Source organism: Enterobacter cloacae complex sp. HYC033_NIDB (assembly GCF_056673335.1).
Genome location: NZ_CP115123.1, coordinates 2753502 through 2809937, shown reverse-complemented (window position 1 = coordinate 2809937; position 56436 = coordinate 2753502). Strand labels below are relative to the sequence as shown.

Here is a 56436-nt window from a genome sequence, read left to right as displayed (position 1 = left end):
AGACCTGAGCCAGCGGCTTCATGCCCGGGAGCAGCGTTTCGCCGCCCCAGACGCCGGCGCCTTTTTCTGGCTGAAAAAGCGTCGAAGGGATGCCAAGCGAATCCGCTAATGCATCGTTATGCCAGATAAGACGCGCGTTCTGTAATGGCGTTGGCTTAAGCGCGGTGTAAAAGCCGGGTAATTCATCGTGCCAGTGAGCAGTAAAAGACAGGGTCATAAGTCCTCCTGCTTTAAGTGTAGAGGGTTTCCCTGGACGTAAACACGGGCGAAGAAAGGGGTTATTGCTGAACGAGAGTCGTGACCTGCTCTGCCGGGACGGCAGGCCACAGGCTTCCCTGCATTGCACCAAAATTGAAGGGCAGCACGCGTTGTAAGATGCCGTGATCGTCAATTCCCGAGACCATGACCGACTGACAATGCGGCGCGATCTGCCAGAGAATAGCGCGCATAAAAGGCTCAAACGAGAGTGCCGACGCGCGCTGCTGGATAAAGTTTTTATCCAGAATCACCCGTTTGAACAGACCATCATAAACCGGTTTAAGGGAAGATGCCCCTGCACCAAAGTTAGCCAGTACTAAGGGGAAATGGATCGCCATTCTTGCCAGACAGGGATCGTCTTTCCCGTTATTTAAACCTGGATAGTTCTCATTAACAGTAAACTCAAGAAACGGATAACGCTCGAGGATTGAAACAGCGTTCTCATTAGTTAATAAAAACTCAACAATTGCAGGTGTAATATTGATCCATGCAATTAACTGATGCTGAATAAAAAATAGCTTACAGGTATCGAGTAATTGCAGTTTCTCCTGAAACAGCGCTAATTCATCTTCCTGAGAAAGATGTGGGATAACCAGTTCAGTCGGGATCCGTACGTCCGCACCCACGCCAGTAAAGTTAACCAAAATCTCTAAACCTTTAAGCAAACCTGCACTATCACGCGCCGGAAGGAGTAAAAGTTCAGACTGGTAAGCATTATCTAGCGTAATAATCATCGCGCTTGTCCTGCATTAAAGATGAGAGAGAACATCCTGGAGCAATTGCAGGCACAATTCCACTGTCTTGATTTTAATAAGATTAATTTCATTCTTTCCGTATTAATTTTCAGATTTTTCCCTGAATCTAAATTAATTTTATCCTGGTTATTGAATAATAGCCAGTTTTAGATAAAACAGGCACATGCGGACATAAATAATTGGGCAAAAATTTAACTTTAATCAACCCGCAAGAAAAGCCTGACGTCTATTTTCACCGCCAGGCCCTCCGCACTGCATTTTTATGCAGCGGTTAAATACGTCTGGCCTGCCAGAAGTTTTTACGCCAGTAAACATTATCCAGAGAGGAGCGCATCACGCCACGGCTGGTCGAGGCATGAATGAACTGATTATCGGTATCATAGATGCCGACATGAAGGCCGCTTTCACCGGAGCCCGTTTTAAAAAAGACCAGATCGCCGGGCAGGAGCTCGTCTTTATCAATTTCAGTGCCGATTTTCGCCTGCATACGCGTTTCACGCGGAAGCTGGAGGTCAAATTTATCGCGGAAGGTCATCAGCACAAATCCCGAGCAATCCACCCCGCCCCGGCTCATGCCGCCGTAGCGATAAGGTGTGCCGCGCCAGTTGCTGAGCTGATCGTTCAGGCTGGCAATGACCGTAATGGAATCGGAAAGCCGTGGGTTGGGCGGAGGTGCACGATGGCTGCTGCATCCTGCAAGAAAGAGCGCCGCAACAAGGAGAAACCAGAATCGCATTTCAGACGAATCCTCTGCTTTTTTTTGTTCTTTCGGTAATTTAGCGTGCATCTATGCAGCTGTGCAAGAAAGGTTATTCCTGCGCCGTGGAAATGAGCATCTTGTGGCCTTCAATATCCAGCCTCCGGAACGACATGTGGTAAGCGCTCGCAAGATTGGCGGCCGTCAGCACGCTGTCGCGCGTTCCGCTGGCAATCAGCTTGCCACGCGCCAGCAACCACACCCGATGCGCGTGGCGCAACGTATGGTTTAAATCATGGCTGCTCATCACAATGGCAATCCCCTTGCGACACAGCGCGCTGAGCAGGGTATCCAGCGCTGCCTGTTGGGCAACGTCCAGCCCACTCATCGGCTCGTCCAGCAGCAGCAACCGCCCGTGAGGATTTCCCGCCGGATGGATCTGAAGGATAACGGCCGCCAGACGCACGCGCTGCCACTCGCCGCCGGAAAGCTGATTTGCCTGCCGGGTAAGCTTGTCGTCTAACCCGAGTGCCGCAGCAACCTCGTTGAGCAATCCCACCTGATTTTTGTCAGGCAGATGCAGCGTCAGGTAGTGCCAGACGGGCATCGCAAAGGGCGGAACCTGCTGCTGAACCAGGTAGCTTCGACGGGAGGCAAGTGTAGCGGGTAGCCAGTCGCCGAGCGATTGCCCGAGGAAGGTAATATCCCCTTCCCCGCTGGTCAGCCCCGCCATGCACGCCAGTAGCGTGCTTTTTCCGGCGCCGTTTGGCCCAACCAGGTGAAGGATTTCACCTGCGTTGACTTCGGCGGTAACAGGCTCAAGACGCCCCTTGCCGGCAACGTCCGTGAGCTGCATCAGCAGCGTCATTATTTCGCCAGCGCCAGCTTGATTGATTCCATCACGATAGGATCTTCAGGCGTCATGTCTGGCGAAAAACGCTGCACGACCTCACCGTCACGGCCAATCAGGAATTTTTCGAAGTTCCACAGAATATCATCCGGATAGAGCGGCGCGCGGCCTTTACTTGCCATACGCTCATAGAAACCACTCTCTTCAGGCGCAACGGCGGTCGGCGCCGCGGCCACCAGTTTGGCATACAGCGGATGACGATTTTCCCCGTTCACATCAATTTTGCTGAACATCGGGAACGTCACGCCATAGGTTGTGCTGCAAAAGGTCTTAATCTCCTCTTCGCTACCCGGCTCCTGGCCCAGGAACTGGTTGCACGGGAAGCCGAGTACGGTAAAGCCGTCTTTTTCCCAGGCTTTATGAATGTTTTCCAGCTGTTCATACTGCGGCGTAAGGCCACATTTCGACGCCACGTTCACGATGAGCAGCACCTTGCCCTTGTAGCCCTCCAGCGTGGTTTTCTCGCCGTCAATGGTCGTCACTTCGGTATTCAGAATATCAGACTGCATAGCATTCCCTCAGGTTGACTTACAGGTTGTGTTTTAACGTCCAGCTTTTAATAGTAGCCAGATAAAGACCGGTGCGCCCAGCGTTGCGGTCACCACGCCTATGGGCAACTCAGCGGCCGTCAGGGCGAGCCGGGCGATGATATCGGCAATCAGCAGCGTTGCCGCCCCGGCAACCGCCGAGGCCGGGAGCAGGGTTCGGTGGTCCGTAATGCCGCACAGGCGCAGCATATGCGGGATCACCAGCCCAATAAAGCCAATCGCCCCCGCCAGCGCCACGCTTACGCCTACCATCCAGCCAATGGCGATAACCAGCACGTTGCGCCAGAATCCAATCGGCATCCCGAGCTGGCGAGCAGACGTTTCCCCCAGCGCGAGAATATTAAGCGGCTGCGCCTGGAACGCCGTCCACAGGATGACCGGGATCAGGAGCACCATCAGCCACCCCTGACGCCAGTCGACGCCACCAAATCCTCCCATCATCCAGTACATTAACTGGCGCAGATCGAAGGAGGTGGAGAAGTAGACGGCCCAGGTCATCAGCGCACTACAGATGATCCCCAACGCTACCCCGGCAAGCAGCAGCCGGCTGGTGGATAAATGGCGACGGGCAAAGCGCAGAAGGATAAGGGTGATCAGCAGCGCGCCAAGGATTGCGCTGAGGCTAATCCCCCAGGTGGAGAGTTCGCCTCCCCCCAGCATCACGGCGGCGATAAGCCCGACGCCTGCGCCATTCGAGACCCCGAGAAGTCCGGGTTCCGCCAGAGGGTTTTCAAATAATGCCTGCATGATCGTGCCGCACAGCGCCAGGGCAGCGCCGACTAAAAGGACCGCCAGCGTCCGCGGCAGGCGGATCTGCCAGACAAAGAGCTGTCCTTCAGGCGTAAACCAGCTTTCCGGCCCCAGCCACCGATCGCCCGCACACAGGCTGACGGTGGTGGCGACAATCAACAGCACCCCGAGCAGACACAGGCGGCGAAGATCGGAGCGGTGCTGGCGGCGGGCAAGATCAAGCATAGACGATAGGTTATCCGGTTGAGATATCATTGATTTTACGGCGGGTTTAGCAAATAGCGCAAAGAAAAAAGGCCGCGTGAGCGGCCTTTTTAGTTAGTTCATATTACTCTGCTTCGGGCGTTGCGTTTTCGACACGGCTTTTTAACTTCTGTCCGGGTCTGAAGGTCACCACGCGGCGGGCTGTAATGGGAATATCTTCCCCCGTCTTCGGGTTACGGCCCGGACGTTGGTTTTTGTCTCGCAAATCAAAATTGCCAAAACCGGAGAGTTTAACCTGCTCACCATTTTCCAGAGCACGACGGATCTCTTCGAAAAACAGCTCTACCAGCTCTTTGGCATCCCGTTTGCTAAGCCCAAGCTTATCAAACAGATATTCTGACATTTCAGCTTTTGTAAGCGCCATAGGTTCAATCCCTCAATGATGCCTGGAATCGCTCTTTTAATGCCTCTACACATTTGGCGACGGTAGCGGCAATCTCCTCTTCTTCGAGTGTACGGCTGGTATCCTGAAGGATAAGGCTAATAGCGAGGCTCTTGAAACCTTCTGCTACGCCCTTGCCGCGGTACACGTCAAATAAGTTTACGCCAACTACCTGATTTACGCCAACTTTCTTACATTCGGCCAAAATATCTGCTGCGGGCACATTTTCAGCGACCACAACCGCGATATCACGGCGGTTTGCCGGGAAGCGGGAGACGTCCTGCGCCTGAGGAATGACGCGGTCTGCAACCGGGTTCCACTCCAGTTCGAATACGATGGTACGGCCATTCAGATCCAGCTTACGTTCCAGTTCCGGGTGAACAACCCCAATGAAACCAACACGTTTGCCGTCTAAATAGATCGCCGCACTCTGACCCGGATGCAGGGCTGGAATCGCTTCTGCGCGGAATTCAATTTCGGATAATTTACCGGTCAGATCGAGAATCGCTTCCAGATCGCCCTTCATATCGTAGAAATCAACCGTCCCTTTTGCCAGGTCCCAGTGCTCTTCAAAGCGGTTACCGCTGATGGCGCCGGCCAGCATGAGATCCTGACGGATGCCTAAATTCGCCTGAGTATCCGGTACAAAGCGCAAACCGCTTTCGAAAATACGCACGCGATTTTGCTGACGGTTCTGGTTATAAACGATAGTACCCAGCAGTCCCGTCCACAGGGACAGACGCATCGCTGACATCTCGCTGGAAATCGGGCTTGGCAGGATCAGCGCTTCCTGACCCGGGTGGATCAGCTGTTGCAGCTTAGGATCAACGAAGCTGTAGGTGATCACTTCCTGGTAGCCTTTGTCGTTCAGCATGGTTTTCACACGCTTCAGAGACAGATCGGCCTCGCGATGGCTGCCCATCACCAGACCCGCCTGCACCGGCTCGTCAGGGATGTTGTTGTAGCCGTAAACGCGGGCCACTTCTTCCACCAGATCTTCCTCGATCTCCATGTCAAAACGCCAGGACGGCGCAACGGCTTTCCACTCGTCCTGACCCTCAGTAACTTCGCAGCCCAGACGCGTCAGAATGTCGGTCACCTGCGCATCGGCAACGTGGTGACCAATCAGACGATCCAGTTTGCTGCGGCGCAGGGTAATGGTCGCACGCTTCGGCAGCGTCGCTTCGTTGGTCACATCGATAACCGGACCCGCTTCGCCGCCGCAGATGTCGATCAGCAGGCGAGTCGCACGCTCCATCGCTTTGTATTGCAGCGCAGGATCCACGCCACGCTCGTAGCGGTGAGAAGCATCAGTGTGCAGACCGTGACGGCGTGCGCGGCCGGTGATGGAGAGCGGGCTGAAGAACGCGCATTCCAGCAGGACGTTTTGCGTCTCGTCGTTAACGCCAGAGTGCTCGCCGCCGAAGATCCCGCCCATCGCCAGCGCTTTGTTGTGATCGGCAATCACCAGGGTGTCAGCGTTCAGTTTCGCTTCGCTGCCGTCCAGCAGAACCAGGGTTTCGCCCTCTTTCGCCATGCGCACGACGATCCCACCTTCGATACGATCTTTATCAAAGGCGTGCATTGGCTGGCCCAGCTCAAGCAGAACATAGTTGGTGACGTCGACGACCGCATCGATAGAACGGATACCGCAGCGACGCAGTTTCTCTTTCATCCACAGCGGGGTTGGCGCTTTAACGTTAATACCTTTCACCACACGACCGAGGTAGCGTGGGCAGGCCTCAGGCGCGTCTACCTGTATCGGCAGCACGTCACTGATGGTTGCCTCAACCGGAGCGATCTCCGGCACGTTCAGTTCAGTCTGGTTCAGCACGGCCACGTCGCGGGCCACACCGATGATGCCTAAACAGTCAGCACGGTTTGGCGTTACGCTGATTTCGATGGTGTTGTCATCAAGCGTCAGGTATTCGCGGATATCAGTACCAACTGGCGCATCCTGCGGCAATTCAATAATGCCAGAGTGATCGTCGGAAATACCCAGTTCGGAGAAGGAGCACAGCATGCCTTCAGACGGCTCACCGCGCAGCTTAGCCGCTTTGATTTTGAAATCGCCCGGCAGCACCGCACCGACGGTCGCCACGGCCACTTTCAGGCCCTGACGGCAGTTTGGCGCACCGCAGACGATATCCAGCAGACGGTCACCGCCCACATTGACTTTTGTTACGCGCAGTTTGTCAGCGTTAGGGTGCTGACCGCATTCAACCACTTCGCCCACGACCACGCCGGTGAAGGCGCCAGAAACCGGCTCTACACCGTCAACTTCCAGACCCGCCATGGTGATCTGGTTGGAAAGCGCGTCGCTGTCCAGCGTGGTGTTCACCCATTCGCGTAACCACAGTTCACTGAATTTCATTGTTCTGTCCTGCCCTTATTTAAACTGTTTGAGGAAACGCAGATCGTTTTCGAAGAACGCACGTAAGTCGGTTACGCCGTAGCGCAGCATGGTCAGACGCTCCATACCCATACCGAACGCAAAGCCGGAATACACTTCTGGATCGATACCCACGTTGCGCAGCACGTTTGGATGCACCATGCCGCAGCCCAGCACTTCCAGCCATTTGCCGTTTTTACCCATCACGTCAACTTCCGCAGACGGTTCGGTGAACGGGAAGTAGGACGGACGGAAGCGAACCTGCAAATCTTCCTCAAAGAAGTTGTTCAGGAAATCGTGCAGCGTGCCTTTCAGGTTGGTAAAGCTGATGTTTTTATCAACAATCAGACCTTCCATCTGGTGGAACATTGGGGTGTGGGTCTGATCGTAGTCGTTACGGTATACGCGACCCGGCGCGATGATGCGGATTGGCGGCTCCTGCTCCTTCATGGTACGGATCTGAACGCCGGAAGTCTGAGTACGCAGCAGACGGGTAGCGTCAAACCAGAAAGTGTCGTGGTCAGCACGTGCCGGATGATGGTCAGGAATGTTCAGGGCATCGAAGTTGTGGTAGTCATCTTCAATTTCCGGGCCAGTCGCCACGGTAAAGCCGAGCTCACCGAAGAAACTTTCAATACGATCGATAGTACGAGTCACCGGATGCAGACCGCCGTTTTCAATACGACGACCCGGCAGAGAAACGTCAATCGTTTCTGCCGCCAGACGCGCATTCAGTACTGCGCTTTCCAGCTCGGCTTTACGCGCGTTCAGCGCCTGCTGTACCTGCTCTTTGGCTTCGTTAATCACTGCACCGGCTGCCGGGCGCTCCTCTGCTGGCAGTTCACGCAGGGTAGTCATCTGAAGGGTCAAATGCCCTTTCTTGCCCAGATATTCGACGCGGACATTGTCTAACGCGGCAACATCTGAGGCCTGGTTAATGGCGGCCGTTGCACTGGCAACCAGCTCTGCGAGATGTGACATGGTTTTCCTCATTATGTCGGTGCAGACACCGAATTGTTGGACGTATTCTCTTAACTTCAGGCACAAAAAAAGCCTCCATCGGGAGGCTTATCTGGCGCTGTTTTTCGTTTCATCTTTCACGCGCTAGCCTCCTGAAGTCAGGTGCTAAAGTAAAAGAAGAAGCGGAAAATAGCAGCATTCATGCTTGCGTTACCTTGTAGGGTAAAAACCGTTAAGACCTTATTGAAAAGCCTGCACGGATAAATGTCAATCTTCTGATGGTGTTAAATGAAAAGAGGAGGCAAAGCCCCCTCTCTCAACTGGCTTATGCCAGTGCTGCTTTCGCTTTTTCGACCAGAGCGGTGAACGCTACTTTGTCGAATACTGCGATGTCAGCCAGGATCTTACGGTCGATTTCAACAGAGGCTTTTTTCAGGCCGTTGATGAATTTGCTGTAAGAAATACCGTTCTGACGTGCTGCTGCGTTGATACGCGCAATCCACAGTTGACGGAACTGACGCTTACGCTGACGACGGTCACGGTAAGCGTACTGACCTGCTTTGATAACAGCCTGGAAGGCAACGCGGTATACGCGTGAACGCGCACCGTAGTAGCCTTTAGCTTGTTTCAAAATTTTCTTGTGACGTGCACGTGCAATTACACCACGTTTTACGCGAGCCATGTGTGCTCTCCTGTATCTATTCTAAGTTAAAAAAGTTAAACGTTAACGACTTATGCGTACGGCAGGCACGCGATGACCAGGCCCAGATCGCCTTTAGAAACCATGGCTTTTGGACGCAGGTGACGTTTACGCTTGGTAGCTTTCTTAGTCAGAATGTGACGCAGGTTAGCGTGCTTGTGCTTAAAACCACCTTTACCGGTTTTTTTGAAGCGCTTAGCAGCACCGCGTACGGTCTTAATTTTTGGCATTTTAATAACTTCCACTTCGCATTGTTAAATAAACGAAACATAGGCGAACAAAACCTATGGGGCCCGAAGGCTCCACAGATTTTGCTGCTTGAAGGCCTTACTGTTTCTTCTTAGGAGCGAGCACCATGATCATCTGGCGGCCTTCGATCTTCGTAGGGAAGGATTCGACTACTGCCAGTTCACTCAGATCGTCACGGACGCGGTTAAGCACTTCCATACCAATCTGTTGGTGGGCCATCTCACGACCGCGGAAACGCAGCGTGATCTTGGCCTTATCGCCATCTTCCAGAAAGCGAATCAGGCTGCGGAGTTTTACCTGATAATCGCCATCGTCGGTACCAGGACGGAATTTAATTTCCTTAACCTGGATAACTTTTTGCTTCTTCTTCTGTTCCTTAGAAGACTTACTCTTTTCATAAAGGAACTTGCCGTAGTCCATGATACGACAAACTGGCGGTTCGGCGTTAGGGCTGATTTCAACTAAATCTACTCCAGCTTCTTCAGCCTTTTCGATCGCTTCTCTCAGACTCACAATCCCCAGCTGCTCGCCTTCCAGACCTGTTAAGCGAACTTCCTGGGCGCGAATCTCGCCATTGATACGATTCGGACGTGCCGTTTGAACTCGTTTTCCGCCTTTAATACCTTATTCCTCCAGTTGTTGAAGACTGCGGCTGCGAATCTCTTGTTGCAGCTTCTCAATCACTTCACTTACGTCCAGGCTCCCCAGGTCTTTACCACGGCGGGTGCGAACGGCAACTTTGCCTGCTTCCACCTCTTTATCACCACAGACCAACATATACGGGACACGACGTAAAGTGTGCTCGCGGATTTTAAAGCCAATCTTCTCATTTCTCAAGTCTGCTTTTACGCGAATGCCCGCATTTTGTAGTTTCTGCGTCAATTCTTTAACGTAATCCGCCTGAGAATCGGTAATGTTCATCACCACGACCTGCACTGGCGCAAGCCAGGTTGGGAAGAAGCCCGCGAACTCTTCGGTCAGGATGCCGATGAAGCGCTCCAGTGAACCGAGAATCGCACGGTGAATCATAACCGGCACCTGACGCTCGTTGTCTTCGCCAACATAAGAGGCGCTTAAACGCTGCGGCAGGGAGAAGTCCAGCTGTACCGTTCCGCACTGCCATGCGCGATCGAGGCAGTCATACAGGGTAAATTCAATTTTCGGACCGTAGAATGCGCCCTCGCCCAGCTGATATTCGAACGGAATACCGTTCTCTTCCAGCGCTACGGCAAGATCCGCCTCTGCGCGATCCCATGTCTCATCGCTGCCGATACGTTTTTCCGGACGCGTTGAGAGTTTGACCACGATCTTCTCGAAGCCAAAGGTGCTGTACATATCGTAGACCATACGAATACAGGCGTTAACTTCTTCACGGACCTGATCTTCAGTACAGAAGATATGCGCATCATCCTGAGTAAAGCCACGAACACGCATCAGACCGTGCAGCGCACCTGATGGCTCGTTACGATGGCAGCTACCGAACTCCGCCATACGCAGCGGCAGATCGCGGTAGGATTTCAGACCCTGGTTGAAGATCTGAACGTGGCCCGGGCAGTTCATTGGCTTGATGCAGTATTCACGGTTCTCAGACGAAGTGGTGAACATCGCATCTTTGTAGTTGTCCCAGTGGCCGGTTTTTTCCCACAGCACACGGTCCATCATGAACGGGCCTTTCACTTCCTGGTACTGGTACTCTTTCAGCTTGGAGCGCACGAACGTTTCCAGTTCACGGAAGATAGTCCAGCCGTCGTTATGCCAGAACACCATCCCCGGCGCTTCTTCCTGCATATGATACAGGTCAAGCTGCTTACCGATTTTACGGTGGTCACGCTTAGCCGCCTCTTCCAGGCGTTGCAGGTACGCGTTCAGGGCTTTCTTATCGGCCCACGCGGTACCATAAATACGCTGCAACATTTTGTTGTTGCTGTCGCCACGCCAGTAAGCGCCTGCGATTTTCATCAGTTTGAAGTGATGACAGAAGCGCATGTTCGGCACGTGCGGTCCACGGCACATGTCGACGTATTCCTGGTGATGGTACAAGCCAGGCTTGTCATCATGAGCGATGTTTTCATCAAGAATCGAGACTTTGTAGCTCTCGCCGCGCTTCACGAAGGTTTCACGCGCTTCGTGCCAGCTGACTTTCTTCTTAATGACGTCATAGTTGGTTTCGGCGAGCTCGTGCATTCGTTTCTCGAGCGCGTCGATATCTTCCTGAGTCAGGGTGTGGTCAAGGTCAACGTCGTAGTAGAAACCGTTGTCGATAACCGGGCCGATCGCCATTTTGGTGTTTGGCCAGAGCTGCTTAATAGCATGGCCTAACAGGTGCGCACAGGAGTGACGAATGATCTCCAGACCTTCTTCGTCTTTCGCGGTGATGATCGCAAGCGTTGCATCGCTTTCAATCAGATCGGACGCGTCTACCAGCTCACCGTTTACGCGACCTGCGATGGTTGCTTTTGCAAGTCCAGGACCGATATCCAGGGCAACATCCATTGGGCTAACAGCATGGTCGAAATGGCGTTGGCTGCCATCAGGAAGAGTAATTACAGGCATTTTATATCCTTATTTGCAGTGATGCCCCACACATAAGAGCATATACAAAGAAAATAATCGTGATTAAACAGTAGATTACGAAACCATCTGACCAACAATCGTCAAATTGGTTCGTCATCATGCACCTGCCGATTCAGATAAATGCGAATTTACGGCAAGCAGGGTAATGGTAACACTATTGAAAGGGCGAATGCACCTTCTGAGACCGTTTGAACCGTTCATCCTTTTGTCTGCGTTCATGAACTTTTGCTGACGGAGGCTCGCAATCCGAAAGTGCTGAGCTATTCTTGACTTGGTCCTTAAACATCGAAGGGGTATCACATGAATGTATCCAGCAAAACCGTTGTGATATTGAATCTACTTTCCGCTGCTTGCCTGGTATTGATTCTGGCTGACAGATTCCATTGGTTTTAAGCCGAACCGGTGTTCCGGCATAACCTGTTGTCCAGGGTTGAGCGCTTTCTGGCGCAGATTTTGGTAGACTAAGGGTATCAACTGACAAGGATTAGGTTATGCCAACAAAAAGATTTGCCGTGAAGCACTGGAAAATGGTCGTGGTGTTAATTGCTATTTGCGGCGCGATGTTGCTGCTGCGCTGGGCCGCAATGATCTGGGGCTAATATTTTGTCAGCGAAAACGTGCCGTGAATTTACTGAATAAATCTTAACTATCTTTACGATAATTTATGGTCCAAAACCGGTACGTCATAATCCGGTTTTCGACAGGCTGTGACAGCGTATATATTCCGTCACACGTGGCAGTTGAAATATCAGGACCACTCACCCGCCACCAGCTTGTGTACATCAAATGCATCATTCATTGACTGGCCGGTAGACTGAGAGCCAGGGGCAATGTTGGAGCCTGCTTCTACATCCGAGGCTTTAGCGATCCCGATTGGGCTGTTAACGTCACTGGCAGGTTGCGTCATATTATCAGCAGCAAATACGCCAAATGAAAGTGCGGAAAGCACCATCGCTGCTGTAGCGGTTTTGATTTTTTTCATAATTTTATTCTCATACTTATTTAATGCGATATGCCTGAGGCGAGTTTTTCGCCTGTGCCGTAAGTGTAGATCTGGATCACATTCTTGCCTAGTCAAATTATTTATCAATTCGTGTCAAATAAACTGAATAAGCCCTGGTCGGCTAATTATGGAGAAATTATGAAGATGAAACCAGACCCATTATTTTAAAACGCCGTTTAATATAAATAAGCACAGTTTCAGAAAATAAAAAACGGGCCGAGAATAATCCCGGCCCGACGATATTACATTTTATAACCTAAAGAAATCGTGGTTCGGCGATCGGTATGTTCCGGCGCAGAATCAGGTGGGGATGAGTTCCAGGTTACGTTGTACGCCACCTTGAGTCCAAAGTGTTCGTTGATGGCCACATTCAACGCACTTTCTGAGTTCAGCGTTGTATCTTCAGCACCAAACACCGACACACCCTGGGTGAATTTTGCGTTGTCCGTCATCTGCCATGCATAGGTGCCCGACGCATAACCCAGCGGCTGGGTTTCATCTTCGCCGTTGGTGTACTCGTCGTAACGGACACCCGGACCGAATTCAAAACGCAGGCTGTGCACCGGCCCATTGAGGAACTGACGACCATAACCCGCAGTCACGACATCACGCTGGCGATAGCCGTTGTAGCGGTCAGTCAGCCAACTCGCCTGCCCGAACAGGTAGTCATAATCGGTCATGTTGTATCGGCTACGTCCGCCTACCGCGTATTTCTCTGATGAGCGTTGATCGTTAGCAGAGGTGTTGCTGGCATTTCCCCACAGCGACCAGGCCGTGGTGTTGCCGTACCAGGTCAGGGTGCTGTCTGCGGTCAGGGAGGAGCTTTTCGTATTACCGGATTGCGCCAGATACCCGGCATTCACGTTACCTTCAAAGGGTTTTTTGGCAGTGGAGGGATCGTCCATGACAGTAAAAACGGTATCATCGGCGGTTGCATTCAGTGACGCAAATACGCCACCCGCCAGCATCAGTGCTGCGGGTACTGTCTTCAAAAGCTTCATTTTATTTAAGGAGTCCGTACAACATAAAAAGAGACCGTCACGGTCTCGGAAACTTTCTTGCGGATCAATGACAAGGCGACCATAGAAAGGTAACAAATTATAAAAAGCCGCAAATAACATAGCAATATTTTCTTCTTTCATTTTTTGAATAAGAACGATCCCAAAACGTGTTTTATTTTATATGCCCGGCGCAGGTTATTTGTCAGCATTCATATTTAAAATCATACTGTTATTTACGTTGCCTTCCTGCCAAACGGTGCCAGGCTTAAAAGAACCCATGATAAAAGGAGGTCATGATGGCTTCGATTTATACGCTGACACTCTCCCCTTCCCTCGACTCCGCGACCATGACGCCGCAAATCTACCCGGAAGGTAAGCTGCGCTGTAGCGCGCCGGTGTTTGAGCCGGGCGGCGGCGGCATCAACGTGGCGCGCGCTATTACCCATCTCGGCGGAAAAGCCACCGCCATCTTCCCCGCTGGCGGCGCCACGGGAGAGCATCTGGTTGCGTTGCTGGCAGATGAACAGGTGGCCGTAGACACCGTCGATGCTAAAGACTGGACCCGGCAGAACCTGCATGTCCATGTTGAATCCAGCGGCGAGCAATATCGTTTTGTGATGCCGGGGGCGAAATTGAGCGATGATGAGTTTCGTCAACTGGAAGAGAAAGTGCTGACCATTGAAAGCGGCTCATTACTGGTGATCAGCGGTAGCCTGCCGCCGGGCGTCAAAACAGAAAAACTGACGGCGCTGGTTCAGGCGGCGCTCCAGCGCGGCATCCGCTGCATTGTCGATAGCTCGGGCGAAGCCCTGAAGGCGGCGTTAGAACCCGGACAACTTGAACTCGTTAAACCTAACCAGAAAGAGCTCAGTGCCCTGGTTAATCGAGAACTCAGCCAGCCTGATGACGTTCGTACTGCCGCAGAAGAGCTGGTATGTACGGGCAAAGCGCATCGCGTTGTGGTCTCTCTCGGTCCTCAGGGTGCGCTGGCCGTCGACAAGACGGGCTTTGTACAGGTTGTGCCACCGCCGATGAAAAGCCAGAGCACCGTGGGTGCCGGTGACAGTATGGTTGGCGCGATGGTGCTGAAGCTAGCGCAGGGCGCTTCGCTTCTGGAGATGGCACGCTATGGCGTCGCGGCAGGGAGTGCAGCCACCATAAACCAGGGAACGCGTCTGTGTTCGCTTGCGGATACCCAGAAAATTGTCGATTACCTGGCGAGAAGCTGAACCTGCTTCCCCTTCCCATGGAGGGGGAAGTCGCTAAACAGGGCATATCGACTATGCTAAGAAAACTTTCAGGATAACAACGAGGTGAATTATGAGCAGTGGTGATATCACCCGCTACGTCGTAACCGTGAATATTCATGAGGCGTCGCTGACCGAACTGAATGAACTCAACAACGCGTTCACGCGCGCCAATTTTCTGCTCACGCTGACGGACGATGAGGGCAATATTCACGATCTCGGCTCACTGGCATTTGGCCTGATAAGCCCGCTGAGTCAGGAAGAGGTGAAGGCGCTGGCCAGTAGTCTGGTGGAAAGCGTGACTGACAAAGCCACGGAAATTGATGTGGATAGCTGGGAAAACTGGCATAAAAAAGAACAATAAGTGCCCTGTACAAAATTAAACCGCTCAGTTGTGCGTTAGTTCCTGTTTTTTTATAGCCGTTTTGCGCTAACTTTATGATCTGGCAGACAACATGGGAGAGACATCATGTGGCAGGCTATCAGTCATCTTTTAAGTGAGCAGCTGGGTGAAGGTGAAATTGAACTGCGTAACGAACTGCCAGGCGGAGAGATCCATGCCGCATGGCATTTACGTTACGCCGGGCGCGATCTTTTCGTTAAATGTGATGAGCGTGAATTGCTCCCCATTTTTACTGCCGAAGCCGATCAGCTTGAGCTGTTATCGCGCAGTAAAACAGTCACCGTTCCGCAGGTATTAGCCGTCGGCAGCGATCGTGACTATAGCTTTCTGGTGATGAACTATCTTCCCGCGCGCCCTCTGGATGCGCACAACGCCTTTATTCTCGGGCAACAGATCGCCCGTTTGCACCAGTGGAGCGATCAACCTCAGTTCGGGCTCGATTTTGATAACGACCTCTCCACTACCCCACAGCCAAACGCATGGCAGCGCCGTTGGTCGACCTTTTTCGCCGAGCAGCGCATCGGCTGGCAGCTGGAGCTGGCCGCTGAAAAGGGATTAGCGTTCGGCAACATCGACGCGATTGTTGAACACATTCAGCAGCGTCTGGCTTCGCATCAGCCTCAGGCTTCCCTTCTGCACGGAGATTTATGGTCAAACAACTGTGCACTTGGGCCTGATGGTCCCTATATATTTGACCCGGCCTGCTACTGGGGCGACAGAGAATGTGACCTCGCAATGCTGCCGTTGCACCCTGAACAGCCGCCGCAAATTTATGATGGCTATCAGTCTGTCTCGCCGTTACCTGCGGGTTTCCTTGATCGTCAGCCGGTTTATCAGCTGTACACCTTGATAAACCGGGCTATTTTGTTTGGCGGGAGTCATCTGGTGAATGCCCAGCGGGCGCTGGACCGCATTCTGGCGGCATAGCGGGAGGGGGCGGCTTCACGCCCCTTCCCTTAGGATTTACAGGAAGCCAAGCAGCGTAAAGAAGAAATACCCGGCCACAATGATAATGACCGGCAGGATGTAGAGCGGGAAAAACTGCACAAAAATGGTATGACGCGGAACGACAATGCGCGATTCGATCTGCTCGCGGCTCATCCCGTCAGGGCCTTTCGCCTTCTCAAGGATCAGCTGGTCTTCCACCCCTTCGCGCAAAAAGCGGGTCTGGCGACTCATGCGCGCGCCGGAGGCCTGCAACGCCATCGCGATAAATATCAACGCATAGATTATCCAGAAACCGACATTCAGCTGGTGGTGAAAATCCGGCGTGGGCGAGTTGAACCAGAAGACGTTCAGGAACGGGGTGTTAAACCGCATCATCTCAATCATGACGTGCGCAAAATCAAGCATGACGGCATTGATGCCCGGCTGTTTTTCGCTGTGATCGTACATAAATTTGAGTACGGAGATCAGCGTTGAAATCAGGGCGGGAATGAAAATAACCCAACCAGCAATACGTTTTAAGACCGCGATGCGTCCAGCTTGTTGATACGTCATTAGTTCCTCTTCATAAAGACGCGTTATTTGTGCCTAAGTCTACCTGCTGTCGGTCATTTTCGCCCGCTCTTTGAATGCAATATGCTAAATTGCTTGTGCTTAGCACCGTTTGTCTTACCCCCAAGATAAGGAGATGTTGTAATGTCGACCCCGCGCCAGATACTTGCCGCTATTTTTGACATGGATGGATTGCTGATTGATTCCGAACCCCTGTGGGATCGGGCTGAACTGGACGTGATGGCCAGCCTCGGCGTCGATATCAGTCGTCGTAACGAGCTTCCCGATACCCTGGGGCTGCGCATCGATATGGTGGTTGACCTCTGGTATGCCCACCAGCCATGGGTTGGCCCGGATCGCGACGAAGTAACGGCGCGCATTATCAACCGCGCTATCTCCCTCGTAGAAGAGTATAAGCCGCTGTTGCCGGGCGTACGCGACGCTATCGCCCTGTGCAAGGCGCAAGGGCTGAAAGTGGGGCTGGCCTCCGCCTCACCGCTGCATATGCTGGAAAAAGTGCTGACGATGTTCGGGCTGCGCGACAGCTTCGACGCGCTGGCCTCGGCCGAAAAGCTTCCTTACAGCAAGCCACATCCGCAGGTATATATGGACTGCGCCGCGAAACTGGGGCTGGATCCACTTACCTGTGTGGCGCTGGAAGATTCGGTTAACGGCATGGTGGCGTCCAAAGCCGCACGTATGCGCTCCATCGTTGTGCCGGCTGAAGAAGGCCGACACGATCCCCGTTTTGCCCTCGCAGACGTCAGGCTGACGTCTCTTGAAGAATTGACTGCCCGCCATCTGCGCGGGGAGTAAAGCTCTTTCAGGCAGCTTCGGCTGCCTGCCTCGCCAAATCAAAACAACGTTTTACTTTATTTGCTTTTCTCATTCCAGACTCCTATTCTTACGTGCAGAATGACAATAACCTGACTTCTGAGGCGCGTATGATACTGGATGCTTTTACTCTGGCAGGAAAAGTGGCGATGGTGACCGGGTGCGATACCGGTCTGGGACAAGGTATGGCCATTGCCCTCGCCCAGGCAGGATGCGATATCGTGGGGGTTAACCGCAAGGTTCCTGACGAAACGGCAGCGCGCGTTACGGCGCTGGGACGACGCTTTATCGCGATTCGCGCCGATCTTGGCAAGCAGGAGAGTATTCAGAGCGTGGTGGATACCGCAGTCGCTGAGATGGGCCGCATCGATATTCTGGTTAACAATGCCGGCACCATCCGCCGTGCCGATGCGCTGGAATTTAGCGAGAAGGACTGGGACGAGGTCATCGATCTCAATCTGAAATCGGTCTTTTTCCTCTCTCAGGCAGTGGCGAAACAGTTTATCGCGCAGGGTCAGGGCGGCAAAATTATTAACATTGCCTCCATGCTCTCCTTCCAGGGCGGCATCCGGGTGCCCTCCTATACGGCGTCCAAAAGCGGCGTGCTGGGCCTCACCCGCCTGCTGGCGAACGAATGGGCAACGCTGGGCATTAATGTGAATGCTATTGCGCCGGGTTATATGGCGACCAATAACACCCGGCAGCTTCGCGATGATGAGCAGCGCAGCCAGGCGATCCTCGACCGTATTCCGGCGGGTCGCTGGGGTCTGCCGGAGGATTTACAGGGTCCGGTGGTGTTCCTGGCCTCGTCGGCCTCTGATTACGTTAACGGCCATACCCTCGCCGTAGACGGTGGCTGGCTGGCGCGCTAACCGCGCGTTTGTGACAAAGAGTTACACCGTCACCTCTTTCACACACTGTATAAAAACCCTATACTGTATGAATCGACAGTTTACCGGGTTTTATCATGACGGCGGAAGGCCACCTGCTTTTTTCACTTGCCTGTGCAGTGTTTGCCAAAAACGCTGAACTGACCCCTGTGCTGGCGCAGGGGGACTGGTGGCATATTGTCCCTTCCGCCGTGCTGACCTGCCTGCTGCCGGACATAGATCATCCAAAGTCATTCCTTGGCCAGCGGCTGAAGTGGATTTCAAAACCCATCGCCAGAGCCTTTGGTCATCGCGGGTTTACCCACAGCCTGCTGGCCGTATTCGGCCTGCTTACACTCTTCTATTTGAAGGTTCCGGAGAGCTGGATCGTCCCGGCGGATGCCATTCAGGGCATGGTGCTCGGCTACTTAAGCCATATCCTCGCCGATATGCTGACGCCAGCGGGCGTACCGCTGCTCTGGCCCTGCCGCTGGCGTTTCCGTCTGCCAATCCTCGTGCCGCAAAAAGGCAACCAGCTGGAGCGCGTTCTGTGTATGGCGCTGTTTGCGTATGCCGTGTGGATGCCGCAGACATTGCCCGAAAATGGTGCAGTGCGCTGGTCATCGCAGATGATCAACTCACTACAATTTCAGTTCAATCGTTTTATTAATCACCAGATTGAACATTAAACCGGCAATATAATCACTTTTGTCATAAACCATTCCATATGGATATAAGCGCGACATCACACTTCTGATAACCTTGCGCCAACAGGTTCGGTAAAAACCGACCGTATAATAAATCAGGAGAACGGGGATGAATTTTCCACTCATCGCGAACATTGTTGTGTTCGTCGTATTGCTATTGCTTCTCGCCCAGGCTCGCCACAAACAGTGGAGCCTGGCGAAAAAGGTACTGGTCGGTCTGGTCATGGGCGTGGTGTTTGGCCTGGCCTTACACGCCATTTACGGCTCCGATAGCCCGGTACTGAAAGATTCTATTCAGTGGTTCAACATTGTCGGTAACGGCTATGTACAGCTGCTGCAAATGATCGTTATGCCGCTGGTATTCGCCTCTATTCTGAGCGCCGTAGCCCGCCTGCATAATGCCTCTCAACTGGGTAAAATCAGTTTCCTGACCATTGGTACCCTGCTCTTCACCACGCTGATTGCGGCGCTGGTGGGTGTGCTGGTAACCAATCTGTTTGGCCTGACTGCTGAAGGTCTGGTGCAGGGTAGCGCTGAAACCGCGCGTCTGACGGCGATTGAGACCAACTACGTGGGTAAAGTGGCCGATCTGACCGTTCCGCAGATGGTGCTCTCCTTCATTCCGAAGAACCCGTTCGCTGACCTGACCGGCGCAAGCCCAACCTCCATTATCAGCGTGGTGATCTTCGCGGCATTCCTGGGCGTGGCTGCGCTCAAGCTGCTGAAGGACGATGCGCCGAAAGGCGAGCGCGTTCTGACGGCCATCGATACCTTGCAAAGCTGGGTGATGAAGCTGGTGCGTCTGGTCATGCAGCTGACGCCGTACGGTGTCCTGGCGCTGATGACCAAAGTCGTGGCAGGCTCTAACCTGCAAGACATCATCAAGCTTGGCAGCTTTGTGATCGCCTCTTATCTGGGGCTGGGCATTATGTTTGTGGTGCACGGTATCCTGCTGGGCGTGAACGGCGTTAGCCCGCTGAAATATTTCCGCAAAGTCTGGCCGGTGCTGACCTTCGCCTTCACCAGCCGTTCCAGCGCGGCATCTATCCCGCTGAACGTGGAAGCACAGACCCGTCGTCTGGGCGTACCGGAGTCTATCGCCAGCTTCTCGGCCTCCTTTGGCGCCACCATCGGGCAGAACGGCTGTGCGGGTCTCTACCCGGCGATGCTGGCCGTGATGGTTGCCCCAACCGTGGGGATTAACCCGCTGGATCCGGTCTGGATTGCGACGCTGGTGGGTATCGTGACCATTAGCTCCGCCGGTGTTGCGGGCGTGGGCGGCGGCGCGACCTTCGCTGCGCTGATCGTTCTGCCTGCGCTGGGACTGCCGGTGACGCTGGTTGCCCTGCTGATCTCTGTTGAACCGCTGATCGATATGGGGCGTACCGCCCTGAACGTGAGTGGCTCAATGACCGCCGGTACCCTGACCAGCCAGTGGCTGAAGCAGACCGACAAAACGATTCTCGACAGTGAAGAAGATGCGGAACTGGCCCATCGTTAATCACGGCTGAAATAAAAAAACCGCCTGCGGGCGGTTTTTTTATTGCTGTTATTCTTCAACCTCTTCATCCTGGCGGGTCTGCACAGCCCATCGCTGCGCCGATTCCGGCACCGTAAACGCAGGGGAGCGACGGAAGTGCTCGCCAATCAGCACGAAGGCAACGTATTTACCCCGTAACATCCAGACATCGCGAAAACCATCCACTTTCAGGGCATGGTCAGGCGGCGCGGGTTCAACGCGGGGCACATAGCTAATAACCTGGCGGTTTTGTTGACGAAGAGGTTTCATAAGCGACGGGTTCACTAAAGCAAATTCTTAAAGCAGGAAATTTCTATCATAGCCGATTCTCCCCCCACCCGTCGCGCCTGACGTGAGGCAGATGGCTCCTTTCGCTAATCACTTATCTGAAAACGCTTAGTTCGCCTGCTAATTCATCACATTGTTCTATCCTTAATAGGGTTTTCAGGAACGAACAAAGGAGAATCGTGCAATGTCGAACAATGATAAACCACATCAAGCCCCTATTCATGGCACCGAAGAATCTCAACCGGGAATGGACTCACTCGCCCCTGCGGATGGCTCTCATAAACCGTCGCCGGGCCTGTCCGCGCCGGGCGAGCAACCTACTGCACCGGGAAGCGTGAAGTCGCCCGATACGGATAACGAGAAGTTAAAATCTCTCGACCCGCACCGCAAAGGGGGTGAAGGCTATGCGCTGACCACCAATCAGGGCGTGCGTATCGCCGATGACCAGAACTCCCTGCGCGCCGGAACGCGCGGCCCGACGCTGCTGGAAGATTTCATCCTGCGGGAAAAAATCACCCATTTCGACCATGAGCGTATTCCTGAGCGTATCGTTCACGCTCGCGGCTCCGCGGCGCACGGCTATTTCCAGCCGTACAAGAGCCTGAAGGCGATCACGAAGGCGGATTTCCTTTCCGATCCGAACAAAATCACACCGGTATTTGTGCGCTTCTCTACCGTACAGGGCGGCGCGGGTTCGGCCGATACGGTGCGTGATATCCGCGGCTTCGCCACCAAATTCTATACCGAAGAGGGCATTTTCGACCTCGTCGGGAATAACACCCCGGTTTTCTTCATTCAGGATGCGCATAAGTTCCCTGACTTTGTCCATGCGGTAAAACCAGAGCCACACTGGGCCATACCGCAGGGACAAAGTGCGCATGACACCTTCTGGGACTACGTCTCCCTGCAACCGGAAACCCTTCACAACGTGATGTGGGCGATGTCTGACCGGGGGATCCCACGCAGCTATCGCACCATGGAAGGGTTTGGTATTCATACCTTCCGTCTGATTAACGCTGAAGGTAAAGCGACGTTTGTGCGTTTCCACTGGAAACCGGTCGCGGGGAAAGCATCCCTGGTGTGGGATGAAGCACAGAAGCTGACCGGGCGCGATCCGGACTTCCACCGTCGCGAACTGTGGGAATCCATTGAAGCCGGTGATTTCCCGGAATACGAGCTGGGGTTACAGCTGATCCCGGAAGAGGACGAGTTCGAATTCGACTTCGACCTGCTCGACCCGACCAAGCTTATTCCTGAGGAGCTGGTGCCGGTTCAGCTAGTGGGCAAAATGGTGCTTAACCGCAACCCGGATAACTTCTTCGCGGAGAATGAGCAGGCTGCGTTCCACCCGGGCCATATTGTGCCGGGGCTGGATTTCACCAACGATCCGCTGCTACAGGGCCGTCTGTTCTCTTACACCGATACGCAGATCAGCCGTCTCGGTGGACCGAACTTCCACGAAATTCCTATCAACCGTCCGACCTGCCCGTACCATAACTTCCAGCGTGACGGGATGCATCGCCAGGATATCGATACCAACCCGGCGAACTACGAGCCAAACTCCATTAACGATAACTGGCCGCGTGAAACCCCGCCGGGGCCAAAACGTGGCGGATTTGAGTCGTATCAGGAGCGCGTGGACGGAACAAAAATTCGCGAGCGCAGCCCGTCATTCGGCGAATATTACGCTCAGCCTCGCCTGTTCTGGAACAGCCAGACCCCGATTGAACAGCAGCACATTATCGGCGGTTTCAGCTTTGAGCTGAGCAAAGTGGTGCGTACCTACATTCGCGAGCGCGTGGTCGACCATCTGGCGCATATTGATATCCAGCTTGCTCAGGGCGTGGCGAATAATCTCGGCATCACGCTGACTGACGAGCAATGCCATGCCGCACCGCCAAAAGACGTGAACGGGCTGAAGAAGGATCCGTCCCTGAGCCTGTACGCGGTACCTGGCGGGTCAATTAAAGGCCGCGTAGTGGCTATCCTGCTGAATGATAAACCGCGCGCCAGCGACGTGCTGGGGATCATGAAGGCGCTCAAAACCCAGGGCGTACATGCCAAACTGCTTTACTCCCGCATGGGTGAAGTGACAGCCGACGATGGCTCTGTCCTGCCAATTGCCGCGACCTTCGCCGGGGCACCGTCGCTGACGGTTGACGCGGTGATTATGCCGTGCGGCGACGTTGAGAGCCTGCTCGGTAACGGTGATGCCGCCTATTATCTGCTGGAAGCCTATAAGCACCTGAAGCCAATCGCCCTGGCAGGCGATGCGCGGAAGTTTAAATCTCTGCTGAAGGTACCGGATCAAGGGGAAGAAGGCATTGTCGAAGGTGATAACATTGACGATGCGTTTATGACCCGGTTGTTTGACCTGCTTGCCGCCCACCGCGTGTGGTCGCGCAGCAGTAAGATTGACCAGATACCGGCGTAAAAAACCATACCCGGTTGTGCGGCCTGAAGCCCTCTCCCTCGGGAGAGGGAGAAAACAATAAAAACGGTAACCAAAAGGTTACCGTTTTGCTTTTACCTCGCCACCGGGCTTTATCTCAAAGATCCCTGAACGTCCCCAGACGATACCCACGCTCGGCAATCGCGTACTTTAACGACGCCGACGTCAGCACATCCAGTTCTGCCAGACGCGGCCAGCAGTAGGCGCTCTTACGTACGATGTTATCGACAAACGCCGGGTGCGCCATTACCTCAAGCGAGCGCTCCCCTTTTGCGGCGGAGTCATCCAGCACCTTCAGGAACAGCGCTTCGTCGATCTCGTCGCCATAAAATGCGCTGCTGAACCCCTCCGTTGACGTCACCGCGACGTCCGGCAACCCGCGCACCTCACGATCCACGCGCATCGCCACGCCTTTACGTTGCACAAACTCTGCCACAAGCGGGAAAATCGCCGGGATCATATGCACATGATGATGGCTGTCAATATGGGTAGGCTCGCGGCCAAACACATCCACAAAGCGGTTAAACTGGCAATCCAGCTCGCGGGCAATCTCATCGAGCGGCAGAGCGTCCTGCTCCGCCATTTCCCAAATCCATTTCCCCAGCTGGCCGTCGCGCGTCAGGCCCGGCATTGGCGAAAGGGGCAACCCAAGCGTCAGCACAAAGTGCATGCCCACGCCCAGCTCGGGCAGCTCACGGCTTAACTGCGCCGCATGTTCCACCGCCTCACCGTTGATGAGCGCTGTTGTAGAGGTCACGACGCCCCGGCGACAGGCTTCAATAATGCCGTAGTTCTGCCCTTTTGACAGGCCAAAATCATCGGCATTGACGATCAGCAGGTTTTCCATCGCGCCTCCTCTTAACGGTGTGTGAGTTTCAGTTTCTCAACCGTTGCAGCAAAGTTTGGCAGCCATTTTTCATGCGCCAGGATCATCTCACCCGCGAGTTTTTCAGCGTCACGGTCAGAATGCACCAGCGGGCTGAGGTTCAGCGCCAGCAGCACGTCATTCAGTTCGCCGCTCAGGGCCGCATTGCTCGCCGCCACTTCAAAGCCTTTGATGGTGTGAATCAGGCCCATCACCTTATCGTCGAAGTGGGTAATGCGGGGATGTGGTTTTGCACCCTCGCGCCCAAGAATGCAGGTCATCTCAACGGCCCAGTCTGCCGGGATATTGTCGATGTGCCCGTGATGGGGAACGTTTACATAGTGCTCGGCCTGCTTGTCATTGTAAATGGCGTTAATCACTTCACACGCGGCATCCGAATAGTATGCCCCGCCGCGCTGCTCCAGCTCTTTCGGTTTGACGTTCAGGTTCGGATCTTTATACAAATCAAAAAGCTGCTTCTCTACTTTCTGTACAACCTGAGCGCGTGCGCCACCTTTGTAGTATTCGCCCATTTCAATGGCCAGCATCTCTTTCTGCTTGAAGTAGTAGAGTAGATACGAGCACGGCAGCAGATTCAGGGAGCGGATCAGCCCTTCGCTGAACGGCAGATCGAAAATGTTTTTCACCGAGGCCGCGGTCAGGCGACCAGAGGCGACGCCGTCGAGCAGTTCCGCAAAGCGCGATTGCCCGTTCACTATCACATCTTTGATAAAGACCATGTGATTCAGGCCGAACAGATCAATGGAGAGATCATCGTTATCGGTCAGTTCCAGTACATCGCGGATGAACATCTTCATGCCAATCGGAATATTGCAGACGCCGATAAAGCGTTTGAAACCGGTGTGGCGATAGACTGCCTCGGTGACCATCCCGGCCGGGTTGGTAAAGTTGATCACCCAGGCGTTCGGGCAGATCTCCTCCACGTCTTTAATGATGTCAAAAATGACCGGAATAGTACGCAGGCCTTTAAACAGGCCACCTGCCCCGTTGGTTTCCTGGCCCAGATAACCGTGGCTCAGCGGAATGCGCTCGTCCAGCTCACGCGCCTTCAGCTGGCCGACGCGCAGCTGCGTGGTCACGAAGTCAGCATCTTTCAGTGCCAGGCGGCGATCCAGCGTTTTATGCACGGTTAAGGGCACGCCCGCTTTTTCAACCATGCGTTTGCACAGTTCAAAGATAATATTCAGCTTCTCCTGACCTTCTTCAACATCCACCAGCCATAATTCGCTGACCGGTAATTCATGATACCGTTTCAGGAAACCTTCAAGTAATTCCGGGGTATAGCTGCTGCCGCCACCAATGGTTACGACTTTTAATTTCTGTTGCATAATATCTCCCTTAGCATATCAGGTTAATCGCCTGCAAGGTATAGCGTACTCTTCCCGCTATTTGGGCAAGCCATTACGTCACTGTTCCTGGCGGATAAACCGCCGAAAGTTAATTAATTACCGTTAAATTTTTGCGGTAACTGTTCGGTGTGAATGAAGTCAATTTTTTAAAGGTTTTAATAAACAGGCTGGGGCTGCTGTAACCCGATTCGTAAGCGATATCGGTGACAGAGTAGTTAGTAATTTCCAGCTGTTTTTTGGCAAAGTTAATGCGGATTTCATTAATGATTTGCACAGGCGTTTTACGGTAATAACGCTGCGTGGCGCGCGTCAAATATTCCTGCGATTTACCCGACAGCGCCACCATATTCTCCAGGGCGTTATCGCTGAACTGTCCTTTATCGTGCATCAGCTCCACGGTACTGCGCAGCCACTGAGGAATATCATCCACCACCTGCTGTTCTTCACGGTGATGGCGGAGGCGATTCATGACGTAGAACGTCACGGTTTCAATAAATTCATCAAATTCATTGTCGCGGAAATTCAGCGATGCGATAACCGTTTCAATCCAGGTCATAAACTCATTTTTAACGCGATACACCTGTGACGCCACAAAGCAGAACGGCACCAGCGGCAGATAGTGCTTCTCGAAGAAACGCCTGCTCACCCCTACGTTCAGAATGCGTGTCGCACCAAACTCATAAAAGCTCTGGTGATAAGATCCCATTGGCAGGAAGACGAAATCGCCACGCTCAAGCAGGACGCGCTTACCGTTGATCTCCTGATAGTAGCGGCCGGTCAGAACAATCGTGAACTCGTAGTAGTCATGCTGGTGCAGACCGCTGGCGCTCTCCGTTTTGTTGTAAATCACCACGTGAAAATTTTTGCCATTAAACAGCTGTTGCTCATGTGCGGTTTTGATTTCCATCGTGCTGACCTCCTGCTACTTCAACTGACTTATTGCATCTTCTCGTGAAGCTCGATGAGCTCCGCGACCAGCTCGCGTGCCAGCATGGAGGTCATCAGATGATCCTGCGCATGTACCAGCACCAGACTCACTTTCATCTTCCCTTCGCCCTGGTCGCTTTCGATGAGCTTCGTCTGCACCAGATGCGCTTCGTTTAACGCTGTACGGGACTGCTCCATCATGGTTTTCGCGGCAACGAAGTCGCCCTGCTTAGCCTGCTTAAGCGCCGCATACGCCAGGCTGCGTGCCTGCCCGGAGTTGATGATGAGGCCCATCACCACCTCTTCCAGATCATTCTCTGCGGTTTCTTCGGCAACGATACTCTCTAAATCTAACATCTTTAAGCTCCTTTCCGCTGGCGCGGGTTGCCCCGCGCCGTGCAATTTTAGAATTTCAGTGCGAGGGCGATATCCTCTTCGCTCTCTTCTTCATCGATAACCGTTGCGGCCTTGTTCGCAATCGCCACGAACGGCATGTAGAGCAGGGTTGCAATCCCGAGGTTGAATATCGCCAGCAGGAAGGCCGCCACGCTACCGTTGGTGTTGAAGAACGCGCCCAGACCAGCCGGCATCGTCCACGGCGCAATGTTGGTCACCGGCGGGATAATGCCCAGGTAGTACGCCGTCAGCGTAATCGCGGCCAGCAGCGGCTGAACCAGGATGAAGGGAATGAACATCACCGGGTTCATGATAATTGGCAGACCAAACAGGATCGGCTCGTTAATCTGGAAGATGCCTGATGGCAGGGCCAGCTTCGCAACCTGACGATGGTCGGCGCGGCGAGAGACAATAAAGACCGCGATGATCAGACCCAACGTCGCCCCGGTACCGCCCAGGAAGATATAGGAGTCAAGCATCGGCTTCGCCCACACATGGAAGGTTTTACCGGCCGCCAGCGCCGCATCGACGGAGCCGTACTGCTGGTAAAGCGCGACGTTTTCCAGTGCCCATGGGGTCATAATACCGCTGTCCAGCGCCGCCAGTGCCAGTGAACCATGCACGCCAAAGAACCACAGCAGGGAGGTAAAGATGACATACGCCCAACCGACCACGCTACCCATCGACGCCAGCGGCGTTGAGATAGAGTCCATAATGATCTGGTGGAAGTTTGTGCCCCAGTGAGAGAGCGCCCAGGCAATAATCCCCATGATGGAGAGAATAATGAAGCCCGGAATCAACGCGGAAAATGAACGAGAAACAGAGGCCGGAACGCTATCCGGCAAGCGGATAACCCAGTTACGGCGAATAATGAAGGTGAACATTTCGGCCACCACCAGCCCGATAATAATACCGGAAATGATGTTTGCCCCACCCAGCCAGTTGGCGCCAACGGCATAAGCGTCGCCCACGCTGTACGGTGTGACGGTCATGAACGCGGCAATGGACAGTAAGCCTGCCGCCAGCGGATCCACTTTACGCTCTTCCGCCAGCGCCATTCCGATAAAGAAAGGCGCCATTAGCGACATAATACCCAACGTACCGTTGTATACGTTGCCGCCAATGGCTTTTAAACCATTAAGGGTTTCAATAGTTGAAGCATCTAACCTAATTCCTAATGAATAAAAAAAGGAACCTTCTCCAAAGCTCAGAAAAACGTTGTTAATTAAAACGAACATTGCCCCGGCTAATGTCAACGGCATTAATTTAATAAAGCCGTTCTTAATGGCATTAACGTGAGGCTGCTTTCCTATTTTAACAGCAAAAGGAAGGAGTACCTTTTCAAGTGAAGCGATGACTTTACTCATAGGAAAATACCCTTAAATGCCGCAACGACCGTTACGGCGTATTGTGTGTGAAATAACTCTTTGACGGGAAAAATAAAAAATTAATTAGCAGCTTTTTTAATCGCCGCAACGGCAGCTTTTAATACACCTAAACCATCAATCTTGCCGTATAAAACGGAATCGATCACTTCGACCGGCTTATTGGGTAGCAGACGCTGAATTTCTGGCAGCATATAAGCGATTTGCGGCCCGAGTAAAATAACGTCGGCTGTCTGACCCTTCTCGCCCGCCAGCGTTTCCGGAAACGCCTCAATCACCACAGGGACTTCATATTTTTCGGCCTGCGCGCGCATTTTGGAAACCAGCAGCGAAGTGGACATGCCCGCAGAGCAAAACAGATAGATATGTTTCTTTTCCATGATAACTTCCCTCTTGTTTGGCTACCCGCCGTCTCGCTATCACTCGACTCGCTATCCTGGCTGACGGGCAGTGTGCTGAACATTGTTTGTCGTTGAAGTGAGTATACGCAATGGTACAGGGAGGGGATAATTCTGGATAGACTGAAATTGTCTCTCATTGACCTGGCTTGTTGACTACCTTCACATTTCAGGCAAATAATTCGCGCCAAGAAATAAGATTCACGTATGCATAAAAAAACCGGCCTTCCGGCCGGTTTGTTAACGCTCTCAGGCAAGCAGGCTTACTGTGCCTTAGGTGCCTGTGGGTCGGTGTCGTATTCGGCACAGGTCTGGTAACCAGAATTGATCACGTGACCCGTATCATCCAGGGCGACAAAATAGGTCTCTGCCTTACCATCACGTTGACCCAGAATATAGGTCTGGCAGGTACCACGCGCGTGGATCATAGTGACTTCTGAAGAAGGTTTACCGGCAATGGCTGCAACCTGGGAACGCGTCATGCCTTTTTTGACGTCTTTTACCACTGGCTGTGTGAACTGATCTTTAGTGCGATCGTAAGCTGTACACCCTGCCAGCATAGTCAGTACCGCCGCTGCGCTTAAAATTCCTGCTACGTTCTTGTTCATATTCCGTCCTCTTGTTTATCAGCGTGTTAACTAAGCATGGGATAAAAATTACTATTGTTCAACTTTGCGAGTTACGCCAGACGAATTTCGGAAAATTCTAATAAAACAACGGTAAGCTGCTAAATCGCTGTAAAACAGTACACTCAAAACTGTGATCCTTGTCGTTTCCCCGACAAAGGGTTAGTTTTAACAGATCACACTTTCTGTTTGGTTCTGCATAGGGAGGGCGTAATGGCTCTGCAACAAGAAATTATTCAGGCGCTGGGCGCGAAACCTGCGATTGATGCCAATGAAGAGATCCGTCGTAGCGTTGATTTTTTGAAAGCTTACCTGTCTGCACACCCTTTCCTGAAGACGCTGGTGCTGGGCATCAGCGGCGGTCAGGATTCCACTCTGGCCGGTAAGCTGAGCCAGATGGCCATCTCCGAGCTGCGTGACGAGACCGGTGACACCGCGCTGCAATTTATTGCCGTACGTCTGCCGTATGGCGTGCAAGCCGACGAGCAGGACTGTCAGGATGCGATTGCGTTTATTCAGCCGGACCGTGTTCTTACCGTAAACATCAAAGGTTCGGTACTGGCCAGCGAGCAGGCCCTGCGTGAAGCCGGTATTGAACTGAGCGATTTTGTCCGCGGCAACGAGAAAGCCCGTGAGCGCATGAAAGCGCAGTACAGTATCGCAGGGATGACCAAAGGGGTCGTCGTCGGCACTGACCACGCCGCGGAAGCCATCACCGGCTTCTTCACCAAATACGGCGATGGCGGCACGGATATCAACCCCCTCTTCCGCCTGAACAAGCGTCAGGGTAAGCAACTGCTGGCGGCGTTGGGCTGCCCGGAGCACCTGTATAAGAAGGCGCCAACGGCGGACCTGGAGGACGATCGCCCTTCCTTGCCGGATGAAGCGGCGCTGGGCGTTACGTATGACAACATCGATGATTATCTGGAAGGCAAAACGCTCGACGAAGGTACCGCTAAAATTATCGAAGGCTGGTATCTGAAAACCGAGCATAAGCGCCGTCCGCCCATTACGGTGTTTGATGATTTCTGGAAAAAGTAAAAGCAAAACGGTAACTCCGCTTTGCAGGCCGGGTAAGGCGTAGCCGCCACCTGGCTCTTTTTTAACCACCAAACACCTGCTACACTGTATGCCTGAACAGTATATGGAGCAGTATGTGAGCAGGCGTCAATCCGCCCCGCGTCTTGAGTTCGAAGCGGCGGCTATCTACGAATATCCCGAGCATCTTCGCCCCTGGCTTGAGGCACTGCCTAAACAGCCTGGCGTCTATTTCTTCCACGGCGACAGCGACACCATGCCGCTCTATATCGGCAAAAGCGTGAATATCCGCAGCCGGGTGATGTCGCACCTGCGTACGCCGGATGAAGCATCGATGCTCAGGCAGTCCCGGCGGATCACCTGGATCGAGACGGCAGGCGAACTGGGCGCGCTTCTGCTCGAAGCCCGGCTCATCAAGGAACAGCAGCCGCTGTTTAACAAACGCCTGCGCCGCAACCGCCAGCTGTGTTCCTTGCAGATTAACGCAGGAAAACCGCAGGTCGTTTATGCCCGGGAAGTGGATTTTTCGCATGAACCCAATCTTTACGGTCTGTTTGCCAACAAACGTGCCGCACTGCAAACCCTGCAATCCCTGGCTGATGAATTACAGCTTTGTTACGGCCTGTTAGGACTGGAAGCCACCACCCGTGGTCGCGCCTGTTTCCGCTCAGCGCTGAAACGCTGCGCCGGGGCGTGCTGTGGAAAAGAGAGCGTTGAAGAACATCATGCCCGGTTTATGGCTGGCCTTGCCTCTATCAGCGTTAACTGCTGGCCGTGGGAAGGCGCGGTGGCGCTGAAAGAAACCCGCGATGGGATGACGCACTATCACATCATCCGCAACTGGCTCTGGCTTGGCGCCGTTGAAAATCTGGATGACGCTACCGCTCTGCTGCGCACCCCTGCCGGTTTCGATCAGGATGGTTACAAAATTCTCTGCAAGCCACTGTTAACCGGAAAATATGAGATCATCGTCCTCAATGACCCGGCAGCCAGGTAATTTCACTGAACAGCAGCGACCCCTTCGTTTCCAGTAAACGGAGGGTATGACTGCCCGCTTCCCAGCTGGCGCCCTGATCGGCGGTCAGTAATTTGTCGCCCAGTTGCCAGGCGCCGCTTAATACGAATGCCACCCCACCGCGTGATGCGAAGGTAGTGAACGTCCGGGTAGCAACGCGCACCTTTGCCTGGCAGCAATCCCGTCGGGTCATGATGTTGAAGTCCATCGACATCTGCCCCTCTGTGAGCACGGCTTTCACCGCCAGATCGCCCGCAAATCGGTAAGGCTGATGATGCTTCAGGGTATGACAAAACGCCCTGCCTGCATCCAGGGTCACCTCGCCGCCCTCCAGCAGCGTAATCACCCGGTCAACGCCCGGGAACGCGGAAAATTCGCCGTTACTGGCGATGGAGGCAATACTGGCCCGCCAGAAAAAATCCCGCGTCGCGGGAGGAAAACAGCAAATCTCACGCGTCTCACCCGCACCATTACGCCAGAGACTGACCGGCATTTTACGGATATCAAAGAATTCCATGACCACTCCTGAAGGACGCACCGTGCGCCAGGGCATTTTCACAGACGTATTATCGGCAGCAGTCAGGCCAGACCTTAGGCATGGGATAAAAGAAAAACCGCCGGTCCTGTCCACAGCGTTTTCGCTTTTGTAGACAGGAGCCCGGCGGTCTTAAGAGAGTGAACCGATTATTCGGTTGGTGCAGGCATTTTACCTTCCGGCGCTGCACGTTCTGTCAGACGCTTCTCAAAATTGGCATTAAATTGCTTTTTCTGTTCCGGCGTCAGAATGTTGTAAATCTTGTTCTGGGTTTCCATGTGGGCCAGCATGCGCGCTTTATGCTGCTCGGCCATTTTGTCGATCTGCGCTTCCGCTTTTGCTTTATCGAAGCTGTCGCTGGCAATGATGTCATGCATTGCGCGGCGCTCTTCCAGCGGAGGACGTTTCATCTGGTCACGCTGGCTTTTCATGATGTCGCGGATCTGCTGCTTCTGCGCATCGGTGAGGTTCAGATCTTTAAACATCATCATCTCATGGTGCATACCCGGCTTGCCTTTATGATGCATCATCATTTTGCCTTCCGTCGGCGCGGCGGTAGTGGTCGCGGTATCGGCGGCGAACGCCATGCTGGTAGCGCCCAGAGCCAGGGTAGAGGCAACAAACAGTGCAGTTAATTTACGCATAATGTCTTTCCTTACTTTCAGTTATTCTTCGGCGCTATGCCGTGTTGACGAGATTAACTTTACGGGGTTTATCGTCAATTAGTCAGAGCAACGGTAAAACAATGAAAGTGTAAAAAACAACTTTTCGCCAATTGTGGAGAAATTAAGGAAAAAGCGTGGAGAGATGAAACAAAAATATTCAACAGGATGATTTTAAAGAGATTATGGAGAAGTATAGCGAAGTGCCGTTTAATAATAAAGCAATTCTCCAGGAATATTCCGCAAACAATACCAGAGCGCTTTTAACGCTAAGAAATTTATTCTTCATTTCCCCTCCGGTCTGCGCGAGGGGAGACGATCAGGGCATTTTTTCCAGCATCAGGCCAGCTCGCAAACCAAACGCGACCGACGGATTAGGAAATAAAACATATTCCGTGGATTTCTGTACCGCATAGCGCGTCTCACCATCTTCTGCCAACAGGACGCCCTGGCGAAACGGCGTAAAGTTCAGCGTATGGGGCGCCATATGAAGCTGGAAAGCCTTGCTTTGACGCGTGATCTGCTGCACGACCCGATAGCGCACGACGGGTTCCCGGGTGGGTTCCGGCGCAACCCCGGCGAGCAACGCCCGAAGCGCCTGATGCGTAGGGGCAAAACGCGTCAGGTCGTTTTGCCCGAACGGCAGCGCTTTTCCCAGCTCCAGGGTGCAGGATAACGCACCAACATTCTCGCAGGTGAAGTGGGTAAACGTGCCGCCTGGCGTCTGGTGGAAGACCAGCGCCTCCAGCCCCGCGTCGCCAAGCCAGGTCAGAAACGCCTCATCCCACGGCTGATGACGCTGCGGTAACACGCCAAAACGCACGTGGTACGAGGCGCGAATGGCCGTATGCAGATCGAGGTGCCAGCGCGTTTCCCCCGCCCCGGCAAAAAACGCCGTGACCACCTTCTCCAGCCATTGCGCGCGTGTCGTCTCATCACTCTGTGGAAACTGCGCCCAGCGACCACCAAACATGCGGTTGATGTCGCTCACGAGATACCGTTTATTTTGCGCCAGCGCAGGCGGATTTCCCAGCACCACCAGCAGACGGCAGTGCAGCGTGATCTCTGCGCGAAACAGCGCGCGCAGCAAAAGATCGACAATCTCCACGGGCGCGGTTTCGTTTCCGTGAATGCCGGTCGTAAGCAGCAGCGACAGATCATATTCCCCCGTCGGCGTCAGTTCAAGCACGCCCGGCCCCAGCCATCGCCAGTGGAACGAGGGGCCTTCCCCCTCGTGCCGCTCCGGTGTCTCTTCGGCCAGCGTCAGCGCCAGTAAGTTTTCCATATCATCTCCTTAGCGCTGGAACGGATAAACCGATCCCAGTTGCAGGATGGTCGATAATGCATCCAGCGCCTCGCGGCCTTCGCGCAGCAGCTGCGGATCAACCAGATCGGCCTGAACCAGACGGTCGCGATAATAGCGGTCCACCCAGTCATTGAGGGTATTGAACAGCGTGTCGTTCATCATTACCGCCGGATTCACGGCCTGCATCTCCTCCGGCGTTAACACCACGCGCAGTCGCAGGCACGCCGGTCCCCCGCCGTTGGCCATACTTTCCCGCAGATCAAACACGCGCAGTTCATCAATCGGGTTATCCGCCTGCACCAGTTCGCTCAGATAGCGCCAGACGCCCTGATGGTTGCGGGACTCCTGCGGCAGCACCAGCATCATGCTGCCATCATCCCGGCTCAGCAGCTGGCTGTTGAACAGATACGTTTCGACCGCATCCTGCACGCTTACCGCCTGCGTGGGCACCTGAATCGGCATAAATCCCGGCACGCGTTCGCGCAGCGTGGCCAGCAACTTTTCCTGATGGGCAAACGCCTGCTCGTGGCAGAACAGTACCTGACGGTTGGAAACGGCAATGACGTCGTTATGAAACACGCCCTGGTCGATCACCTGCGGATTTTGCTGGGCAAAAATCACCTGAGAAGGATTAACCTGGTTCAGCCGCGCAACCGCCTGGCTTGCGGCTAAAGTTTGTCTCGCCGGATAACGAACCGGCGCGGCGTGGCCGCCCTCTTCCCGTCCATAGATAAACAGCTGCAAACCCGGCTCGCCATAGTCGCCGCCCAGACGATTGTGGTTTGCCGCCCCTTCATCGCCAAACATCGCGACCTGCGGCAGCGCCGAATGTACCTCGAAATGCGCTTCATGATTAAAAATGGCGCGCAGCACGCGCCCGGTGGTCTCCGCTTCGCTGGCGCGGTGGAATTTGTTGTTCAGGTTAGCAACGGTCAGATGCACTTTGCCGTCCAGCGTATCCGCCGACGGCGCAACGGTGGCGGCATTCGCCACCCACATCGAGGAGGCTGAACTGGCCGCCGAAAGCAGGTGTGGCGTCTGCGTGCCTGCTTTTTCCACCACCTGTTCATCCGTACCGCTGAACCCCAGCTGGCGCAGCACGTCCACGTTTGGTCGCTCCTGAGGCGGGATCACCGCCTGCGGGAAACCGGCATCGGACAACGCCTTCATTTTCAACAGACCCTGCTTCGCCGCCAGCTTCGGGTTCGAGACCTGGAAACGGTGCTTCGTCGAGGCTTCATTGCCGAACGATAGCCCGGCATAGTGGTGCGTCAGCCCCACGAGGCCGTCAAAGTTAACCTCACGCGCTTTCATGGGCGTCACCCTCTGTAAAATCCAGCCCCGGATTCAGCGTCTCCGGCAGCGTCAGCGCCGGGGTTTCCAGGCTTGCCATCGGCCACGCGCAGTAATCGGCGGCATACCAGGCGCTGGCGCGATGGTTGCCCGACGCCCCTACGCCACCAAACGGCGCGGTGCTCGCCGCACCGGTCAGCGGTTTGTTCCAGTTCACGATCCCGGCGCGCGCTTCAAGCAGCAGTTGTTCGAATTTCTCGCGATGCGGCGATATCAGGCCGCTCGACAGGCCGTAGCGGGTGTTGTTGGCCATCTCGATCGCCGACTCAAAATCGTCATAGCGCCAGACGCACAGCAGCGGGCCAAAGACCTCTTCATCCGGCACGTTGCTCGTCGCACTCATCTCAATAATCCCCGGCGTCAGCAGCGACGTGCCCGGCTGAACCAGCTTCGGCTCCAGCAGGGTTTTCGCCCCGCGCGCCACGTGCTCCTGCCACGCTTTCAGCACGTTCAGCGCCGCCTGCGCGGAGATCAGCCCGCCGATAAACGGCTGCGGCTCGGCATCCCATTTCGCGGGAACCAGACGCGCGCTCACCTCCACCAGACGCTTCAGGAACGCATCCCCCTGCGCGCCGCGCTTAACCAGCAGGCGGCGGGCGCAGGTGCAGCGCTGTCCGGCGGTAATGAACGCCGACTGAATGGTCAGATGGACCGCGGCATCGATATCATCCGGATCTTCCACAATCAGCGGGTTGTTGCCGCCCATCTCCAGCGCCAGAATTTTTTCCGGCTGCCCCGCCAGCTGACGATGCAGCTGATACCCCGTTCCGGCACTGCCGGTGAACAGCAAACCGTCAATGTCGCTCAGCGCACTCAGCGCCTGACCTGTTTCACGCCCGCCCTGCACCAGATTCAGCACCCCCGGCGGCAGCCCCGCCTGCTCCCAGAGTTTTATGACTGCTTCTCCGGTTAAGGGGGTTAACTCACTCGGCTTGAAGATGACGGTATTCCCCGCCAGCAGCGCAGGCACAATGTGCCCGTTCGGCAGATGTCCGGGGAAGTTATACGGGCCAAACACCGCCAGCACCCCGTGCGGACGGTGGCGCAGCGTGGCGGCGCCGTCTGGCATCTCGGTATGCTGCTCGCCGGTGCGGGTATGGTACGCCTTCACCGATATCGCGATTTTGTTGATCATCGCCGTGACTTCGGTTGTTGCCTCCCAGCGCGGCTTGCTGGTTTCGCAGGCAATGATGCGGGTCAGCTCGGCTTTATTGGCCTCCAGCAGCGCAGCAAATTTCTCAACCAGCGCCTGGCGCTCGGAGAATGGCCGTTTCGCCCATGCCGGAAACGCGCGGCGTGCAGCCTGGCAGGCCTGCTCAACCTGCCCGGCGCTGGCGTCGTTCCCCGACCAGAGCACCTCCTGGCCGACCGGGTTAGTTTTTGTCCGCGCGTCACCTTCGCCCGTTACCCAGTCACCGTTAATCCATAGAGTCATGCTGTTTTCTCCTCAGGGCAGAGCCGCACCAGGCGAACCGTGTCGCCAGCGTTACATTTCAGGGCATCCAGTTGCGCAGCCGTCAGTACCAGACGCTCGCATGTTGGGTTGGTTCGCACCAGCATGGCGCGGAAGTTGGTGTAATTCTCGTTCGAGACCAGGCAGGCTGGCCACTCGCCCGGCGCGGGCTGGCCTTCTGAAACCTCAACCAGGCGGCTTTTACGGATGGCGCGAACGCGGTCAATGTCGCATTCCAGCGTCGGGCCGCCGTCGAAGATGTCGACGTAGTTACGGTAGCGAAATCCCTCTTTCTCCAGCACTGCGCGGGCCGGGGCGGTTTGCGGGTGAACTTCGCCGATCACCGCCTGCGCTTCAGGGGTTAAGAAATGGGTATAAATAGGATGCTTCGGCATCAGCTCGGCGATAAACGCCTTCTGACCGGTACCGCACAGGTAATCCGCCCGGCTAAATTCCATGGAGAAGAAGCGTTCGCCCAGACTCTCCCAGAACGGCGAGTAGCCCGTCTCATCAATTACGCCGCGCATCTCCGCGACCACTTTTTCGTTGAAGCGGTCGCGAAAGGCGGCCATAAACATAAAGCGCGATTTGGAGAGCAGATAACCGTTGCCCTCTTTGCGCCAGTCCGGATCGAGAAACAGGGTGCAGAGTTCGCTGGCGCCGGTATGGTCATTACAGAGGAAGAGCGTCGGCAGCGCGTTGTAAACGTTCAGCTCTTTCGAGGCGTGGACCATCGTGCCGACCCGGTAGTTGTACCACGGATCGTTAAGCCCGACGGCCACCTCGATGGCGCAAATCCCCGCCACGGTTCCCGTGCCGTTATCTTCCAGCACGAACACATAGCCCTGTTCGCTTTTTGGCAACGTCCCCTGCCAGGTTTGCAGGGAGCGCTCAATGCGCGCCGACAGCGTTTTTTCATCGGCAGGCAGCGAGGTTAGCCCGCCCCCTGTCTTACCGGCAAGCTGCATAAGCCCGGCGAGATCGCCGTGCGCAACGGGACGGATGACCATCATGATGACACCCCGGACTTCACCTGTTCGCAGGCCAGCGCAAAACGATCTAACCCGGTTCTGACCTCTTCCTCGCTGACGATCAGCGCAGGGGCAAACCGCACCACGTTAGCACCGGCAATCAGCACCATTACGCCCTGCTTTGCCGCTTCCTGTGAAATCAGCTTCGCTTTGCCGGCAAACTCAGGGGCAAGCTCACAGCCTATTAACAGCCCCAGACCGCGGATCTCTTTGAACAAGCCGGTCTGGTTATTGATGGCAGTAAGGCGCTCAACAAACCACTGGTGACGCTGCTTCACGCCGTTCAGCACCTCAGGGGTGTTGATGATATCCAGCACCTGTCCGGCGACAGCGGTTGCCAGCGGGTTGCCGCCGTATGTGGTGCCATGAGTGCCCACGGTCATCACGCTGGCGAATTTATCGGTGGTCAGCATCGCCCCCACCGGGAAACCGCCGCCGAGCGCTTTGGCTGTTGAGAGCACATCCGGGGTCACGCCATAGTGCATGTAGGCGTACAGCTCACCCGTGCGGCCCACGCCGGTCTGGACTTCGTCAAAAATCAGGACCGCGTTATGCCGATCGCACAGCTCGCGCAGCCCTTGCAGGAACGCTTTCTGGGCGGGCATGACGCCGCCTTCCCCCTGCATGGGCTCGACAATCACCGCACAGGTGGTGTCGTCAATCAGCTCGCTGGCAGAGTGTAAATCGTTATACGCCGCATGCCGGATATCCGGCGGCAGCGGCGCAAAATCCTGAGAATATGAGGGCTGACCACCCGCGCTGACGGTAAACAGCGTGCGGCCATGGAAGGCATTTTTAAAGGCTACGATGCCGCTCTTGTGCGCGCCGAATTTATCGTGCGCATATTTGCGCGCCAGCTTCAGCGCCGCTTCGTTCGCTTCCGCGCCGGAGCTACAGAAAAAGACTTTTTCTGCGAAAGTGGCGTCGATCAGCTTCTTCGCCAGACGCAATGCCGGTTCGTTGGTATAACCGTTGCCGGTATGCCAGAATTTCGCCGCCTGGTCATTCAGCGCCTGCCGCAGCGCCGGGTTTGCATGCCCCAGCGCATTCACCGCAATCCCACCCGCAAAGTCGATATACTCTTTGCCCTGCTGATCCCACAGGCGAGAGCCTTCCCCACGTACCGGAATAAAAGCCGCCGGAGCGTATACCGGCATCATCCATTCATCGAAATTTTCACGCGTAACTGACAGAGACATAGCGACCTCATCCGGTAAATAAAAGGTTGTTTAAATGTTAAATAATTGAGTGTTTGCACTGTGAATGTAGATTGCAGCGTTCGTGCCAGCCAGCGATAAAAATGCATAAACGGGTTGGGGTAACACAATATCAATGAGTTACAATATGGAGTTATTCACTGTTAATGCATAAATAGTGAATATTATTACGACAAGCGGCGCTTTACCGCATGAAAACAAGAAAGAGTATGCAGAGGCCAAATATAATTCTGGAATTGTGATCGCTCGCGAAATTTATCGGCCCTTTACGCCCTGTTCGAGGGCAAAACGCGCCGAAATGGTGCAAATATTGCACCGTCGGCATTATCTGTCGCAGTAATTGGGCGAAGCGGATAACAGACGACGTAAATTCTGCTACCATCCTTGCACTATTCACCTTGCATTGGCAGCGACTATGAAATTTGTCTCTTTTAATATCAACGGCCTGCGTGCCCGCCCTCACCAGCTTGAAGCGATTGTTGAGCAACATCAGCCAGATGTGATCGGCTTGCAGGAGACAAAAGTTCACGACGATATGTTCCCGCTCGAAGAGGTAGCGAAGCTGGGCTATAACGTTTTTTACCACGGTCAGAAAGGCCACTACGGCGTTGCGCTGCTGACCAAAGATACGCCGGTGTCGGTGCGTCGTGGCTTCCCGGGTGACGATGAAGAGGCGCAACGCCGCATCATCATGGCGGAAATTCCTTCCGCGCTCGGCAATGTGACCGTCATCAACGGCTATTTCCCGCAGGGTGAAAGCCGCGATCATGAAACCAAATTCCCGGCCAAAGCGAAGTTTTATCAGGATCTGCAAAACTACCTGACAACCGAACTCAAAAAAGAAAACCCGGTGCTTATCATGGGCGACATGAATATCAGCCCGACGGATCTGGATATCGGTATTGGCGAAGAGAACCGTAAGCGCTGGCTGCGCACCGGCAAATGCTCTTTCCTGCCGGAGGAGCGCGAGTGGATGGAGCGCCTGCTGGGTTGGGGGCTGGTGGATACTTTCCGCACGGCTAACCCGGCGACGCAGGATCGCTTCTCGTGGTTTGACTATCGCTCTAAAGGCTTCGATGACAACCGGGGCCTGCGTATTGATCTGCTGCTGGCGAGCGCCCCCCTGGCCGAACGCTGCATCGAAACCGGTATCGACTATGACATCCGTAGTATGGAAAAGCCGTCCGACCATGCGCCGGTATGGGCAACGTTCAAGCTGTAAACTTCAGTGAATATTAAAAAAATCAGTCTCCTGTGCGCCCTTTTGGGCGCATTTGTTTTGACCGTTGTTTTGCTTCCTCCAGGCATACTCTCCCTCGACACGCTAAAAATGCACCAGCAAACGTTGCTCGATCGTGTGGAGCAGGCGCCTCTTCAGAGCGCGCTGATCTATTTTGCGGTTTACGTTCTGCTCTCCGCGCTGTCGATCCCCGGAGCCGCGCTTCTGACGCTGCTCGGCGGGGCGCTTTTCAGCCTGTGGGAGGCGACGCTGTTGGTGTCATTTGCCTCGACGCTCGGCGCCACGCTTGCCATGCTCGTTAGCCGTTATCTGCTGCGCGACTGGGTGCAACGGCGCTTTGCCGCACAGATGAGCACGATAGATGCGGGGATGGATCGCGACGGCGCGCGCTGCCTTTTTGCCCTGCGCCTGATGCCGTTGTTCCCGTTCTTTCTGGTCAATTTGCTGATGGGGCTAACCCGTCTCAGGGTGCGTCACTACTGGTGGGTCAGCCAGCTTGCAATGCTACCTGCCACTGTCATTTATCTGAACGCCGGACGCGAGCTGGGGAAACTCACCGCGCTGCGCGATATTCTGTCGCCGGGACTGCTGTTCGCCTTTACACTATTAGGGTTATTACCGCTGGTCACTCGCTGGCTGTTTTCCCGTTACATCCCTTCGATTAAAAAGTGAGGCATTATGCGCCGGGTGCGTTTTTGCGCGTTTCTGACGAGTCTGCTGCTGGCAACCTCTGCCTTCGCCGCAGAGAGCTGGCAATCCATTCAGCAACAGGCCACCGGGCAGACCGTCTGGTTTAACGCCTGGGGCGGTGACGAGGCCGTTAACCGCTACCTCGACTGGGTGAGCGGCGAGATGAAAACGCACTACGCCATCAACCTGAAGATCGTTCATCTGGCCGATGCCGCCGACGCGGTGAAGCGGATCCAGACGGAACAGGCCGCAGGACGCAGCAGTAACGGGTCGGTGGATCTGCTCTGGGTAAACGGGGAAAACTTCCGCAACCTGAAAGCGGCAAACCTGCTGCTCACCGGCTGGGCGCAAACCCTGCCCAACTGGCGCTACGTCGATACCCGTAAACCGGTAACGGAAGATTTTGCCATCCCGACCGATGGGGCAGAATCCCCGTGGGGCGGCGCGCAATTGACCTTTATCGCCCGTAAAGCGAGTACGCCGACACCACCGGCAGATCCCCACGCGCTGCTGGTATACGCCCGTCAGCACCCTGGCAAGGTGAGCTATCCGCGACCGCCGGATTTTACCGGCACGGCGTTTCTTGAGCAGCTACTGCTGGCGCTGACCGCCCATCCGGAGGCGTTAAAAAACGCGCCGGACAGTACCTTTGCGCAGGTCACCGCGCCGCTGTGGGATTACCTTGATACGCTGCACCCCCTGCTGTGGCGCGAAGGGAACGATTTTCCTCCGTCGCCTGCGCGCATGGATACGCTGCTGGCCAGCGGCAGTCTGAACCTGTCGCTCACCTTTAACCCCGCCCATGCGATGCAAAAGGTGGCGAGCGGTGAACTGCCTGCCGACAGCTACAGTTTCGGCTTTCTCAAAGGCATGATCGGCAACATCCATTTTGTCGCTATCCCGGCAAACGCCAGCGCGAGCGCAGGCGCGAAAGTGGTGGCGAATTTCCTGCTGTCACCGCAGGCGCAGATCCGCAAAGCTAATCCTGCCGTCTGGGGTGACCCGAGCGTGCTGGATGGCGAAAAACTGCCTGCGAAAGCGGCAAAACAGCTTCGCGCCTTTACCCCCTCAGGCACGCCTGATGTACTTCCCGAACCGCACGCCGCCTGGGTTAACGCCCTGGAGCAGGAATGGCTTCGCCGCTACGGAACCCGCTAAGCGGGCTGGTCTGGGCGGCAATGGCGGTCATCTATCTGCCCCTGCTTCCCGCCAGCGGCATGCTGCTGACCCCGGCGTTTTCTCCCGGCAACTGGGCGACGCTGTTTGCCGACCCACAGCTGCCGCAGGCGCTGGCCGCCACGCTGGTTTCCACGCTTATCGCGACGCTGGGCTCACTGTTTATCGCCCTGATCCTGCTTGCGCTTCTCTGGCCGGGTGAAGGCTGGCAGCGCCTGAGCACCCGTCTGCCGTGGCTGTTAGCCGTGCCGCACGTCGCCTTCGCCACCAGCGCGCTGCTGCTGTTTGCGGAAGGGGGGCAGCTTTACCGGATCTGTACGGTCTGTTCGCCGCAGCTTGACCGCTACGGTATCGGGCTTGGCCTGACGCTTGCGGTCAAAGAGAGCGCGTTCGTTCTGTGGGCAATTTACGCCGCGCTGCCTGAAAAGCGCCTCGCACAGCAGAAAATTGTCCTGCATACCTTCGGCTACGGACGAATGCAGGCGCTCAACTGGCTCGTCCTCCCGGCCATCGCCCCCGCACTGGGCGCCGTGATGCTGGCGGTGCTCGCCTGGTCGCTTTCCGTGGTGGATGTGGCGATTGTGCTCGGGCCGGGCAACCCGCCGACGCTGGCGGTGCTGGCCTGGCAGTGGCTCACCCAGGGCGATGCGCAGCAGCAAACAAAGGGAACGCTGCTGTGTCTGGTGCTGCTCCTGCTGCTGGCGGCGCTTGCCGCGGTGGGATACGGCTTCTGGACGGCATGGCGGCGCACCCGGCCAGCCCCCTCCGGAGTTCGTCGCGCTTCGCATACTGCGCTGCCCGCACGGACGTTGGGCGGGTTACTGCCGCTGTGCGGCGTGCTCTGTGCGCTGGTTCTGCTGATGCTGGCACGCCGGGACGACACCGGCCCCGTCAGCGACAGTCTTTCACTGGGACTGCTGTCCAGCCTGACAGCGCTGGCCATCCTCATGCTCTGGCTTGAGTGGGGACCCCAGCGCGGCGCGGTGTGGGTCTGGCTGCCGCTCGCCCTCCCGGCGCTGCCCCTCGTGTCCGGGCAATATGCCGTGGCGCTGTGGCTGGGCATCGACGGCCAGTACGCTGCGGTGCTCTGGAGCCATATGCTCTGGGTTCTCCCGTGGATGCTCCTGGTGCTGCAACCGGCCTGGCGCAGGCTCGATCCCCGGCTTATCCTCACCGCCAGAACGCTGGGCTGGCGACAGGCGAAAATTTTCTGGTTGGTGAAATGCCCCCTGATGGTTCGTCCGGCCCTGCTGGCCTTTGCCACCGGCTTTTCCGTGAGCATGGCCCAGTACATGCCCACCCTCTGGCTGGGAGCGGGACGTTTCACCACCCTGACGACGGAGGCGGTCGCCCTCAGCAGCGGCGGCAGCATTCCGATCCTCGCCAGCCGGGCGCTGGGTCTGTTGCTGTTGACCAGCAGCCTATTTGCCCTTGCCGCGCTGCTCTCCCGGCTCGTGGGCCGTCACCGACAAGGATTACGTTAATGCTGAACGTGAAAAATCTCACCATTGCGCCACTCTTACGTGAGGTCAACTTCCGCGTCCCGGCGGGGGAGATCGTCACGCTGATGGGGCCCTCCGGGAGTGGGAAATCGACCCTTTTCGCCTGGATGGTGGGGGCGTTATCCGCTGATTTTAAGGCGCACGGCGAGCTGTGGCTGAACGATCGTCGCTGCGATCTGCTCCCCGTGGAAACGCGCGGGATCGGCATTCTGTTTCAGGATGCCCTGCTGTTTGACGCCTTCAGCGTGGGGCAAAACCTGATGCTGGCGCTGCCAGCGCACATCGTCGGGCGCGCCCGCCGCAATGCGGTAGAACAGGCCCTGGAGACTGCCGGGCTGGCAAACCACTTCGCCAGCGATCCGGCCACCCTTTCCGGCGGCGAGCGCGCCCGGGTCAGCCTGTTGCGCGCCCTTCTCGCCCAACCGCAGGCATTGCTGCTCGACGAGCCGTTCAGTCGACTGGATAAAACGCTGCGCGCCTCATTCCGGGCGTGGGTATTCGAGGTTACTCGCCAGCGCAGGATCCCGGTGGTGCTGGTCACGCATGATGAGGACGATATTCCGCCCGGCGGCGAGGTGATTGAGATTTCTCGCTGGCAATAATGTGCTAACGCAATGTTTTTGGCTTCAGGAGAGACGACAATGCCCCCCTCTTTTAATGACGTCAGGTTTTACGATGAAACGTGTTTCTCAACTGACCGCGCTGGCCCTGATCTGCGGCCTCGCCTCACTCTCCTCCATGGCGGCTGATATGCCCCACTCCCTCACTCTGGCTCAGCTCCAGACGCAAAACGGCGCGGTAATTGATACGCGCATCAGTGCGTTCTATAACGGCTGGCCGCAGACCCTGAGCGGAACGTCCGGGCATGAACCCGCCGCGCTTAATCTCTCTGCCAGCTGGCTTGGGGCAATGAGCGATGAACAGCTCAGCGGCTGGGCAAAACAGCATCGGCTTACGCCAGACATGCCGGTTGCGCTCTATGGCAACGATGATGACAACCAGACCGTCAAAACGCGGCTGGAGAAAGCGGGCTTTACCCACGTCTCCACCCTGAGCGATGCCCTTCAACAATCCGATCGTCTGCAACGTCTGGCGCATTTCGAACAGCTGGTTTATCCCCAGTGGATCCGCCAGTTGCAGCAGGGCAAACCCGTTACCGCCGCACCAGCCGGAGAGTGGAAGGTGATCGAGGCTGGCTGGGGTGCGCCGAAGCTTTATCTCCTGAGCCACATTCCCGGCGTGGGCTATCTCGACACCAATGAAGTGGAAAGCGAACCGCTGTGGAATAAGGTCTCTGACGAAAAGCTGAAAGCGATGCTGGCGAAGCACGGGATCCGTCACGATACCACCGTCATTCTGTACGGTCGCGACGTATATGCCGCCGCGCGAGTGGCGCAGATCATGCTCTACGCGGGCGTGAAGGATGTGCGAATTCTGGATGGCGGCTGGAAGGCGTGGTCCGACGCCAGCCTGCCCGTTGAGCGCGGAACGCCTGCAAAGGTCAAGCCAGCCCCTGATTTTGGCGCGCCGATCCCGGGCCAGCCGCGGCTGATGGTGGATATGGAGCAGGCCCGGGGAATGCTGCACCGTCTGGACGCCTCGCTGGTGAGCATTCGTTCCTGGCCAGAGTTCATCGGTGAAACCAGCGGCTACAGCTATATCAAGCCAAAAGGTGAGATTGCCGGTGCGCGCTGGGGCCATGCGGGCAGCGACGCGACCCACATGGAAGATTTCCACAATCCGGATGGCACCATGCGCAGCGCCGATGATATTGCCGCCATGTGGAAAACGTGGAATATCCTGCCGGAGCAGCACGTTGCGTTTTACTGTGGTACCGGCTGGCGCGCGTCTGAAGCCTTTATGTACGCCCGCGCGATGGGCTGGCAGAACGTTGCCGTCTACGACGGCGGCTGGTACGAATGGAGCAGCCATCCGCAGAACCCGGTCTCCACCGGGGAGCGCGGACCGGAAAGCGCACGCTAGCGGGGAAGTGATTTCAGCGTGATATAACCGCTCCAGATGCGCGTTGTGGTGGTCAGCCAGCACAACGCGCCAAACGTCCAGGCAAACAGCGCGAAATGCGCCGGAAACAGGCAGCACAGCGCAAACAGCGCGATGGTCTCCGTTCCTTCCGTTAATCCCCCAATGTAATAAAGCGACTTGTGCGCATAGCCGGGGTTGTCGATATCATGCTTCCCCGCCAGCGCGGCAAAGGCCAGAAAACTGCTACCCGTCCCCATAAACGCGAACAGCAGCCAGGTGGCGGCGATCGCGTTATCAGCCGGAGCGGCCAGCGCAAAGCCAAACGGCACCAGGGCGTAGAACAGGAAGTCGAGGGCGATATCAAGAAATCCTCCCGCGTCCGTCAGGCCACGGCGACGCGCCAGCGCGCCGTCCAGACCATCCAGCAGCCGGTTCAGCACAATGGCGATCAGCGCCGCCGGATACCAGCCCAGCGCCAGAAACGGTAACGCCAGCACGCCAATCGCAAACCCGGCGAGCGTTAAGCCATCAGGCGTGATAAACGGTCTATCCAGCGCGGCGGCCAGCTGATTTAACCCGGGTTTCAGTCGGGGGTGCAGATGTTTATCCAGCATGCGGTTTACCTTTAAACGTGGCGCACAGCCCCTGAGCCGGGATATCCAGCGCGGCGTTAAAGCGGGCGGAAAGATTCTGAAAGGCAATAAGAGCCGTCATTTCGGTGATGGTCTCTTCCGTAAAGTGGCGCTTCAGCAGACTTTTGATATTTTCATCCACCTGAGGTGGCGTGGCGGTGACCGCTTCCGCATAGGCCAGCGCCGCGCGCTCCTCTTCGCTGAACAGGGTGGAATTTTGCCAGTCGCTGACGGCCTGCACTTTATCCAGCGCCCCGCTCCGCTCGGCCAGACGCAGGCTGTTGGCATCAATACAAAATGCGCAGTGGCAGATCTGCGAGATCCGCGTCATTAGTAGCGATCGCAGAACCGGGGTCAAACGCGCCTTGCGCCGCTCCAGATAGCCGACAAATAGCGCCACCAGCCAGAAAAGACGCGGCATACGCCCCCACCAGCGCGTGGGGTTCAGCACCGCGCCGAAGTGTTTTTTCTGCATGACGGCGATGGGGCTGAGGCTGACGGGAAGGGTTTCCATGGGCGCAACCCAGGCGGATGTCTCTTTCACCTGATTCTCCTGATGACTGGACTCTTTGGAAGGGCACGATAATATGTCGTTTTTCGCTATTAATTATTGACGAACATGCTGAAAACACTCGATGTGGTTGCGGCCATCCTCGAAAAAGAGGGCAAGATTTTGCTGGCGCAGCGTCCCGAACATGCCGATCAGCCAGGAATGTGGGAATTTGCAGGCGGGAAGGTTGAAGCCGGTGAGACCCAGCCGGAAGCGCTGATCCGCGAACTGCGCGAAGAACTCGGCATTGAAGCCGTGCCCGCGCGGTATGTGGCAAGCCACCAGCGGGAGGTGTCGCAGCGGCTGATTCACCTCCACGCCTGGCATGTGCATGAATTTAGCGGTGAGCTGAAGGCGCATTATCACTCGGCGCTGGTATGGTGCACGCCAGAAGACGCGTTCACGTATGCTTTAGCCCCGGCGGATATACCGCTGCTGGAAGCGTTTATTCTTTTACGCGACGCCAGACCAGCGGGTTTGTACTGAGGGTGCGTTCATCACGTTGGCACTGCAACAGCACGCCATCTGCCCTGACCACTGCGCCTTCGGAATAGTTTTGATCCTGATAGATACAGCACTGATTACATGGCTGCGCACGCTGGCCGCCAGCGCTAAAAACCTCTGGCGGCACGTTGACCTCGACATCCGGGCGAATGCGGTCAGCCTGTGCCCCGGCGGACACCATCAAACATAACGCGGCCATTGCGTAACGGTTCATAGACTTTATTTCCTTTGCATCGTTTATATCTATAACGGTCGATCCGGACGGGATCTTTAATTTATCTCGTCATCGCTTTTGGTTATGACGCGCGCCCTGTCATTAATTTCCCTTGCGGCATAAATTTCTGCTTGCCTCTCAAAGCGGTGCGGGTGGTATAGTCAAAAAAACGACACAAAACATCTACGCCACACGCATAAATTATTATAAGAGGTTCTTATATCTATGGATCAGACACGCTCTCTGGAAAGCTTTCTTGCCCATGTTCAGCAGCGCGACCCGCACCAAAGCGAGTTTGCCCAGGCCGTTCGTGAAGTCATGACCACCCTGTGGCCCTTCCTTGAGGAAAATCCGCGTTACCGTCAGATGGCGCTGCTTGAACGTCTGGTAGAGCCGGAGCGCGTCATCCAGTTCCGCGTGGCGTGGGTGGACGACCGCAATCAGGTGCAGGTCAACCGCGCGTGGCGCGTGCAGTTTAACTCCGCCATTGGGCCGTTTAAGGGCGGGATGCGCTTCCACCCCTCGGTGAACCTGTCGATTCTGAAATTCCTCGGCTTCGAGCAGACCTTTAAAAATGCGCTCACTACCCTGCCGATGGGCGGCGGTAAAGGCGGGAGTGATTTCGATCCGAAAGGCAAGAGCGAAGGCGAAGTGATGCGCTTCTGCCAGGCGCTGGTCACTGAGCTCTAACGCCACCTTGGGCCGGACACCGACGTTCCTGCCGGGGATATCGGCGTGGGGGGGCGTGAAGTGGGCTTTATGGCCGGGATGATGAAAAAGCTCTCCAACAACAGCGCCTGCGTCTTTACCGGCAAAGGTCTGTCGTTTGGCGGTAGCCTGATTCGCCCGGAAGCGACGGGTTATGGTCTGGTCTATTTCACCGAAGCGATGCTTATGCGTCACGGGCTGAGCTTCGAGGGGATGCGCGTGGCGGTCTCCGGCTCCGGCAATGTGGCGCAGTACGCTATCGAGAAAGCGATGGCGTTTGGCGCGCGCGTGGTGACCGCCTCCGACTCCAGCGGTACCGTGGTGGATGAAGCTGGCTTTACGGCAGAAAAACTGGCGCGTCTGTGCGAAATTAAAGCCAGCCGTGACGGTCGGGTAGCGGATTATGCCCGTGAATTTGGCCTGACCTATCTGGAAGGTAAACAGCCGTGGGGCGTGCCGGTGGATATCGCCCTGCCGTGCGCGACGCAAAACGAACTGGACGTGGATGCCGCCCGGACGCTGATTAGCAATGGCGTGAAAGCGGTAGCGGAAGGGGCAAATATGCCCACCACTATTGAAGCGACCGACCTGTTCCTGGACGCGGGCGTGCTGTTTGCGCCAGGCAAGGCGGCGAACGCTGGCGGCGTGGCAACATCCGGTCTGGAAATGGCGCAAAACGCCGCGAGAATGGGCTGGAAGGCAGAGAAAGTGGATGCCCGTCTGCACCACATCATGCTCGATATTCATCACGCCTGCGTGGAGTACGGCGGCGAGGCCTCGCAAACTAACTACGTGCGCGGGGCGAATATCGCCGGGTTCGTGAAGGTGGCCGATGCGATGATCGGACAGGGTGTGATCTAACCGCGATTCGCCCGGCGATATGTTTCGCCGGGCTATAAACGTACCACTATTCCGGCCAGCAGTAGCGCGCCACTTCCGCTAACCAGCAGCGAAACAACGCTGTGTCTGCGCATTATGCCGCATAACATCCCCAGCCCCACAGCCAGCAACAATACAGCATTCACCATATGCAGCGCTTCGCCGAAGCGTAGCCAGTGACGCAGACAGAGCAGCGCCGGAACCAGCGTCGCCCATCCGGTACGACGCCATGCCAACAACGTTCGCTCTGGCTGGAGTCCCGGATCGCGATTCACGGCGCCCCCTGCCACAGCAATACCGCAAGCAGCAATCCTGACAACAGGATAAATCCCCCCAGCAGAAGTAATCCGCGCGTATAGGGTAGATCGCTCCCCAGCCGCATCGCATATTCATTGTGACGCCAGCGCCGCCAGGCGATGATCCCCAACGCTGATGCTACGCTCAGCAGCGACGCGGAAAGGATGGTGCGCAACGCAACGGAGGAAAGCTGAGGCGAAAATTGTTCAATCCCCACTGCCCCCGCCATCAGGGCCAGCGCGGTGCGGATCCACGCCAGGAAGGTACGCTCATTTGCCAGCGTAAACCGGTAGTCTGGCGTTTTGCCCGCCAGCCACCATTTACCGCGCGGGCGTGGAGGAAATGACGAATTATTCTCCTGAAGACTCACGTTTGATTCTTTCCTTAATCAACAGTTCTTTTATAGAAAGCCCGGTTGACGCACTGTCGCGCAGATTATGCCGGGTGATTTCGGTGCAGAGGAATTCGATAATAAAAAGCTGAGAAAGTCGTGTGGCGATAGAATCCCCCTGAAACGGCCCTGCGCTGCCGCAGGTTAATAGCCAGTTATCGGCAAGCTCGGTCAGCGGCGACTGGAGGTTATGGGTAATCGCCAGGCAATGCGCCCCGGCCTTACGCGCCAGCCGGAAAGCGTTGACCACCTCTGGCGTTTCGCCCGAGTGAGAAAAGGCTACGACCAGATCTTCCGGCTTAAGATTGGCAAGCTTAAGGGTCATCGTAAAACGATCGGTGTAAGCCTCTGAATCAATCCCCTGGCGGTTCATTTTGTCCCTGGCTTCCATGGCTGACAGGCCTGATGCGCCGAAACCAACAAACAGCACCCGGCTGGCCGTCAGGAAACGGTCAACCACCGGATGCACCACTTTCATATCGAGCAGACCGATGGTTTCTTTTACTGTCGTCTCCAGCGTTAGCGCAATTTTCTGCGCCACTTCATTTCGTGAATCATCCAGGAAAATGTCCGGCGAGACAGGCAACGGCTGCTCACTCTCCTCAAGCAATTCACGTTTCAGCGCCGCCTTGAGATCGAGCAGGCCGCCATAGCCAATCCTTTTGCAAAAACGCACGATCGTTGCTTCACTGACCTGAATCGCCTCCGCCAGCCGGCTTACTGGCATCTGTGCCACCTGAGCCGGTTGCTCAACAATAAACCCGGCGATACGGCGATCGGTCTCACTTAAGCCACCCAAAATATTGCTGATATAGACCCGCACGTTTTCCCGATTCACGCTCATGGCGACGTTTCGCTCCTTTTGCGATAAAGACTGCCCGTATTCTGGCAATCCCCCGCTCATGCGTCCACCGTAAAGCGCAACCGGACGGTAAAAGTCTGGCTTTCTCCCGCGGCCAGATGCCGCATACCTCGTTTATTCATCGTCTGTCCGTCGGCATCCGGTGCATCGGTGGTACCGGCTAACGGCTCAATACAGAGTAAATCGGCCCCCGGCACGCCCCACAAGGCCAGCCAGGGCTGTTCGCCCGTCTCCAGCGCTAAGGCGAGCGAACCGTCGGGGGCACGAACAGAAATAATCCTGCGCTGACATTCGCCGAAATAGACGGCCCCCGCCGCAAAAGATGCTCTCGTTAGCGCAAATCGTGTTGTAGCCCGCTGTTGTCCGCCAGTGTTTAGCGTGCGATCGCAAGTAAAGAACGGTCCGCTTACCGCAGCGCTAAATTCCACCCACCAGCCGGGGCGGGAGGCAATGGCCAGGGCGAAACCAGGATGCCAGCCAGCAGAGTAAGGCAACGTTCGGCTGTCGTCATTAAAGACCGTCTGTCGAAAAGTCAGTCCACCGCCGTCGAGAGTGATTGCCTGCCGCACCCGCCAGCGGCGCGGCCAGTGTTTCAGTGTCTGCGCCGTGGAGCAGGCTTCCAGCGTCAGCGTATCCGACGTCTGCTCAACGCAACAGAACGTTTGCTCGCGTAGAAAACCATGTGCCGGGAGTGACCAGAATTCGCCGTCCAGCCACAGCCCGTCGTGTATGAGTCTCCCGACCACTGGAAATAACGGCGTGGCCGTATGGTTCCAGACCGCCGCCTGCGGTTGCCATAGCCGCTCAGTACGCGTTTGTTTGTGCCATAGGCTGACCAGCTCACCGCCTGTGGCCTGCACCGTTGCGGTATAACGTTCGTTTTCAAGTGTCCACATGCCGTTATTCTGTCCGTAACAACAGTCGGGTCTGGTAAACCAATGCCCGGTGCCGATCGCCACTAAAAAATGCGTCGATCAGGGTAAAGATATCGTCGTCGCGGAGTGTTTTCCCCGCCGGGAAGTGCGCCAGCAAATCATTATGGGCAACCCCACGCGCCTTCACGGCATGGAGGATAAAACGCAGCGCTTCTTCCACACCATGATGCTCGCACTCGGCCAGGGAATTCAGCCGTGACCAGCGCCCGGCGAAGGCCGCCTCGCGCGTTGCGCTAATGGTGTCCAGTTCGAAACGGGCAAATAACTCGGAAGGTGCATCATGCGCCTGCATCATCGCGCGCATCGCCTGTGCGTAATGCAGCGTTTTTTCGCTGTCCGCAAGCGAAACCACTTGTCCCGGATCGGCATGCAGATCAAACAGCTTATCGCCGAATCGCCACGGGTTGAGGTAGCCGAAGGTCGCCGGGATCCGCATCACCTGCGCCCCTTGAGTAAAATCGAACCCCGGATGGAGCGTAATATTTTGCAGTTCGCTGACGTTAAACATGCTGTCGATACGCGTTGGCATTAAGGTGTATTCGTACAGACTGTCTTTACCTTCTTCCCGAGGACAGCGCATATAGACGAAATTACCATCGGTGATATTGATGTGGCCGCCAAAATAGCCGAACAGGGCGTAGTCTCGCACTGGCCTGTCATGCCGCACTGCTTCACCCAGCGGTCGGCCGGTCATCGTGGCCGGGCGCGGCAGATTAAAATAGTCGAGCAGCGTGGCGGGAATATCGATAGTCTGCGCCAGCGCCTGCCGCCTCACTCCGTGTTCGCGGCTACGTGGATCGCGGATGAAAAATGGCGTATTCGCGATTTCGTTATAGACCGGCATAATATTTTTGCCCCACCACTGGTGCTCGCCGAGCAGGAAACCGTGATCGGTGCAGACGATAAAGAGGGTGTCCTCCCACAGGTTCAGCGCCTTCAGTTTATCCATCACCTGACCAAGGTAGTCATCGCACATGGTGACCAACGCCTGGTAAAACTTGCGAACCTTTTCCTCATTCTGCCCGCCCGGCGCGCCGCAGTAATACGGCACCCATCCGTCGAATTCATCGGCAGTACAGCCATACTGCGCGAGGTATTTTTCCGGTACAAAGAATGGCTCATGGGGATCAAAACATTCGATCTGCAAAAACCAGTTATCCTGGTGCTGATTGGTTTCAAGAAATTCCATGCCCGCCTGAATGGTACGATGCGTATAGTGTTCTTCCTGCCCCGGCATCGCTGCGCGGTTGATGAGATCCTGGGTCATCCGTCCGCTGCGCCTGCGCAGGGTTTCTTCATCCTCCTGACCCTGCCAGTTAATGGTCGGTTTTTCGACCTGGCCTTTCCAGCAGTCCCCCTCCTGCCCGCGAATAAACTCAAAGGTAGTGTAGCGGGTATGGTAAGTGGCTCCGCCGTCTCGCCAGTAGTGTTTGTGGTCAGTCACCAGATGAGTATGGATCCCTGCCTCACGCATAGCCTGAAAGGTTGAGAAGTCGTATGGCTCCACAGGACCCCAACTACGATGCAAAAAATTATAGCGGCCGGTATGCAGTTCCCGGCGGGCGGGCATGCACGGCATACTACCCACGTAAAAGCGATCGAACTGCGCAGACTCCTGCGCAAGACGGGTAAAATTGGGCGTAATCGCGTCGCCGCCATAGGGAGCAAGATGATTACGGGTTAGCGTATCGAACATCAACATGACTGCTTTCATAAGACGTCTCTTTTTATGAACCGATAAATTCTTCGACTTCGTTCTTAATCAGGGTGACATGGGGCCCGTACACTATCTGCACCCCTTCCCCACGAATAAAAGCACCGCGGCTGCCGAGCCGTTTAAAGTCCTCAATGACGACATCTTGCGCTTTCTTCACGGTTACGCGCAGGCGGGTAGCACAGCAGTCTACGTCGATGATATTGTCGCGCCCACCCAGCGCATGCACGATACCGGCGGCGCGTTCATTGCCCGCCATGGCCATATCTACGGCATCCTCTTCCTTCTCGCGACCCGGTGTCTTCAACTGTCGCCACTGGATCAGGAAGCGGAATGAGAAGTAGTACAGACAGAACATCACCGCGCCGAGCGGCAACATAAGCAGCCAGTTAGTTTTGGCGTTGCCCTGAAGCACACCAAACAACATAAAGTCGATAAGCCCACCGGAAAAAGTCTGCCCGACAGTGATTTGCAGGATGTGAGTTAGCATAAATGCCACGCCAGTGAGCACGATATGGACCCCGTAAAGCAGCGGCGCGCAGAACATGAATGCGAACTCAAGGGGCTCGGTGATGCCGGTAACAAACGCGGTCAGTGCAGCGGATAGCATCAGGCTGGCGACCTTCTTACGATTTTCCGGACGCGAGGTGTGGTAGATGGCCAGCGCCGCGCCCGGCAGACCAAACATGAAGTCGGCAAAGCGGCCAGCCATAAACCGTGACACGCCAATGTAGTATTCGGACACCGTAGGATCGGCAAGCTGAGCGAAGAAGATTTTCTGTGTTCCCTGGACTACCTGACCGTTAACCACCATCTCTCCGCCAACGCTGGTCAGCCAGAACGGCAGATAGAACAGGTGATGCAGGCCCAGTGGAATCAAACATTTAAGGATCATGCCGTAGAACAACGTTCCCACGTAGCCCGTTTTTTCCACCACTCCACCCAGGTGACTGATACCTGCCTGTATGTGCGGCCAGACAAAAAATAGCGCTACACCGAGAAAGATGGCGAAGAACGAGCTAACGATGGGCACAAGACGCGAGCCGCTAAAAAAGGCCAGCAGATCCGGTAACGCCGTTTTACCGAAGCGTTTTTGCACCCAATATGCCAGCAGGCCGCTCATGATGCCTCCCATAACGCCGGTTTGAAGGCTAACGATGCCCAGGACGTTTGCTTGTCCTGCCGCGGCCAGATTGTCCGACGCCAGCGTGCCTGAAAGGAGCAGCGAGGCGTTAATGGCCTTGTTCATGACGATGTAACAAAGCACCGCAGCCAGCCCGGCAGTCCCTTTGTCGCTGCGCGCCATGCCAACCGCGATACCCACCGCAAACAGTAGTGAAAGGTTATCGAACACCACGCTGCCACACAGTTTCATCACGGTAAATAGTGTCTGAAATACCGTGTTATCCAGCATCGGATAGGTCGCAAGGGTCACCGGATTGGTAAAGACGCCGCCAAAGCCCAGTAACAGCCCAGCGGCGGGCAGAACCGCAATAGGTAGCATGAACGACTTACCCAGATTTTGTGCGCCCGCAAACAATTTGTTCATAAAAGCCCCTGATATTGGCGTAATGAAGTTTATGTTTCATTTTATTCGTGCTTATATGAAATCTATATTTCGATCGTTTTTTTATAAAGTCAAAACGCAGTGAGAGAAAAGTGAACAGCATCACCTTTTACCTGGAAGGCTAAGGAGCCTGTATGAACCGTCCCTTTCATCTGATGGCAAAGTCTGTGAGCTATCAGTGCAACATCGCCTGTGACTACTGTTTTTATCTGGAAAAGGAGCACGGGACGCTTCAGCCCCGTCAGCCGTCGCGACACATGGATGACGCAACGCTGGACGCGTTTGTCCGTCAGTACATTTCGGCGAACCCAGGGCCGGAGGTGGAATTCACCTGGCAAGGCGGTGAACCAACGCTGGCAGGCATTGCTTTTTATGAGCGGGCGCTGCGGTTACAGCGTAAATATGCCGATGGGAAACGCATCACCAACAGTATTCAGACCAATGGGGTGCTCATTGATGAAGCGTGGGCATCGTTCCTGGCCGCAAACCATTTTCTGGTGGGACTCTCGATTGATGGTCCCGCCTGGTTACACGATCGGTACCGCAAAACCCGTAGCCAGGGCTCAGTGTTTGACAAGGTTGTCCGCGCCATGTCGCTACTGCAACAACACAATGTCGACGTGAATGTGCTGACCGTCGTAAACAACGTCACTGCCGAACACCCGCAGGAGATCTATCGTTTTCTCACCCAAGAGTTGGGGGCAAGATTTGTTCAATTTATCCCTGCCGTTGAGCAACGACCGCTGGCAGAAAAATACGGCGAACTGCTTTATCCACAGTCGCTTGCCGGGGGTAGCGTCACCGAATGGTCAGTATCCGGCGAGCAATGGGGTAAATTTATCAACGGCGTTTTCGACCTGTGGGTACGCCACGATGTGGGGCAGGTTTATGTCCAGCTGTTTGACAGCGCTCTTGCAGCGTGGCTGGGGGAGAAACCCTCTTTATGCGTGATGCAATCCTCCTGCGGTTATGGGCTCGTCGTAGAGCAAAACGGTGACGTCTACAGTTGCGATCACTATGTTTACCCTGAGCACCGCCTGGGCAATCTGCGCAGAGATAGCCTGGTAAAAATGGCGAACAGTAAAAAGCAGCGGAAGTTTGGTTTAGCGAAAACAGCGGTATCCGCAGAGTGCATGCGCTGCGACTGGCGCTTCGCCTGTCACGGAGGGTGTCCGAAGCACCGTATCCATAAAAACGGGCAGCGGTGGCACAACCATCTTTGCGCAGGCTATAAAGTCATATTCAGTCATATGGATCCGTATATGCGTTTTATGGCGCAGCAGATCCGGGTGCGACAACCGCCTGCAAAGGTAATGGAAGTGGCAGGGATTATTGCCGGGCGGCAATAGTGTCAACAACACCATTGCTGTTTTCGTGGAGATGATCCCTTTTTCCTCGTGAAGCAGGTTTATTATTACCGACGTTTTGGGTGCAAGAATATCGTCTTACATTGAGGGATCGATGATGAAACTGTGTGCGATGTTTGCTTCTTTGATTGCGTTATCCGCATCAGCGTTTGCGGCGGATTATCCGGTGTTAACCCCTGCACAACCGGATACCGTGGGCTTTAATGTTAAAAAAATAAACAGTATGGTTCGCTGGATCCAGCAGCAAGTTGACGCTGGCTACCCCGGGATGAATGTGCTGGTGATAAAAGATAACCACATTGTATTTCAGAAAGCCTGGGGCTACGCCAAAAAATATGACGGCTCGCATTTAGCCAGCAATCCTGTTATGGCCACCACGGACACCATGT

The 56436-nt window shown here is 55.3% G+C and carries 62 protein-coding genes, 1 pseudogene and 1 other annotated feature (2 of these 64 running past the window's edge); of the genes and pseudogenes, 22 read left to right on the top strand and 41 right to left on the bottom strand.

What is annotated here, in order from left to right:
- The 14 genes from selO to thrS form a co-directional block, all read right to left on the bottom strand.
- Positions 1 to 217, bottom strand: the 5' end (the start) of a protein-coding gene (gene selO, locus O1721_RS13545; RefSeq protein ID WP_032648064.1) for a protein adenylyltransferase SelO. It extends 1226 nt beyond the left edge of the window; the window shows 217 of its 1443 coding nt (coding positions 1-217); its start codon is at positions 215 to 217; its stop codon lies beyond the left edge, outside the window.
- Between the two features lie 61 nt (positions 218 to 278).
- On the bottom strand, positions 279 to 992 hold the full coding sequence (locus O1721_RS13540; RefSeq protein ID WP_032648062.1) for an EAL domain-containing protein: 714 nt from the start codon (positions 990 to 992) through the stop codon (positions 279 to 281).
- A gap of 292 nt (positions 993 to 1284) precedes the next feature.
- Positions 1285 to 1749, bottom strand: a complete 465-nt coding sequence (locus O1721_RS13535; RefSeq protein WP_015570730.1) for an NlpC/P60 family protein — start codon at positions 1747 to 1749, stop codon at positions 1285 to 1287.
- Between the two features lie 73 nt (positions 1750 to 1822).
- A complete protein-coding gene (btuD, locus tag O1721_RS13530; RefSeq protein ID WP_032648060.1) occupies positions 1823 to 2578 on the bottom strand; it encodes a vitamin B12 ABC transporter ATP-binding protein BtuD in 756 nt (251 codons plus the stop codon).
- A complete protein-coding gene (locus O1721_RS13525) occupies positions 2578 to 3129 on the bottom strand; it encodes a glutathione peroxidase (protein WP_017384653.1) in 552 nt (183 codons plus the stop codon). Before O1721_RS13525 ends, btuD begins: the two co-directional genes overlap by 1 nt.
- A 33-nt stretch (positions 3130 to 3162) precedes the next feature.
- Positions 3163 to 4143 carry a vitamin B12 ABC transporter permease BtuC gene (btuC, locus tag O1721_RS13520; RefSeq protein WP_032648058.1) on the bottom strand — a complete coding sequence of 327 codons (981 nt, stop codon included), beginning with the start codon at positions 4141 to 4143 and terminating at the stop codon, positions 3163 to 3165.
- Positions 4144 to 4246: 103 nt separating this feature from the next.
- Positions 4247 to 4546 (bottom strand): integration host factor subunit alpha, encoded by a 300-nt coding sequence (gene ihfA / locus O1721_RS13515; protein WP_032648056.1) that lies wholly within the window; start codon positions 4544 to 4546, stop codon positions 4247 to 4249.
- A 4-nt stretch (positions 4547 to 4550) separates the two neighbouring features.
- Positions 4551 to 6938, bottom strand: coding sequence for a phenylalanine--tRNA ligase subunit beta (gene pheT / locus O1721_RS13510; protein WP_032648054.1), 2388 nt, complete (start codon positions 6936 to 6938; stop codon positions 4551 to 4553).
- Positions 6939 to 6953: 15 nt separating this feature from the next.
- Positions 6954 to 7937 carry a phenylalanine--tRNA ligase subunit alpha gene (gene pheS, locus O1721_RS13505; protein WP_032648052.1) on the bottom strand — a complete coding sequence of 328 codons (984 nt, stop codon included), beginning with the start codon at positions 7935 to 7937 and terminating at the stop codon, positions 6954 to 6956.
- Between the two features lie 62 nt (positions 7938 to 7999).
- Positions 8000 to 8124, bottom strand: a sequence feature (Phe leader region).
- Positions 8075 to 8119 (bottom strand): pheST operon leader peptide PheM, encoded by a 45-nt coding sequence (pheM, locus tag O1721_RS13500; RefSeq protein ID WP_001386830.1) that lies wholly within the window; start codon positions 8117 to 8119, stop codon positions 8075 to 8077. It overlaps the preceding feature by 45 nt.
- Before the next feature lie 117 nt (positions 8125 to 8241).
- Positions 8242 to 8598: a 50S ribosomal protein L20 gene (gene rplT / locus O1721_RS13495; RefSeq protein WP_000124850.1), complete on the bottom strand. Its 357-nt coding sequence runs from the start codon at positions 8596 to 8598 to the stop codon at positions 8242 to 8244.
- Between the two features lie 50 nt (positions 8599 to 8648).
- Entirely contained in the window at positions 8649 to 8846 is a 198-nt protein-coding gene (gene rpmI, locus O1721_RS13490; protein WP_001124225.1) for a 50S ribosomal protein L35, read from the bottom strand.
- Positions 8847 to 8943: 97 nt separating this feature from the next.
- Complete coding sequence (infC, locus tag O1721_RS13485) at positions 8944 to 9486, bottom strand: translation initiation factor IF-3 (protein WP_023616141.1); 543 nt, start codon at positions 9484 to 9486, stop codon at positions 8944 to 8946.
- A 3-nt stretch (positions 9487 to 9489) separates the two neighbouring features.
- Positions 9490 to 11418, bottom strand: a complete 1929-nt coding sequence (gene thrS / locus O1721_RS13480; protein WP_003857814.1) for a threonine--tRNA ligase — start codon at positions 11416 to 11418, stop codon at positions 9490 to 9492.
- A gap of 321 nt (positions 11419 to 11739) precedes the next feature.
- Here thrS and yncL point away from each other — a divergent pair, with 321 nt between their 5' ends.
- Both yncL and yniD read left to right on the top strand, forming a co-directional pair.
- Positions 11740 to 11832: a stress response membrane protein YncL gene (gene yncL, locus O1721_RS13475; RefSeq protein WP_017384656.1), complete on the top strand. Its 93-nt coding sequence runs from the start codon at positions 11740 to 11742 to the stop codon at positions 11830 to 11832.
- Between the two features lie 98 nt (positions 11833 to 11930).
- On the top strand, positions 11931 to 12038 hold the full coding sequence (gene yniD / locus O1721_RS13470) for a small membrane protein YniD (RefSeq protein ID WP_003857815.1): 108 nt from the start codon (positions 11931 to 11933) through the stop codon (positions 12036 to 12038).
- Positions 12039 to 12187: 149 nt separating this feature from the next.
- Here yniD and O1721_RS13465 read toward each other — a convergent pair whose 3' ends face one another.
- Entirely contained in the window at positions 12188 to 12421 is a 234-nt protein-coding gene (locus O1721_RS13465; protein WP_015570736.1) for a YdgH/BhsA/McbA family protein, read from the bottom strand.
- A 263-nt stretch (positions 12422 to 12684) separates the two neighbouring features.
- Positions 12685 to 13443, bottom strand: a complete 759-nt coding sequence (locus O1721_RS13460) for a DUF481 domain-containing protein (protein ID WP_026080717.1) — start codon at positions 13441 to 13443, stop codon at positions 12685 to 12687.
- Between the two features lie 296 nt (positions 13444 to 13739).
- Between O1721_RS13460 and pfkB the strand changes: the two genes are divergently transcribed.
- From pfkB to O1721_RS13445, 3 genes are all read left to right on the top strand, one after another.
- Positions 13740 to 14672, top strand: coding sequence for a 6-phosphofructokinase II (pfkB, locus tag O1721_RS13455; RefSeq protein WP_032648050.1), 933 nt, complete (start codon positions 13740 to 13742; stop codon positions 14670 to 14672).
- A gap of 91 nt (positions 14673 to 14763) precedes the next feature.
- Positions 14764 to 15054, top strand: coding sequence for a type V toxin-antitoxin system endoribonuclease antitoxin GhoS (ghoS, locus tag O1721_RS13450; protein ID WP_003857822.1), 291 nt, complete (start codon positions 14764 to 14766; stop codon positions 15052 to 15054).
- 105 nt (positions 15055 to 15159) lie between these two features.
- Entirely contained in the window at positions 15160 to 16020 is an 861-nt protein-coding gene (locus O1721_RS13445; protein WP_015570740.1) for a fructosamine kinase family protein, read from the top strand.
- A 36-nt stretch (positions 16021 to 16056) separates the two neighbouring features.
- Here the strand turns inward: O1721_RS13445 and O1721_RS13440 are convergent, their stop codons facing one another.
- Positions 16057 to 16593, bottom strand: coding sequence for a YniB family protein (locus tag O1721_RS13440; protein ID WP_015570741.1), 537 nt, complete (start codon positions 16591 to 16593; stop codon positions 16057 to 16059).
- 141 nt (positions 16594 to 16734) lie between these two features.
- On the opposite strand from O1721_RS13440, the gene hxpB reads away from it, so the two are divergent.
- The 4 genes from hxpB (at position 16735) to tcyP (ending at position 20501) form a co-directional block, all read left to right on the top strand.
- Positions 16735 to 17406: a hexitol phosphatase HxpB gene (hxpB, locus tag O1721_RS13435; RefSeq protein WP_003857825.1), complete on the top strand. Its 672-nt coding sequence runs from the start codon at positions 16735 to 16737 to the stop codon at positions 17404 to 17406.
- 128 nt (positions 17407 to 17534) lie between these two features.
- On the top strand, positions 17535 to 18296 hold the full coding sequence (gene kduD / locus O1721_RS13430; RefSeq protein ID WP_017384658.1) for a 2-dehydro-3-deoxy-D-gluconate 5-dehydrogenase KduD: 762 nt from the start codon (positions 17535 to 17537) through the stop codon (positions 18294 to 18296).
- Between the two features lie 95 nt (positions 18297 to 18391).
- Positions 18392 to 18982, top strand: coding sequence for a metal-dependent hydrolase (locus O1721_RS13425; protein WP_015570742.1), 591 nt, complete (start codon positions 18392 to 18394; stop codon positions 18980 to 18982).
- Between the two features lie 127 nt (positions 18983 to 19109).
- The gene (tcyP, locus tag O1721_RS13420; protein WP_015570743.1) at positions 19110 to 20501 is read left to right on the top strand and encodes a cystine/sulfocysteine:cation symporter; all 1392 of its coding nucleotides are present in this window, start codon (positions 19110 to 19112) and stop codon (positions 20499 to 20501) included.
- A 48-nt stretch (positions 20502 to 20549) separates the two neighbouring features.
- Here the strand turns inward: tcyP and cedA are convergent, their stop codons facing one another.
- Entirely contained in the window at positions 20550 to 20804 is a 255-nt protein-coding gene (gene cedA, locus O1721_RS13415; RefSeq protein WP_071524159.1) for a cell division activator CedA, read from the bottom strand.
- A 187-nt stretch (positions 20805 to 20991) separates the two neighbouring features.
- Between cedA and katE the strand changes: the two genes are divergently transcribed.
- Positions 20992 to 23241 (top strand): catalase HPII, encoded by a 2250-nt coding sequence (gene katE, locus O1721_RS13410; RefSeq protein ID WP_032648047.1) that lies wholly within the window; start codon positions 20992 to 20994, stop codon positions 23239 to 23241.
- A 115-nt stretch (positions 23242 to 23356) separates the two neighbouring features.
- Here the strand turns inward: katE and chbG are convergent, their stop codons facing one another.
- From chbG to osmE, 7 genes are all read right to left on the bottom strand, one after another.
- Entirely contained in the window at positions 23357 to 24106 is a 750-nt protein-coding gene (chbG, locus tag O1721_RS13405; protein ID WP_032104262.1) for a chitin disaccharide deacetylase, read from the bottom strand.
- 11 nt (positions 24107 to 24117) lie between these two features.
- Positions 24118 to 25473 (bottom strand): 6-phospho-beta-glucosidase, encoded by a 1356-nt coding sequence (locus O1721_RS13400; RefSeq protein ID WP_017384662.1) that lies wholly within the window; start codon positions 25471 to 25473, stop codon positions 24118 to 24120.
- Positions 25474 to 25582: 109 nt separating this feature from the next.
- Complete coding sequence (gene chbR, locus O1721_RS13395) at positions 25583 to 26401, bottom strand: transcriptional regulator ChbR (protein WP_017384663.1); 819 nt, start codon at positions 26399 to 26401, stop codon at positions 25583 to 25585.
- Between the two features lie 29 nt (positions 26402 to 26430).
- Positions 26431 to 26778, bottom strand: coding sequence for a PTS N,N'-diacetylchitobiose transporter subunit IIA (gene chbA, locus O1721_RS13390; RefSeq protein WP_003857835.1), 348 nt, complete (start codon positions 26776 to 26778; stop codon positions 26431 to 26433).
- Between the two features lie 47 nt (positions 26779 to 26825).
- On the bottom strand, positions 26826 to 28184 hold the full coding sequence (chbC, locus tag O1721_RS13385) for a PTS N,N'-diacetylchitobiose transporter subunit IIC (RefSeq protein ID WP_017384664.1): 1359 nt from the start codon (positions 28182 to 28184) through the stop codon (positions 26826 to 26828).
- A gap of 80 nt (positions 28185 to 28264) precedes the next feature.
- Entirely contained in the window at positions 28265 to 28582 is a 318-nt protein-coding gene (chbB, locus tag O1721_RS13380; protein ID WP_015570750.1) for a PTS N,N'-diacetylchitobiose transporter subunit IIB, read from the bottom strand.
- Between the two features lie 281 nt (positions 28583 to 28863).
- Complete coding sequence (gene osmE, locus O1721_RS13375) at positions 28864 to 29208, bottom strand: osmotically-inducible lipoprotein OsmE (protein ID WP_003857836.1); 345 nt, start codon at positions 29206 to 29208, stop codon at positions 28864 to 28866.
- Positions 29209 to 29439: 231 nt separating this feature from the next.
- Here osmE and nadE point away from each other — a divergent pair, with 231 nt between their 5' ends.
- Positions 29440 to 30267, top strand: a complete 828-nt coding sequence (gene nadE / locus O1721_RS13370) for an ammonia-dependent NAD(+) synthetase (RefSeq protein ID WP_003857837.1) — start codon at positions 29440 to 29442, stop codon at positions 30265 to 30267.
- Positions 30268 to 30382: 115 nt separating this feature from the next.
- Positions 30383 to 31261 carry an excinuclease Cho gene (gene cho, locus O1721_RS13365; RefSeq protein WP_063136382.1) on the top strand — a complete coding sequence of 293 codons (879 nt, stop codon included), beginning with the start codon at positions 30383 to 30385 and terminating at the stop codon, positions 31259 to 31261.
- Here cho and ves read toward each other — a convergent pair.
- From ves to astC, 7 genes are all read right to left on the bottom strand, one after another.
- The gene (ves, locus tag O1721_RS13360) at positions 31239 to 31796 is read right to left on the bottom strand and encodes an environmental stress-induced protein Ves (protein WP_017384666.1); all 558 of its coding nucleotides are present in this window, start codon (positions 31794 to 31796) and stop codon (positions 31239 to 31241) included. The genes cho and ves overlap by 23 nt on opposite strands.
- 167 nt (positions 31797 to 31963) lie before the next feature.
- Complete coding sequence (spy, locus tag O1721_RS13355; protein WP_015570753.1) at positions 31964 to 32458, bottom strand: ATP-independent periplasmic protein-refolding chaperone Spy; 495 nt, start codon at positions 32456 to 32458, stop codon at positions 31964 to 31966.
- Positions 32459 to 32795: 337 nt separating this feature from the next.
- A complete protein-coding gene (gene astE / locus O1721_RS13350; protein ID WP_032104260.1) occupies positions 32796 to 33761 on the bottom strand; it encodes a succinylglutamate desuccinylase in 966 nt (321 codons plus the stop codon).
- A 9-nt stretch (positions 33762 to 33770) separates the two neighbouring features.
- Positions 33771 to 35096, bottom strand: a complete 1326-nt coding sequence (astB, locus tag O1721_RS13345; RefSeq protein ID WP_032104259.1) for an N-succinylarginine dihydrolase — start codon at positions 35094 to 35096, stop codon at positions 33771 to 33773.
- Positions 35083 to 36570, bottom strand: a complete 1488-nt coding sequence (gene astD / locus O1721_RS13340; RefSeq protein ID WP_017693599.1) for a succinylglutamate-semialdehyde dehydrogenase — start codon at positions 36568 to 36570, stop codon at positions 35083 to 35085. Before astD ends, astB begins: the two co-directional genes overlap by 14 nt.
- Positions 36567 to 37601 carry an arginine N-succinyltransferase gene (gene astA / locus O1721_RS13335; protein WP_017384670.1) on the bottom strand — a complete coding sequence of 345 codons (1035 nt, stop codon included), beginning with the start codon at positions 37599 to 37601 and terminating at the stop codon, positions 36567 to 36569. Before astA ends, astD begins: the two co-directional genes overlap by 4 nt.
- Positions 37598 to 38818, bottom strand: a complete 1221-nt coding sequence (gene astC / locus O1721_RS13330) for a succinylornithine/acetylornithine transaminase (protein ID WP_032648043.1) — start codon at positions 38816 to 38818, stop codon at positions 37598 to 37600. The genes astA and astC overlap by 4 nt, the downstream gene beginning before the upstream one ends.
- A gap of 433 nt (positions 38819 to 39251) precedes the next feature.
- Here astC and xthA point away from each other — a divergent pair, with 433 nt between their 5' ends.
- The 6 genes from xthA (at position 39252) to O1721_RS13300 (ending at position 45427) form a co-directional block, all read left to right on the top strand.
- On the top strand, positions 39252 to 40058 hold the full coding sequence (gene xthA, locus O1721_RS13325; RefSeq protein ID WP_015570756.1) for an exodeoxyribonuclease III: 807 nt from the start codon (positions 39252 to 39254) through the stop codon (positions 40056 to 40058).
- 6 nt (positions 40059 to 40064) lie between these two features.
- Entirely contained in the window at positions 40065 to 40748 is a 684-nt protein-coding gene (locus tag O1721_RS13320) for a TVP38/TMEM64 family protein (RefSeq protein ID WP_032104255.1), read from the top strand.
- Between the two features lie 6 nt (positions 40749 to 40754).
- On the top strand, positions 40755 to 41924 hold the full coding sequence (locus O1721_RS13315) for an ABC transporter substrate-binding protein (protein ID WP_072258098.1): 1170 nt from the start codon (positions 40755 to 40757) through the stop codon (positions 41922 to 41924).
- A complete protein-coding gene (locus O1721_RS13310) occupies positions 41897 to 43426 on the top strand; it encodes an ABC transporter permease family protein (RefSeq protein WP_032648041.1) in 1530 nt (509 codons plus the stop codon). Before O1721_RS13315 ends, O1721_RS13310 begins: the two co-directional genes overlap by 28 nt.
- Positions 43426 to 44046, top strand: a complete 621-nt coding sequence (locus O1721_RS13305) for an ATP-binding cassette domain-containing protein (protein ID WP_032104172.1) — start codon at positions 43426 to 43428, stop codon at positions 44044 to 44046. Before O1721_RS13310 ends, O1721_RS13305 begins: the two co-directional genes overlap by 1 nt.
- 73 nt (positions 44047 to 44119) lie before the next feature.
- Positions 44120 to 45427 (top strand): sulfurtransferase, encoded by a 1308-nt coding sequence (locus O1721_RS13300; protein WP_032104176.1) that lies wholly within the window; start codon positions 44120 to 44122, stop codon positions 45425 to 45427.
- Here O1721_RS13300 and O1721_RS13295 read toward each other — a convergent pair.
- Entirely contained in the window at positions 45424 to 46041 is a 618-nt protein-coding gene (locus O1721_RS13295) for a CDP-alcohol phosphatidyltransferase family protein (protein ID WP_032104170.1), read from the bottom strand. The genes O1721_RS13300 and O1721_RS13295 overlap by 4 nt on opposite strands.
- Entirely contained in the window at positions 46031 to 46603 is a 573-nt protein-coding gene (locus tag O1721_RS13290; protein ID WP_032104168.1) for a carboxymuconolactone decarboxylase family protein, read from the bottom strand. Before O1721_RS13290 ends, O1721_RS13295 begins: the two co-directional genes overlap by 11 nt.
- Before the next feature lie 75 nt (positions 46604 to 46678).
- On the opposite strand from O1721_RS13290, the gene O1721_RS13285 reads away from it, so the two are divergent.
- The gene (locus O1721_RS13285; RefSeq protein WP_032104166.1) at positions 46679 to 47095 is read left to right on the top strand and encodes a pyrimidine (deoxy)nucleoside triphosphate diphosphatase; all 417 of its coding nucleotides are present in this window, start codon (positions 46679 to 46681) and stop codon (positions 47093 to 47095) included.
- Here O1721_RS13285 and O1721_RS13280 read toward each other — a convergent pair.
- Positions 47055 to 47327, bottom strand: coding sequence for a YnjH family protein (locus O1721_RS13280; protein WP_003857857.1), 273 nt, complete (start codon positions 47325 to 47327; stop codon positions 47055 to 47057). The genes O1721_RS13285 and O1721_RS13280 overlap by 41 nt on opposite strands.
- A gap of 225 nt (positions 47328 to 47552) precedes the next feature.
- Between O1721_RS13280 and gdhA the strand changes: the two are divergent.
- Positions 47553 to 48896, top strand: a pseudogene (gdhA, locus tag O1721_RS13275) (NADP-specific glutamate dehydrogenase).
- A 32-nt stretch (positions 48897 to 48928) separates the two neighbouring features.
- Here gdhA and O1721_RS13270 read toward each other — a convergent pair.
- Genes O1721_RS13270 through O1721_RS13245 form a run of 6 tightly spaced genes read right to left on the bottom strand, consistent with a single transcriptional unit; the run spans position 48929 to position 54662 of the window.
- Positions 48929 to 49189, bottom strand: a complete 261-nt coding sequence (locus O1721_RS13270; RefSeq protein WP_048983776.1) for a DUF202 domain-containing protein — start codon at positions 49187 to 49189, stop codon at positions 48929 to 48931.
- The gene (locus O1721_RS13265) at positions 49186 to 49581 is read right to left on the bottom strand and encodes a YidH family protein (protein WP_032104162.1); all 396 of its coding nucleotides are present in this window, start codon (positions 49579 to 49581) and stop codon (positions 49186 to 49188) included. Before O1721_RS13265 ends, O1721_RS13270 begins: the two co-directional genes overlap by 4 nt.
- The gene (locus tag O1721_RS13260) at positions 49562 to 50446 is read right to left on the bottom strand and encodes a MurR/RpiR family transcriptional regulator (protein WP_032104160.1); all 885 of its coding nucleotides are present in this window, start codon (positions 50444 to 50446) and stop codon (positions 49562 to 49564) included. The genes O1721_RS13265 and O1721_RS13260 overlap by 20 nt, the downstream gene beginning before the upstream one ends.
- Positions 50447 to 50502: 56 nt before the next feature.
- Positions 50503 to 51360 (bottom strand): aldose epimerase family protein, encoded by an 858-nt coding sequence (locus tag O1721_RS13255; RefSeq protein WP_032104158.1) that lies wholly within the window; start codon positions 51358 to 51360, stop codon positions 50503 to 50505.
- A gap of 4 nt (positions 51361 to 51364) precedes the next feature.
- Complete coding sequence (locus O1721_RS13250; protein ID WP_032648038.1) at positions 51365 to 53113, bottom strand: sulfatase; 1749 nt, start codon at positions 53111 to 53113, stop codon at positions 51365 to 51367.
- Positions 53114 to 53126: 13 nt separating this feature from the next.
- Positions 53127 to 54662 (bottom strand): PTS transporter subunit EIIC, encoded by a 1536-nt coding sequence (locus O1721_RS13245; protein WP_032648035.1) that lies wholly within the window; start codon positions 54660 to 54662, stop codon positions 53127 to 53129.
- A 152-nt stretch (positions 54663 to 54814) separates the two neighbouring features.
- On the opposite strand from O1721_RS13245, the gene O1721_RS13240 reads away from it, so the two are divergent.
- On the top strand, positions 54815 to 56029 hold the full coding sequence (locus O1721_RS13240; RefSeq protein WP_032104153.1) for an anaerobic sulfatase maturase: 1215 nt from the start codon (positions 54815 to 54817) through the stop codon (positions 56027 to 56029).
- Positions 56030 to 56144: 115 nt separating this feature from the next.
- A protein-coding gene (gene pbp4b / locus O1721_RS13235; protein ID WP_032648033.1) for a penicillin binding protein PBP4B crosses the window boundary here: on the top strand, positions 56145 to 56436 show its beginning. The gene runs 1010 nt beyond the window's last position; the window shows 292 of its 1302 coding nt (coding positions 1-292); its start codon is at positions 56145 to 56147; its stop codon lies beyond the right edge, outside the window.

Coding starts and splice junctions, on each gene's coding strand:
- O1721_RS13540 (WP_032648062.1), bottom strand. CDS start 992: ATGATTATTACGCTAGATAATGCTTACCAGTCTGAACTTTTACTCCTT.
- O1721_RS13535 (WP_015570730.1), bottom strand. CDS start 1,749: ATGCGATTCTGGTTTCTCCTTGTTGCGGCGCTCTTTCTTGCAGGATGC.
- btuD (WP_032648060.1), bottom strand. CDS start 2,578: ATGACGCTGCTGATGCAGCTCACGGACGTTGCCGGCAAGGGGCGTCTT.
- O1721_RS13525 (WP_017384653.1), bottom strand. CDS start 3,129: ATGCAGTCTGATATTCTGAATACCGAAGTGACGACCATTGACGGCGAG.
- btuC (WP_032648058.1), bottom strand. CDS start 4,143: ATGCTTGATCTTGCCCGCCGCCAGCACCGCTCCGATCTTCGCCGCCTG.
- ihfA (WP_032648056.1), bottom strand. CDS start 4,546: ATGGCGCTTACAAAAGCTGAAATGTCAGAATATCTGTTTGATAAGCTT.
- pheT (WP_032648054.1), bottom strand. CDS start 6,938: ATGAAATTCAGTGAACTGTGGTTACGCGAATGGGTGAACACCACGCTG.
- pheS (WP_032648052.1), bottom strand. CDS start 7,937: ATGTCACATCTCGCAGAGCTGGTTGCCAGTGCAACGGCCGCCATTAAC.
- rplT (WP_000124850.1), bottom strand. CDS start 8,598: ATGGCTCGCGTAAAACGTGGTGTAATTGCACGTGCACGTCACAAGAAA.
- rpmI (WP_001124225.1), bottom strand. CDS start 8,846: ATGCCAAAAATTAAGACCGTACGCGGTGCTGCTAAGCGCTTCAAAAAA.
- thrS (WP_003857814.1), bottom strand. CDS start 11,418: ATGCCTGTAATTACTCTTCCTGATGGCAGCCAACGCCATTTCGACCAT.
- yncL (WP_017384656.1), top strand. CDS start 11,740: ATGAATGTATCCAGCAAAACCGTTGTGATATTGAATCTACTTTCCGCT.
- yniD (WP_003857815.1), top strand. CDS start 11,931: ATGCCAACAAAAAGATTTGCCGTGAAGCACTGGAAAATGGTCGTGGTG.
- O1721_RS13465 (WP_015570736.1), bottom strand. CDS start 12,421: ATGAAAAAAATCAAAACCGCTACAGCAGCGATGGTGCTTTCCGCACTT.
- O1721_RS13460 (WP_026080717.1), bottom strand. CDS start 13,443: ATGAAGCTTTTGAAGACAGTACCCGCAGCACTGATGCTGGCGGGTGGC.
- pfkB (WP_032648050.1), top strand. CDS start 13,740: ATGGCTTCGATTTATACGCTGACACTCTCCCCTTCCCTCGACTCCGCG.
- ghoS (WP_003857822.1), top strand. CDS start 14,764: ATGAGCAGTGGTGATATCACCCGCTACGTCGTAACCGTGAATATTCAT.
- O1721_RS13445 (WP_015570740.1), top strand. CDS start 15,160: ATGTGGCAGGCTATCAGTCATCTTTTAAGTGAGCAGCTGGGTGAAGGT.
- O1721_RS13440 (WP_015570741.1), bottom strand. CDS start 16,593: ATGACGTATCAACAAGCTGGACGCATCGCGGTCTTAAAACGTATTGCT.
- hxpB (WP_003857825.1), top strand. CDS start 16,735: ATGTCGACCCCGCGCCAGATACTTGCCGCTATTTTTGACATGGATGGA.
- kduD (WP_017384658.1), top strand. CDS start 17,535: ATGATACTGGATGCTTTTACTCTGGCAGGAAAAGTGGCGATGGTGACC.
- O1721_RS13425 (WP_015570742.1), top strand. CDS start 18,392: ATGACGGCGGAAGGCCACCTGCTTTTTTCACTTGCCTGTGCAGTGTTT.
- tcyP (WP_015570743.1), top strand. CDS start 19,110: ATGAATTTTCCACTCATCGCGAACATTGTTGTGTTCGTCGTATTGCTA.
- katE (WP_032648047.1), top strand. CDS start 20,992: ATGTCGAACAATGATAAACCACATCAAGCCCCTATTCATGGCACCGAA.
- chbG (WP_032104262.1), bottom strand. CDS start 24,106: ATGGAAAACCTGCTGATCGTCAATGCCGATGATTTTGGCCTGTCAAAA.
- O1721_RS13400 (WP_017384662.1), bottom strand. CDS start 25,473: ATGCAACAGAAATTAAAAGTCGTAACCATTGGTGGCGGCAGCAGCTAT.
- chbR (WP_017384663.1), bottom strand. CDS start 26,401: ATGGAAATCAAAACCGCACATGAGCAACAGCTGTTTAATGGCAAAAAT.
- chbA (WP_003857835.1), bottom strand. CDS start 26,778: ATGTTAGATTTAGAGAGTATCGTTGCCGAAGAAACCGCAGAGAATGAT.
- chbC (WP_017384664.1), bottom strand. CDS start 28,184: ATGAGTAAAGTCATCGCTTCACTTGAAAAGGTACTCCTTCCTTTTGCT.
- chbB (WP_015570750.1), bottom strand. CDS start 28,582: ATGGAAAAGAAACATATCTATCTGTTTTGCTCTGCGGGCATGTCCACT.
- osmE (WP_003857836.1), bottom strand. CDS start 29,208: ATGAACAAGAACGTAGCAGGAATTTTAAGCGCAGCGGCGGTACTGACT.
- nadE (WP_003857837.1), top strand. CDS start 29,440: ATGGCTCTGCAACAAGAAATTATTCAGGCGCTGGGCGCGAAACCTGCG.
- ves (WP_017384666.1), bottom strand. CDS start 31,796: ATGGAATTCTTTGATATCCGTAAAATGCCGGTCAGTCTCTGGCGTAAT.
- spy (WP_015570753.1), bottom strand. CDS start 32,458: ATGCGTAAATTAACTGCACTGTTTGTTGCCTCTACCCTGGCTCTGGGC.
- astE (WP_032104260.1), bottom strand. CDS start 33,761: ATGGAAAACTTACTGGCGCTGACGCTGGCCGAAGAGACACCGGAGCGG.
- astB (WP_032104259.1), bottom strand. CDS start 35,096: ATGAAAGCGCGTGAGGTTAACTTTGACGGCCTCGTGGGGCTGACGCAC.
- astD (WP_017693599.1), bottom strand. CDS start 36,570: ATGACTCTATGGATTAACGGTGACTGGGTAACGGGCGAAGGTGACGCG.
- astA (WP_017384670.1), bottom strand. CDS start 37,601: ATGATGGTCATCCGTCCCGTTGCGCACGGCGATCTCGCCGGGCTTATG.
- astC (WP_032648043.1), bottom strand. CDS start 38,818: ATGTCTCTGTCAGTTACGCGTGAAAATTTCGATGAATGGATGATGCCG.
- xthA (WP_015570756.1), top strand. CDS start 39,252: ATGAAATTTGTCTCTTTTAATATCAACGGCCTGCGTGCCCGCCCTCAC.
- O1721_RS13315 (WP_072258098.1), top strand. CDS start 40,755: ATGCGCCGGGTGCGTTTTTGCGCGTTTCTGACGAGTCTGCTGCTGGCA.
- O1721_RS13310 (WP_032648041.1), top strand. CDS start 41,897: ATGGCTTCGCCGCTACGGAACCCGCTAAGCGGGCTGGTCTGGGCGGCA.
- O1721_RS13305 (WP_032104172.1), top strand. CDS start 43,426: ATGCTGAACGTGAAAAATCTCACCATTGCGCCACTCTTACGTGAGGTC.
- O1721_RS13300 (WP_032104176.1), top strand. CDS start 44,120: ATGAAACGTGTTTCTCAACTGACCGCGCTGGCCCTGATCTGCGGCCTC.
- O1721_RS13295 (WP_032104170.1), bottom strand. CDS start 46,041: ATGCTGGATAAACATCTGCACCCCCGACTGAAACCCGGGTTAAATCAG.
- O1721_RS13285 (WP_032104166.1), top strand. CDS start 46,679: ATGCTGAAAACACTCGATGTGGTTGCGGCCATCCTCGAAAAAGAGGGC.
- O1721_RS13280 (WP_003857857.1), bottom strand. CDS start 47,327: ATGAACCGTTACGCAATGGCCGCGTTATGTTTGATGGTGTCCGCCGGG.
- O1721_RS13260 (WP_032104160.1), bottom strand. CDS start 50,446: ATGAGCGTGAATCGGGAAAACGTGCGGGTCTATATCAGCAATATTTTG.
- O1721_RS13255 (WP_032104158.1), bottom strand. CDS start 51,360: ATGTGGACACTTGAAAACGAACGTTATACCGCAACGGTGCAGGCCACA.
- O1721_RS13250 (WP_032648038.1), bottom strand. CDS start 53,113: ATGAAAGCAGTCATGTTGATGTTCGATACGCTAACCCGTAATCATCTT.
- O1721_RS13245 (WP_032648035.1), bottom strand. CDS start 54,662: ATGAACAAATTGTTTGCGGGCGCACAAAATCTGGGTAAGTCGTTCATG.
- O1721_RS13240 (WP_032104153.1), top strand. CDS start 54,815: ATGAACCGTCCCTTTCATCTGATGGCAAAGTCTGTGAGCTATCAGTGC.